This is a genomic window from Streptomyces sp. NPDC004609, assembly GCF_042873655.1.
Lineage (GTDB): Bacteria > Actinomycetota > Actinomycetes > Streptomycetales > Streptomycetaceae > Streptomyces.
Window position 1 is genome coordinate 1 of record NZ_JBIALS010000052.1, and the last position, 40,814, is coordinate 40,814.

Here is a 40,814-nt window from a genome sequence, read left to right on the forward strand (position 1 = left end):
CAGCCCCATCACCTACGAAGCCACACTCGAAGCACCACCAACTACGCTGGCATCAGCCGCATAACCCGTGTTCAGGATTCGGGGTCAAGGCCCGTTTGTCCGGGAGGTCACATGCGCATCAGGGCGTCGCGCCCCGTCAGCCTGCTTGCTGGGGTTGCCCTGGCCGGAGCCGGCCTGGCAGCCGTCTCCGGTTGCGGCGGCCAGCAGGCGGCCGTCGGCGGCACCGATGTGCTCGCGGACCGTGCCCGGCAGGTCGCCGAAGCCTGGGACGGTTCAACCGCAGCCGCCGCATGGCGTGTCGGCTACCACCCCATGGGGGAGACAGTCCGGCTGCCGCGGGGCGGCCTGCGCAGCCCGGCGGATATGCAGGCCTACAAGGACCAGAGCTTCGTCCTGCGCGGCAGGCTGCCCGTCACCTGGCCGAAGGACAGCCAGGTGACGTGGGCCGCGGGTATGCCGCTCACCCGGCCGCTGATGGGGGTGGACGAGTCGTACAAGACCCTGGCAGGCACCGCCGTGAGCGGAAAGCCGCACCTCACGGTTACCGGGGCGAAGCTGGGTGAAATGCGTGTGGCCACCAGCCGCGGACCGGCGACGGTCCCGGCCTGGCTCTTCACCCTGGACGGTTATGCCACCCCCCTCAAGCAGGCCGCTGCCATCCCGTCGGCCCCCCTCGGTCACCCATCGGTCCGGCCCGCGACGTCCCCGGCCCTCCGCTCGACCGGCTCATCCAGATCGCCGCAGACGGCCGCTCGGTGACCGTCGTCGCCCTCCACGGCGTCTGCGACGACGGCCCCGCGGTGGACGTTCTGGAAACAAGCGGCAGCGTCGTACTGTCGGGCTCCGTCAAAGACCAAAAGGACAGCGGCAACTGCACCAAACAGGCAAAGCTGCAGCAGGTGACGGTGAAACTGGAACACCCCCTGGGTGACCGCGTCCTGCTCGACACCCACACCGGCCAGCCAATTCCCTACAAGGGGCTAAACGGGATTTCGCCGAGCCGAAGTTGAGTCTGTCGGTTCTGTTCCCCTCTGGTTTGCGTCCGCTGAACGGCGGACTCACCGCGGACAAGAGGAAGGCGCTCGCCGAGCTGGGGCGCGACTGGGCCACCTGACCCAGGAAAGGGTGCCGCCCCGGGGATGTGCGTGGGGGTGGGCGCCGTGCTCGTTTGAGTGGTGTCGCGGCACAGTCTGGTCGGTTGCGGACGGCCGCCTGAGCCGGGCCCCGAACTTCACAGTCAGTAGGAAACGTCGAAGTAGTCGATGTCGGGTGAGGGCGACTTCCAGGCCCGCGGCGCGGCGCCTGCCGCCCTTGAAGTACACCCCCCTGCAGTGCTTCGGCGGCAAGGTCGCACATCTGCTGGTCGGTGGCACCCTGTTGCTGGGCGTCGAACAGGCGGCGGGCGTAGGCCAGCGGAAGGTGGAAAGTCAGGCGGCGCATCCGGCCGTCGCCGGTGGTGCCGACGGGCGCGGTGTAGCCGACCGGGCCCGGGTCTCCATGGTGATGCCGGTGGCTGTGGCGGCCTGCTTGCGGTGGCGCTTGCGGACCTGGAGCTGCCAGCGGGCGGGGACAGCAGCGTCCATCCGGTCGGCGATGGGCTTGGGCGGGTGTTTGCGCTCGCCGGTGTGGTGACGCTCCACCGAGCGCTGGCTGACCCCGATCTCCTGGGCGACTGCTGTGGGGTAGCACCCCAGCCCGTTCGTTCAGCAGGCGGCAGGAAGGCTCGCCACGCAGTGGACGGGTGGGCGGTCCTGCGCGGAACCATCTGCCCACGTGCACGGAGCGCCGCCCCGTGCCAGCCGTCCCCGCCCGGCCGGGGAGGGTTCCGGTGACCGGTCGGCGGCACTGGCCTGACCGGTCCGTATCCGGTCGCGGCGGGTTCTTCCCGGCCCGCCGCGTCCGGGCAGGGCAGCCAGCCTCGAAGCCCGAGCCTGCCGAGCCTCCGAAGGACGGTTTCGGGTGGGGTTTCAGCGTGGGGCCATGCGGATGGCTCCGTCCAGTCGGATGGTCTCGCCGTTGAGCATGGGGTTTTCCACGATGTGGGCGGCCAGTGCGGCGTATTCGGCGGGGTCGCCGAGCCTGGAGGGGTGGGGGACCTGCTGTCCGAGGGAGGCCTGGGCGGCTTCGGGAAGTCCGGCCAGCAGCGGGGTGCGGAACAGGCCCGGTGCGATGGTGACCACGCGGATCTTGTGCTGGGCCAGGTCCCGGGCCACGGGCAGGGTGAGCCCCACGATGCCGCCCTTGGAGGCCGAGTAGGCGGCCTGTCCGATCTGTCCGTCGAACGCGGCCACCGAGGCGGTGTTGATGATCACTCCGCGCTCCCCGGCCACCTCCTCGGTCCGGGCGATGCGCTCGGCGGCCAGCCTGATGACGTTGAAGGTCCCGATCAGGTTGACGCTCACCACCCGGGTGAAGTCCGCGAGCGGAAAGGCCCCGCCCTTGCCGAGCGTCTTGACCGCGTTGCCGATCCCGGCGCAGTTGACCGCCACCCGCAACGGAGCCAGCGCCTCGGCGGCATCCAGAGCCGCAGCCACCTCCTGCTCACCGGTGACGTCGGCAGGGGCGAACACCGCTCCCCCACCCAACTCGGCGACGACGTCCCTACCGGCAGACGTGGGCAGATCGACGATGACCACACCGGCTCCGGCCTCGGCCAGCCGCCTGGCGGTGGCGAGCCCCAGCCCCGAGGCGCCACCCGTGATCACTGCGGAGCTTCCGGAGATGTCCATATGGTTCCTTACTGTGCGTGGGGCGCTGTGCCCGGAGCGGACGACAAGGCGCCCGGTGTGGTGGGCGGACGGGGTCAGAGGAGTTCGATGATGGTGGCGTTGGCCATGCCGCCGCTTTCACAGATGGTCTGGAGGCCGTAGCGTTCGCCGGTGCTCTCCAGGTGGTTGACCAGGGTGGTCAGGAGGCGGGTGCCGGAGCTGCCGAGGGGGTGTCCGAGGGCGATGGCCCCGCCGCGTGGGTTGAGCTTGGCGGGGTCGGCGCCGAGTTCGGCCTGCCAGGCGAGGGGGACGGGGGCGAACGCCTCGTTGACCTCGTAGGCGTCGATGTCGTCGATGCCCAGGTGGGCGCGGGCGAGGGCCTTCTTGGTGGCCGGGATGACTCCGGTGAGCATGAGCAGCGGGTCGGAGCCGGTGACGGCGAAGCCGTGGAATCGAGCCCGTGGGGTGAGGCCGAGTTCTTGGGCGCGTCGGGCGCTGGTGATGAGGGCGGCGGAGGCGCCGTCGGTCAGGGGTGAGGAGTTTCCTGGGGTGATGCGCCAGTCGATCTCCGGGAAGCGCCGGGCGGCCTCGTCGTCGCGGAAGGAGGGCTTGAGCCGCGCCAGACTCTCCGTGGTGGTGTCCGCGCGTACCGTCTCGTCCTGGGTGATGGTCCGCTCGGTCCCGTCGGGGCCGGGGGCGAGGATGGGGATGGTCTCGTTGGTGAAGGCGCCCGCGGCGGTGGCTTCGGCGGCTCTGCGGTGGGATTGGGCTGCGTACTCGTCCAGGGTGGTGCGGTCGAGTTTCCAGCGGGCGGCGATCAGTTCGGCGGATGTGCCCTGGCGGATCAGCCCGTCGCGGTAGCGGGCGTGCATGGCCGAGCCGGTCGGGTCCTGTCCTTGGAGGGCGCTGAACATCGGTACTCGGCTCATGGATTCCACGCCGCAGGCGATGACCACGTCGTAGGCGCCGGCGAGGACGCCCTGGGCGGCGAAGTGCGCGGCCTGCTGGCTGGAACCGCATTGGCGGTCGATGGTGGTGCCGGGGACGGTCTCGGGGAAGCCGGCGCCCAGGACAGCGTTGCGGGCGATGTTCATCGTCTGCTGTCCGGTCTGGGAGACGCAGCCGGCGATCACATCGTCGACCAGCGCGGGGTCGAGGTCGTTGCGCTTGACCAGGGCACGCAGGACCTGCGCGAGCAGGTCCGCCGGGTGCACCCCGGACAACTGGCCGCCCGGCTTGCCCTTGCCGGAGGGAGTGCGGATCGCATCCACGATCACCGCGTCGTTCATTCGTCTCACCATTTCATCGTCGGTCTTGCGGGCGATGTCCGGCACAAGGGCCGGCCGTCCCCTCGTGGTTCAGCGTCCGGTCCAGCGGGCGGGCCGTTTCCCGGCAAAGGCCCGGTGTCTTCCTTGGCGTCCTCACTGGCCATCAAGGCAGCCACCTCGGTGTCGTTGAGCGCCCACGACTCCGGGCCGAGCTCCGATGCGCAGGCGGCTTGCTCCCGCAGCATCCGCTTTCCCGCTTGCGCCGCCAACGGCGCGTGGCGGCGATCGCCTCGGCCAAGGCGCCGTCTCCCGGGCCGAGGAATCCGCCCTGGAAGCTGCGTTCCGTATCGGTCGTCGGGATGCCGCAGGTTCTCTACTCCTGATCTCCACCCCGCCGACACGCTGGCAGCGTGCTGGGCCATCACCGGTGGCCCTCACCAGGCGAACGGCGCTCCGACATCTGTTTCCGACAGGTCGGCCCACACGCTGAGCGGCCGCGTGAAGGCCGCGTGGGGTGCAGACCGATCAGCCCCTCGCTCCGGTTCATCCATGCGTGCTTGCCCTGGCAAGAACCCTGGCCGGGTTGTGGCGCACGATCGTGTCGACATCAGCCGAGGAGAGTCCGCGTGATGCGAAGTACGGGATCACGTCGGTCAGGATGTAGTCGTATCCGTTGCCGCCGTACTCGTGCAGTTGAGCCTTGGTGCAGACATCGTGAGAGATCAGTATTCGTTCGACGTGTCCTCGGGCGACGAGCTCGATGATGAGGTCGATATTGGGTCGGTTGTCGACTTGGGGAACCTCCAGCAACTGAGGCAGGCCCAGAGTGTCGAACTCGACGTACATGCCTCGTGCGAGCAGGCTTTCCACCATGTCGAGGTCGACGCCGGTGATGTGGCCGGCGATGACGCGGTTCAGGTCGGCGCCGGCGCGTTCGAGGTGGTCGGGCCCCTTGTGCCACAGATCGGGACGGCCGATGTGGTTGTGCAGCGAGATTGCGGCGCCGGTCACGGCGCTGGCCCGGGCAGCAGCCGTCATGACGCGCATCTCGTTCGTCTCGGCCTCGTCGTCGAAGTGTTCGGCGCCGATCTCGCCGATGAGCCCGGCGCGTACCGAGGTGTCGTCGATCCCTTCCTGGAGGTCGCGCGTCATGATCTCTTCGAGTTCACCGGTGGTGATCTCGTCCATGTCCTCGGGATGGTAGGCGCGTCGGTAGTAGCCGGTGCCGAGAACGATGTTGACGCCGGTGACTTCGGAGAGCCGGACCAGGTCGAGAGGCCGTTGTCCCATTCCTCGGCTCGTGACGTCGACGACGGTGCCTCCTCCGTGGCCGGCGAAGTCGCCGAGCTCTCGCGCCGCCAGGGCGACGTCGTCGAGCCGGAGCATGTCACGGTTGCCCCCGAACAGGCGCCTTCGATGCCAGCTCGCTCGCCGCGCGGTGAACTCCTCGCCCCAGTCCACGAGTTGTGCCTCGTTGGTCGGGAAGTCGAACCTGCTGGCCTCCTGCCGCGAGGGCGTGTCGTAGGGGGTGCTCAGGTCCAGGAGGAGGTGCTCGTGCGGCAGGGTCACTCCGAGCGAGTCGGCGCGCACCGGGCCGGTGACGGTGATGACGTGTCGCTCGCTGGTCGTATCGCTGGTCATGCGGGCTCTCCCACGTCGTGGATCCGCGGGAGTGAGACGTTGGAGGGGTGTTCCGGAGACCTGTGGACGGTGATCTGGGTAGTGGGCTGTTCGGCGGCGACAGGTTCGAAGGTGTCTGCGTCGGCGCCGGAGATCGCGAGCCGGAGGCGGTGTCCGTGGCTGACGACGGCCGAGAGGGCGTGCATGGTGAGGCGGACCAGCGTCGGTTCTCCGGGCACGAGTGGGTGGCTGCTCGCTCGGGTGAGGGTGGGCGTCGGACCCGGATAGGTCGCGCCTCTCCGTTCGGACCCGGCAAGACTCAACCGGAGGCAGGCATCGCTGAGAAGGGTCACCGTCCCGTCGGGCGCCACGGACTCCAGGTAGACCATGACAGCGCCGTCGGTGCCGTCGATCGAGAGCCACAGGTCCGCCACGGGCGAGCCGGTGAGTTCGAGGTCGGTCTCCAGTGGGTCGGAGTCGTACACCAGAAGAGATTCGTCCTCGGCGCGTCTGTCGCCGTAGTCCAACGGCGTGCCGAACTGCGTGTGCCACCGGTTCTTGGTGCCGGTGGTGGCCGCGGGGTTGACGTCCCGGGCGTCTTTCCCGTCGGCGGTCGGCGGCGCCGGGCGCAGCTGTTCACGGTCCGCGAGGTGGAGGATCCACGGCTGGTGGCCGGCAGGCGGCCAGCAGGCGGTGCGGCGCCAGGTGTCGGCGCCGACGGTGAAGTACTCCAGGGAGCGTTCGGGAGGGGTTCCCGGTCGGTCGCCCATGAGGGGCCGGAGGAAGGTGTCGATCGCGGCGTACTGGGCTGCCCTTGACGGCTCGGGTGATGCCTCGTCACGGGCACCGTAGGGGTTGGCGTTGGTGCTCGCTCCGTGGTTCCAGGCACCGATGATTCCGACCGTGGGGCCTTCGTAGGTCAGAAAGCGGGTGAGGACGCCGTCGGCGGTTCCGCCGTCGTACCAGCTGCCCCAGTGCATGCTCGGCACGCGTCGTGAGTCGATGGCCGGCCAGAGAGTCGAGGGACTCACCGACTCCAGTGTGGTCGAGGTGTCGCCCGATGCGAACGGATCGTCGGCGTACTCCAGTGACTCCACGATCTGGCGGGTGTTGCCGGCCTTGCGATGCTCGGACACGGCCTGCGCGAGCAACGTTCCGTCGTCGCCGTCGACGGCGGCCACCGAGACTCCGGCAGGGAGGTCGTCGGCCAGTGCAGGCTCCGCGGGATCGTTGTTGCGGTCCATTGCCTGGGTCAGGGTGATCCAGGTGTCGCTGATGACCGTGTTGGTCAGTCCGCCGGGGCGGAAGGCGTGAAGGTACTCGCTGAAGTCGCTGAACCGCGGCACGACGGCGCGCAGCGCGGGACCGCTGGTGATGCTGGTGAGCTCGGCGGCGTTGCCGGGGTACGAGGTCCCCAGCGTCGCCACTGCTCCATTGCTCCAGGGCTGCTTCGAGACCCACTCGACGACCTGGCCGTAGTCGGCGATCTCATCATCGGCCCATTCGGTGGCACGGGAACCGAAGGAGGCGCCTGTTCCTCTCACGTCGACGACCAGGAAGGCGTACCCGACGCCGGTGAAGTACGCGACCGCGTCGGCGAACGTGTCCGAGACCGGTACGGCGCCGGTGGATCGCCGCCAGTAGCGGGTGAACCAGATGATGGTCGGTCGCTTCTCGTCGGGGTCGGGCGTCCACAGGTCGACGGCCAGCCGGGTTCCGTCGGACATCGGGACGTAGCGGGAGTCCGGCCGCGAAGGGCGGGAGGACAGCTGGGCGCTGGGCTCGTTGGTGAGGTACACGGTGATTCCCTTCTTGCGCTCGACGCTCGGCGCAGTTGTCACGGGGCGGCGAGGGGCGGGACCGTCAGGACCGCGTCTACGAGGTTCTGGGTGTAGGGGACGGCGCTGTTGGCGAGCAGCCTGGTCGCCGGACCCTCGTCGACGACCTCGCCGTTGCGCATGACCGCGATGTTGTCGCTGAGGTAGCGCACGGCAGCGAGGTTGTGGGAGATGAAGACGAAGGTCACCGCGGTCTGCTCCTGCAGTTCGCGGAGGAGGTTGAGGACGGCGCTTTGGACCGAGACGTCGAGGGCGGAGGTGACCTCGTCGGCCACGATCACCTCCGGTTTGGCCGCGATCGCACGGGCGAGGGCAACCCGTTGCCGTTGGCCGCCTGAGAGCTCACGTGGCTGACGCTCGGCGTGCTGCGGGTGGAGGTGCACAAGATCCAGCAGGCGTTCGAGCTCGGCGTGAGCGAGGTGCCTGGGGATCGGCCCGGCCGCGGCGATCCCTTCCAGGATCGACTGGCCGGCGGTGCGGCGGGGGTTGAGGGCTCCGGAGGAGTCCTGGAACACCATCTGGATGGCACGGCATGGACGCGCCTTGGCGCGGCGGGCTGAGGCATCGGCGATGACACGGTCACCGAGTGTGATGCGACCATGGCTGATGGGCGTCAGGCCCACGGCGGCTCGCGCGAGACTGGACTTGCCTGACCCGGACTCGCCGACGAGCCCCAATGTGGTCCCGGCGCGGGCGGTCAGCGTGATGCTGCGGACTGTCGGCGTAGTGCCGGGTGGGCCGTAGGTGAGGGAGACCTCCTCGAACTTCAGGTCAGGCATCACATGTTCCCTTCTCTTGCGTGCCCTGCCCCGTCTCCTGGTCGTGATCGGCGTCGAGTGGCTGCGGGCCGCTGATCGGGTAGAAGCAGGCGACCTGGGTCGGGCCGAGTTCCAGCAGGTCAGGTGCCTGCTCGGTGCAGCGGGCCCGGGCGCGCGGGCATCGAGGCGCGAAAACGCAGCCGTCGGGTCGCTTGTCCGGCTCGGGCGGTCGGCCGGGGATCGAGCTCAGTGGTTGGCTCCGGGGAGCGTCCAGTTCGGGGACCGAGTCGACCAGAGCACGGGTGTAGGGGTGCTGGGCGCGTCGGAGGTCGGCGACTTGGAGATCCTCGACGACCCGGCCGCCGTACATGACCAGTACGCGAGTGCACAGGTGGGAGACCACCCCCAGGTCATGGGAGACGAAGAGCAGCGCGGCATCGGTCTCCTCGGTGAGGGTGCGGAGCAGATCGAGCACCTGCAACTGGACCGTTGCGTCCAGCGCGGTCGTCGGTTCGTCGGCGACGATGAGAGCCGGGTCGTCCATCAGGCCCATCCCGATGGCGACGCGCTGTCGCATACCGCCGGAGAACTGATGCGGGCGATACCGCATCCGGTTCGCGGCATCGTGGATGCCGACTGCGGTGAGGACTTGCTCAGCCCGCTTCCGGGCGGCATGACGCGAGCGGTGCCGATGCACCACGGTCTCCTCCACCATCTGCGAGCCAACGCTGATGACGGGGTTGAGCGCCGACATCGGATCCTGACCCACCAGCCCGATCCGCCCGGCAAGCCGCCTGCGCAGGGTACGGTCCACGCGGGCCACGCCGAGATCGATTCCGTCGAAGGTATGCACGTCGGCGTGGGCGGTTGTGCCTGCGGCCTCAAGTTTGATGAGCGAGGCGATCGAGAGGCTCTTGCCCGAGCCGGACTCGCCGACCAGTCCGACTCTCTCGCCGTTGCGCAGACGAAGGCTGAAGTCGACGACCAGGGCACGGTCGCCGAGGAAGTCGCCGGCTTCGACACGCAGGCCGTCGACCCGCATCAGAGCCGAAGGAGCCGTCGGTGTGTCAGCTCCCGGCAGGTACGTGGAAGCCCGCCCGGTACGAGGACGGCTGTCCCGTCGTTGGGGACGCGTCGACCGTTCGCCGGTGAGAGCTTCACCGACGATGTTCAACGCGATGGCCGCGAGCACGATGGCAACGCCTGGTCCCAGGGCGGTGGCGGGGTTGGTGTAGAGCTGGCCCAGCCCGTCGCTGAGCATGCTGCCCCAGTCGATCGCGGGGTCGCTGACGCCCAGGCCGAGGAAGGACAGGCTGGCGAAGGCGAGGAGGGTGGTTCCGGACAACACGCTGGCGTTGGTCAGAAGTGGTCGCGAGACACTCGGCAGCACATGGCGTGCGTACAGCCTCGGTCCGCCGACCCCGAGGCACCGGGCTGCGGCAACGTAGTCGCTGGCCAGGGCCGCCTTCGAGGCGTTCTCGGTGACGCGGGCGAAGTACGGGGCAAGCGCGAAGCCGACGGCGAGCAGGCTCCCGCGTCCTCCGGTTCCGACTATCACGGCCAGGAACAGAGCCATCATCAGCGAGGGAAAGGCGACCAGTACCGCGATACACCCCGAGATCACCGCCCCGAACCGCCGCCCGGCCGCTGCCAGGCCACCGACGATGAGGCCCGTCGTCGCCCCGATCACCAGCGCGAGGACGGAGAGGGAAAGAGAGAGCCGGGCGCCGACCACGATCCGCTCGAAGATGTCGCGCCCCAGGGCATCCGTGCCCAGCCAGTGGTCGGCTGACGGCGGCATGTTCAGCGCATTCGGGTCCGGAGTCCTGGCCCCCTCCCCCCAGATGTACTCGGGGACCACTACCAGGAGCAGGAGAACCAGGAGGATGAGCACCACGGCGAGGTGGTTGCCCGGCACCAGCACAGGCCGGAGCGCAGCGCGCCACCGGGATCGCCGCTGGTCCGAGGTGGTCGATGCCATCAGGTTCTCCTCGTCGTACGTGGGTCGAGGACTGCGAGCACGAGATCGACCCCGAGGTTGAGCAACAACACCATCGATCCGTAGACAAGGGCGATGCCCTGGACCACGGGGTAGTCCTTGGCCTGGATCCCCTCGACGAACGCGATGCCGAGGCCCGGCCACGAGTAGACCGTTTCGATCAGGACGGTGCCGGCGAGCATTCCTCCGAGGAGGAGCGCACCCACCGTCAGCCCCGTGGGCATCACATTCGGCAAGACGTGCCGGCCGTGGATACGGACACCGGAGAGGCGTTTGGCACGAGCCGTGCGGATGTACTCCATGGAGAGCACTGATCGTCCTTCCGATCGCAGGACCCGGGCGAGCATCAACGCGGGTGCCAGGCTCAGCGAGACCGCCGGGATGACGTACGACTCCGGTCCGGACTTCCCGGCGATCGGAAGCCACGGGTTGCTGACGGCGAACAGGTAGACAAGGCCGACGCCGAGAACGACCTCGGGAATGCTCGCACCGATCGTTGTGGCACCGGTGAAGGCCGGGTCCACGATCCGTCTCGACCGCCCCTGCGAGGCGGCCGCGCCAAGACTCCCCAGCGGCACCGCGACGACCACCGCGATGGCGAATGCGACCAGGACGAGCGAGACGGTGTTCCACAGTCCCGCGTCGATGATCTGAGAGACCGGGATCCGCCTGCTGATCGACTCCCCGAAGTCGCCGGTCGAGATCGACTTCAGGTAACTCCAGTACTGGACGAGCAAGGGATCGTCGAGGTGGAGCTGGTGACGCATCCTTTGGACGTCCTCCTGCGTCGCGCTCATGCCGAGCGCCGCGCGTACGGGGTCGCCGGGCACGAGCTGGATCATGAGGAAGGTGAGGGTCACCAGCGCCCAGAGCGAGACGACGAAGCGGACCAGGAGACGCCCGACGCGACCGAGCATCCCCCGGACCCGTCGCGCCGGGCGACGGATCGGGATCGCCGCATCAGGTGCTGCGGTCGCCATCGGTCAGCTCACCGCCCGCAACGACGTCGGTACGATGTAGTTGCCGACGATCTTGAACTCGACTCCGTTGCCCATAACGGGGACGTTGAGGTTGGCGTACGGGATAAGTGAGAATTCCTTGAGCAGGGCGACCTCGCCGGCGTTCCAGCGGGCGCAGTCGGCCTCGGGGTCGGCCAAGGGCTCGCTGTTGACTGCCTTGTCGTAGGCCGGGTTGCGGAACGACGCGAAGTTCGTGCCTTTCGGAGGCGCCTCGCCGGAGAAGTACTGGCTGTTCTGGTTCGGTGTCCGCTCGCCGGTGCCCACCAGCGAGACGTCGAAGTCCGCGGTCCTGAACATGCGGTCGTTGAGCTGGGCGGCCGTGACAGCGGAGACCGTGACCTTGATGCCCAGCTCTCGCCACTGCGACGCCAGGAACGCGGCACCGTCGGTGTAGCCGGAACTGGCGAAGTTCGGGGTGAGGATGTCGAGCGTGAGCGGTCGGCCGTTCCTGGTGCGGACACCGTCGCTGCCGGGCACCCATCCCGCCTGGTCGAGGAGGCTCTTGGCGGCAGCCACGTCCTGGGTGGGCAGGTTTCCTGCCACGGTGTTGCCCGGGCAGACCTTGGGTTCGACGGCGAGGAGGCTCGTCGGCACCTCGCCGTGGCCGCCAGTGGTGATCTTGAGCGCGGCGCCGAGATCGAGGCTCCGGGTGAGCGCCTCCCGCACTCTCTGGTCCCGGGTCGGGCGGCCGGACGCTTCGTTGTAGGCGATGAGTCCCTGCAACACCTGCTGTTTCGCGTGGAAGAGGTTCGGCATCTTCAGGAGCCGGCCGCCGTCCGGGCCACTGGCGATGGTGATGTTCACTTCGCCCGCGACCAGGAGATTGGCCGCCGTGGTCTTGTCGGCGACGATCCGAAGCTCAAGGGTCTTGGGCTGGCCCTTCTCCGCCGTCGTGGCTCCGCCAGGACCCCAGGTGTAGCCGTCGCGGCGCTGGTAGGTCAGGCTTGAGCCGGTCTTCGCATCGGTCAGGACATACGGACCCGTGCCGGCAGTGGCCGAGGCGAGACCCTTGCGTTTCTTCAGCCCCTTCTCGCAGACCATCGGGATGTCGGCGAGATTGACCAGCAAGAACGCGGGCACGGATGGGGTGGTGAGAGTCACCGTGCTGCCGCTGGCAGACACCGTGCTGCCGGACGGGAACGAGCTCGCGTACGGAGAGCCGTTCTTGGGGTCGATGATGAACTTGAGGTTCTGTGCCGCGACGTCCGCAGTGAACTTGCTGCCGTCCGAACAGGTCACACCGGGCGTGATCTGGAAGGTCGACGTGCGGGCCCCGACCTTCCAGGAGGACGCCAGCCCCGAGACCGGATCACCGTTCTCGTCGCGGTAGACCAGCGAGTCGTAAGCCAGCCGGCCGAGATCACGGTTCAGGTCGACCGAGGTGAGTTGTGGGTCGAGGTTGCCTGGGTCAGACCCGATGGCGTAAGCGATGGTGGCGTCTGCCACCGGCTCCTTGGGACCGTCACTGCGGCTGCTGCCGGTGCCGCATCCGGTCAGTACCGCGCCGAGTCCGAGACAAAGAGTGATCGTGAGTGCTCGCTTCATGGTTCTTCCTTCGTGCATTCGAACTGTTCTCAGAGGTGGTGGACGGGTGATTCCCGAGCGGGCCGTCGATCACTGAGGTGACGACTTCGGCTCGCTCTCGCGGTCCCATGTGGTCGCGGTCACCCCCTCGTGTTTGAGCGAAGCCTTGGCGACCTTCTCCGTGGAGGTGTGCGGCAGCGTGTCCACGCGGCGCAGATAGCGCGGCACCATGAACGCCGGCAGCACTTCGGCGCAGAACCGCGCCAGCTCGGCCGGGCCGAGCGAGTCGCCCGGCGCGACGGCGTACGCCAGCATGACGTCCTCTTCGGTCATCGGGCTGGGGACGCCGTACGCGGCGCACTCGGCGATGGCCGGGTGCGCCTCTGTGGCTGACTCGATGTCCAGCGCCGAGATGTTCTCCCCGCGGCGCCGGATCACGTCACTCGTGCGACCGACGAAGTAGACCCAGCCATCCTCGTCGCGGCGCACCAGGTCCCCCGTGCGGAACCAGCCGTCTCGACGCGATGCGGCCGTCTCTACGGGCATCCCCAGATAGCCCTCCGACATCAGGTGCGGCTCACGCGCGGTCACCAGGAGCTCACCTGTTTCGCCGGCCCCGACCTCGGACCCGTGCGTGTCGACTACACGGATGTCGTACTCGGCGATCACCTGACCGCACGACCCTGCCTTCCGGGGAAGGTCGAGAGGCTGCGCCGTGACCATGCCGACGTCGGTCGACCCGTACATCTCCACCACCCGGAGTCCGAACCGTTGCTCGAACTCGGCAGCGAACGACGGCACTGGCACACCCCACGCGAGACGCGCCGTGTTGTCGGCGTCGCGGGCCTGCTTCGGAGCCTGGTTCAGAAACGTCAGGGTGGCGCCCATGAAGTCGAAGACGGTCGCGCCGAAGAAGGCGACGTCGTCCCAGAATCGGCTCGTCGAGTAGTTCTCACCAATGGCCGCCGTGGCGCCCACGGCCAGTGCCGCCATGGTCGTGTAGCTGATCGCGTCGGCGTGGAACATCGGAAACGGGCAGTACAGGACATCGTTGCACCCGATGGACAGGTACTTCGCGAGCAGTTCTCCTTGCCGCACCAGATAGTTGTTGCTCAGGACGCAGCCCTTGGACGGCCCGGTCGTACCAGAGGTGAACAGGATCATCGCCGTGGACTCGGGCGCCGGGGTCTCTGACAGCGCCGGATGAGCTACGTCGAGACAGTCGACCTCACTCAGCGACTGCCACCCGCGTGGGAGGGCCACGCCCTGGGCCGGGCGGGCCGCAGCGATCAGGATCTGACCGACGTGTTCATTCGTACGCAGGAGCAGGTCAAGTCGGGGAGCCTCGTCGTCGTCGGCGAAGACGGCCCGGGCATCGGCCACGTTGAGCTGGTGAGTCATCTGGTCATCGCTCAGCCGGCAGTTCAACGGCACCGCCGCGGCATCCAACGCGTTGAGCGCGAACCACGTGATGGCATGGTCGAGGCTGTTGCGCATCACGATCACACCTCGGTCACCGGGTCGCAGACCCCTCCTGAGCAGGCCCTCGGCGCGCGCGTGGCTCTTGGCGAGGACCTGGGCGTAGCTGAGTGCACCCTCTCGGGTGTGGAGGAAGGTGCGGTCCGGCCACCGCTCGCCGGCCTGCTGGAGAGCGGCCCACACAGACTTCCCGCTCACGGCCTGCTCTCCCGCTTCCCGGCCACAAAGGACGTGATGCGGTCTACGGTCTCCGGCACCCGGAATGACGCGCTGAGCAGCTCCGACTCCAGGGCAAGCGCAGCGTCGGTCCCGGGGGCCGAGGCGCGAAGCAGTTGCTTGGCGTACGCGACCCCCTGGACAGGGGCGAGCGCGACAGCAGAGGCGACCTTGATCGCCTCGTCGACCACGGTCCCGGTCTCGACAACACGAGTGACGAGGCCGATCGAGAGAGCGTCCTGGGCATCCAGCACCCGTCCGAAGATGACGAGCTCCCGTGCCCAGCCCTCCCCGACACACTGACGCAGGAGCAAGGACGACGCATTGCTCACCGTCAACCCCCACTGGGCCTCAGGGCAAGCGAAACGCGCGTCCGCCGACGCGATCCGCACATCGCAGTTCAAAGCCAGCTCAAGGCCGCCACCGAACGCGACACCCGCGACAGCGGCGATGGTCGGCTTGTCGGTCTCAAGAAGCGTGCGGGCCAGACGCTGGTAGTCCGCAGCCTGACGATCGAACTCGTCGCACGTCAGCCCGGCGGCCACTTCAAGGTCCTCCCCGGAGCAGAACGCCCGCTCGCCCCCGGTGATGACGATCGCCCGAATCCGGTGTGAACCACAGGCCCTCTCGACCGCGTCGATCAACAACGCGACCCCCGTGGGATCCAACGCGTTCAGCTTTGAAGGAACGTTCATGCGGATGATCGCGACACCCTCGCGCTGCGAGACCACGACAGGGCTGCTCATGGACGACTGCTTTCGTAGGTGATGACGACGTGGGACCGGCGGTGTCCGCGGGGTGCGGCGGCGCGCTGTGCCGATGCGGCTCACAGCGCAGGGTCGGGTGACAACACCTGCCTGGGCGGCCCGACATGCACATCGGCCCGCCTGACGGGGCCGCTGGTTCCCCGTGCCCGAACCAGGCCCAGAGCAAGGTCGGCCTGGAGCGCGCACAACTCTGCGAGCCGCACCGGTCCGTCGAGGCGGTACCAATGAGCCACGCCCGTGGCCAGCGTCAGCAACCCAGTCGTCGCGATGGCCACGTCGTCGACCTCGAACACACCAGCGGCGACGCCCCGCGCGACCACGCCGCGCCACAGTCGTTCGTAGTCGTCACGCAAGATGCCCATCTCCTTGCGAGCGACCGGACCGAGCGACCGCACCTCGGTGTCCGAGACCAGGGTGGACCTGTGCCGGCCGCCGTGCACCCACACATGCATCTCCACGAGCGCTACAAGCTGTTCGCAGGGATCCGCGTGCTCCCCCAGCGCCTCACGTGCCGCATCACCGAGCGGATCCATCACCGAGCGCATGATGTCGACCAGAAGATCTTCCTTGCCCGACATGTAGTTGTAGAGCGTCGCGGTCCTGATGCCCGCATGGTCGGCGAGTTCGCGGATGCCGACCGCATGGAAGCCCTTCCGCGAGAAGAGCTCGACGGCAGCCAGCCTCAGACGCTCACGCGTCTGCTCGTTCAACTCTCGAACCACACCAAACCCCTCCATTTATGTACGACCGATCGATCGATCGTGTATGAAGTGAATGGGGCGTTGCTCACATTGTCAAGACCATTGCCGAAATCCGTTCCGCGGATACGAGGACGTCAGGCGCCAGGCGCGGTCCGGTTCCCGGCATCTTGTCCTGACCTTCGGCGACATCGGCGGTCTGGCCGACGGCCACCGGGTCGGTTGTTCGACGCCGTCCAGGACGAGCACCGCCTGCGGGTCGGTGACGATCGGGATGTGCAGGCGTACGAGGCCCCGGTCCAGGCGGTATTTGGGGTCGCAGTGCGCCTTCGAGACGGCGCCGGGCCCCAGCGCCATCAGCCGCACCGCGTTCAGCGGGGCCGGGATCAAGTCCAGGATCTGCGCGAGGTAGGGCAGATGGTCGAGTCAGCGCGTCGGAGCGAAGGGCTCCGGTCCGGGGCCGCCGGGGTCGGTGCGTTCCGGGTTGCCGCCGAGGCTGCGCAGCGGGAGGACACGCCAGTCGATGGCAGCCGCCTGGCCGACCTGGCCGCCGCAGGTGTGGGTGCGCTGCGGGTTCCAGGTGTGGCCGGTGACCGTGGCGAGGTCGGCAGCGAGCCGGCCGGGGTCGAAGACGGGGGTCAGCAGGGCGGCCTCGGCCGCCGCGACCGGTGAGGTGGTGGTCATGAGTGGGGCTCCCGGTCAGGAGGAGAAGGACACGGCGGCGGTGCCGATGTGGCGGCTGGCGTCGTAGGTGCCGGCGGGCACGGTCGCGAACCGTGCGTCGAGCCGGCCGAACGCGGCCGCATGGCCTACGGCGGGGTCGTAGGCGATGCAGAACACGAACTGCACCGGCTCGCCGGGGGCGAGGGGGATGGCGGGCATCGACACGATCACCCCGGTCCGGGTGGCCGGGACGTACGCCAGCCCCCGGGTCGTCGAGCGCGGCCAGGAAGACGGTAAAGGACGGCACCGCCCAGAGGTGGGCGGGACGTGGTACTCGGCCACTAGGGCCGTTTCAGGCAACGTTCGCCCTGTTGACGACCTTGCATAGGTGTTTGTCGGTGGCGTGTTTGTTCCGCCAGATGATGTAGCGGCGGATCATGCTGCCCTGCTCTTTGTGGGTGGTGTGGTCGGTGCCGTCCGGTGCGAAGTAGCGCAGGGCGGTGAACTGGGCCTCGATGCGGTTGAGCCAGGAGCTGTTGGTCGGGGTGTAGGCGAGTTCGACGTTGTTCGCCGTGGCCCAGTCGCCGACCCGGCTGTCCTTCTTCGTGGTCAGGTGCGGGGAGAAGTTGTCGAGTACGATCGCGATCCGGATGTGCGGCGGGTAGAGGCTGCGCAGGTAGCGGCAGACTCCAGGAACCTTGTCCGGTTCTTCTTCGGCTCGATGTGGCCGTAGAGCTTGTCCTTGGCCAGGTCGTAGGCGGCGAACAGGTGCCTGACCCCGTGCGGGCGGGTGTAGGTCGCCCGGCGCCGTCGGCGGGGTTCCCGGTCGGGGTCCTTGTGCTTCCCGCCGCGTTCGGCCCACTGCCGGCCGGGGTGCGGCTGGAGGTTGAGCGGCCCGAACTCGTCCAGGCAGAAGACCACTTCAGGCTCGCCGTCCTCGGGTATCACCTCGCCGTCGGCGATCGCGTAGAGGTGCTCGACGCGGGCCTTCTTGCCCGCGTAGTCGGGGTCGCGGGAGGTCTTCCAGGTCTTTACGCGTTGAAAGGAGACGCCCTCCTCGCGGAGCAGGACCCGAAGGCCCTCGTGGCTGATGTCGTCGACCACCCCCTCGGCGACCAGGAAGTCGGCCAGCTTGGCCAGGCTCCAGGTCGAAAACGGCAGGCCGTGCTCGGCCGGCTTGGACTTGGCGGTCTTCTTGATCTCCCGGCGTTCCGGGAGAGTGAAGGTTCTGGGCCGGCCGCCTTTGTACTTGGGGTAGAGCGCCTCGAAGCCGTCGGCGTTGAAGTTGTGGATCACGTCCCGGACCCGGTCCGCGCTGGTGAACGTCACCTCCGCGATCTTCGCCACCGGCATGCCCTGCGCGGACAGCAGCACCATCTGGGCCCGCCGCCAGGTCACCACCGAACCGGTTCCTCTGCGGATGATCCGCAGCAACCGTCTGCCCTCGTCGTCATCAATCTCCCGAACCCGCACACGTTCAGCCACCCGATCATTCTCGCCGTACGGCCCCTCCCCACACAGCAACCACGCAACCTCTCATGACAGGGCAAACGTTGCCTGATGCGGCACTAGCTCATGTTGCTTCTGCGTCATCAGCAGCGCGTACTCAGTGGAACCGGGCGGGCTCACGGCCACTGCGGTGCCGTCTCGGGCGACCATCGCTTCAAGCTCCCGGACCCCCGGCCGGATCGGTGCGCTCTCCCCGATGCCACGTTCACGAGCCTGCTGGGGCAGATGATGCGGGCTGATCCGCCGGGTGTTGCCCCGGATGATCTGGCCCGGAAGGTAGAGATCCACGACGACTTCGAGCGCGGCCGGCACCTTCCGGTACGAAGGCAGCTCATCGCCGGGCGCGTACCCTTCCAGTTCCTTCAGCGCCCAGGCGCGCAGTTCCTCGTGGTGGGCGTAGCCGGCCAGCATGAGGCGCTGCCGGAGGGCGGAGGCGAGAGAGGCAGTGTCGTCCAAGACGGCGCGTTCGAGCTGCTCCAGTCCACGGACGTCGGATGTCTTCACAGCGTCCAGTCTGCACTGCCCCACTGACAACTCTGAATGCTTCGCTGCTCAACCTCAGCAGGCAGCTTCGGCACCTTACGACATGTCGGCAGTGCCAATGGCGATGGCGTCTCGTTCTGCGTAGGCAACGGGTGCTGCGACGGTGACCGGGGAGTTGTCTCCTACTGTGATCTGTATGCTCGAAACCGCCCGACGGACCTGCTCAGACGTGGGTTCTTCATCTCCGGGTGGCATGGTGGCCCGTAGCTCGGCGACGAACTCAGTCAGTTGGGTACGGACCTGGTCAAGGACGCCTTCCAGTGCTGCGGTGCTGACGGACCAGTACACCGAGGTGACGGTCAGGAAGGGGTTATGCTGTAGCTCCTGCTGATCCTTGGTCATCAACCGGGCCACGTAAGCCATGCCGGGCATTCCGAGCCTGATGTGCTTGCCGTCTTTTGACCCGGCTGCTGTGGCCTGGATTTCCGAGATACCCCAGGTCATCCCTATTTCTTCCTTGACGTCGTTGCGTACAGACTCCGGCAGGTCCTGTGGGCCGATTTCCTGGCCCGTGAACTGCTTGGGCCCCGCTATCACATCGGCCTTGAGCTGAACTGAGATCTTTCGGTAATCGGGGAGCTCATTCATCGCGTCGGTGTATCCCTTCAGCTCGCGACGAGCCCAGGTCCGCAACGGTTCGGAGGACGCACGGCCTCCCATAATCAGCACCTGCCGCAGGAGTGAGGCAAGCGCGACCGAGTCGTCCAGTACATCGCGCTCAAGGCGGGCGAGGCCGCTGAGGGAACTGCTCATGTAGGTCTCTCTTCGAACGACGAACCGAAGGATCGATCGAACCCCCGGTAATGGCCTCACTTACCGAGGGCGAGGATCGCGACGATGACCGCCGCAATGGTGCCGAGCGCGCCGACGGCCGTCCACACTACGGCGGCGCGGCTCCACCCAGACACAGGAGGCACCGGCGTCGGCTGGTTGGCGTTGGCGTTGGCGCTCGCGGTACCCCCACGCTCGGCGTGGGCAAAGGGAGCGGTGACATTGACGGGCGAATTGTCCCCGCCCGAGATGTGGATGCTCTGCCCTGCTCCTGCCATGGGCGGGTTCGGCGATGAGGAAGAAGAAGGCTCTGGCCCAGCGGTCATATCGTTCTCTTTCAAGGTGAACAGCGATGGCAGCAGGCAACGACCGGATGGCCCCGCCCTCCCCCGACAGCTCTACGCGCCGGACCGTAACACCCCCCACTGACAAGCGGCCCACCTCTGCCAGACGAGCGGTACAGGACGGGATCGCCTCTACCAGCAGACCGAAGGCGACCCGCCCGCGCCCTCGCCGACCGCCGCCCCTGGCACGGGGAGCGGTTGACAGACTGACCGCGCGGTCGTCAGCTCTCGCGTGCCTCCGAATGGGTGTGTGCGCAGGCTCTGGGCGCGTCCTGGGGCATCGCCCTGGGCGGGGGCGGGTCAGTCGGGGGGTTGGCGGAAGGCCGGCCGTTCAGCAGCTGCTCGCCACCGGCGTTCATCCGGTCAGCTTTCCAGCCGCCACAGACACCACCGGCAGGCTGGCGGGCCCGGCCTGGGTGGAGGCCGGGCCCGCTGTGCTCACCGCGCCTTGGGCAGCGCGGTCAGAACCCGCCGTTCCTCGCCGTGGCCGACGACCCGCCACACCGGCCGGTCGGCCCCGTCCCGGGTGAGCCGGTGCAGGGTCGTCATCGCCACGGTCATCCGGTAGTTCACATTCGACAGGCGGCGGGCGTGGTCGTGGAAGGCGGCCTCCCTCGTGTCCGGGGCCGCACGGCGCGGGGCCGAGGCGAAGACGAACAGCATCGGCGGGAAGGGCCGCTCCAGGTACGGCCCGGCGTAGGTCTCCTGCCAGTGGTTGCGCGGCGCGCGGGCAGCGTTGCCGCGCCCGGTGGGCGGTGCGTTGCGGTAGGCGTCGTAGCGCTCCAGCTTGGCGGCCAGGCGCGGGTAGGACATGGTGCGGTCGATCTTCACGAACGCGCTGGAGCCGTCGGCCAGGAGCACCACGACGTCGGGCACGAGGTTCCCGGCCGGGGTGGAGTGGGCGACTTCCACCTGCCAGTCGGCGTGATCGGCGGCCTGCGCCTGGTGGAAGGCGACGACGGTGTCGACCAGGGCGAGGCCGTGCTCACGCAGGCCCGTCCTGCCGACGGCGATGCGCTGCCCGGTGGCCCGGCCGGCCGCTGGCAGAGCAACGCAAGGGCGGCTTCAGAAGAGGAACGCGGGCCGAACGGGACGGATCGCCGAATGGTCGTGAAGGACATCGCCGGCGCGACCGGCACGGTGCGCTGTAGCCGACGGCTGTGGGCGTTGTCCTGAAGAAACCGGAACTGAATAGAAGAGACGGCCAAGTGTGGAAGACATGAGGTCACCGGCCGCAGGGTGCCAGCCTGCAAGCTGCTCGAAGGGGATGGATGTGGGAGAGATCGCGCAGGGGCTGGAGCGCGCGCTGCGCACTCGACCGGTTCCTTCAGGTACCGAGGCTCGTCTGCGGTTTCTGCTCAAGGCGCACCGGGGTTCCACCTGGGAGGTTGCCGCCGTGCTGGGGGTGTCGCAGCGCACCGTGCAGCGGTGGGTGACGAAGAAGCCCGGAGGCCGGCGCCCGCCGGGTCCCGCGCAGATCCAGGCGATCGAGGCGGCGGTCCTGGCCAAGTGGCAGCCGCGGATCCGGGCCCGGCTGCAGGCGCGGGCCGAATCGGAGGGCTTCGTCCTGCACACCAGGGCGCGGTTCGGGTTCGCCGCGGCGGCAGGGTCCTCGGACGATCCGCGGGTGCGGCGCATCACCCAGGGTCTGTCCGGGGAGGTGGCCCGGGAGCTGTTCGCCGCCCGGGACGCGGGCGCGGGCGAGCAGCAGCAGCAGATGGTGATCCTCGCCCGGGCACTGGGACACGCCTACTTCCGCGACAGTGGCCAGCGCGCCCACGGGGTGCACATCGCTTTCACCGATGTGGAGTTCGCCGACTTCTCGATCCGGTAGCCCTCTTACCTGCGCGGCTGCGGCTTCCCGCGCGGCGTCAGCATCGTGTCGTAGCGGCCGGCCTCCTGCTGCTCGCGCCAGTCCCACACGATGCGGCTTTGCCGGGCGGCGGGCGGCTGCGGTGGGCGCAGCCGGGCCGCCTGCGCCAGGCGCAGCAGATGCGGGCGGTCGCCGGGCGCGGCGAGCAGCTGCTGGTCCTGGCCGGGCGCGAGGCGGGCAAAGCAGGCGGCGGCCTTGAGGAAGACGTGTGCCCAGCCGGGTACGGGGTGGGCGGCGCAGCCGTCGGTGTAGCGGGTTCGGTCGTGCAGGGCGAGGGTGGCTGCGTGGTCGTCGTAGTCGTGGGGGCGGGCGGTGGCGAGTTGCTGGAAGGAGGCGCCGGTGAACAGTGCGGTGGCCAGGGCTGCGGCCAGGCGGGGGTGGGCGGTTGCTGCGGAGAGTCGGCGGGCGGCCACCTGGGCGGTGCGCGGGGTGAGGACAGGTGGTGGCGGGCGGTGGTTCCAGGCGATGGGCGGGGGTGTGCACCGGGTGGTGCAGGGGGCGGGACTGTCGTAGGAGACGAGGCGGTCCAGTGCGGGCAGGGTGAGCCAGCGGCCGGACGGCTGCGGGAGGTCTGCGGGCGTGTGCAGGGAATCGGGCGGGGCGTCGTAGTGGCGGCGGGCGGCCGCGAGGCTCGTGATGACCGTGGGGTCGGCCGTGCTGAGGGCCTGGTGCACGGCGGCGGGCAGATACGGGCGGTGGCAGACCAGCGTCAGATGAAGGCCCGTCACGGCACGCAGTTGCAGAAGGCGCATCGTGCGGCGGGCGGTGAGCCGGTGCGCGCGCAGGACGGTGAGCCGGCTCACGGGCAGGGCCGCCGCCCATGCTGTGGCGGCTTCCCAGACGGGCTGGCGGCCTGAAGGGAAGCAGCCCGGGAGCAGCGGCGGTCTGCCCAGGGCCGCAAGGAGGTCGTGGGCGAGGGCAGTGTCGCTGGTGGTTCCCGGGCCGGGATGCAGGGTGATCCGGCCGGCGGCCAGATCGTGGGCTGCCAGGGCAGTGTGCGTGTGGGCAGCGTCGTCGTGGGGGTCCATGACCAGCGTGAGAGCCGACGATCCCGTGGCGGGTATCGGGATCACGCGAGGCGGCTGAAGGCCCAGCGCAGCAGTTCCTGGTCGACGCGGGCACGTCCGGTGCGGGCCAGGGCGGTGCGGGCATGAGCGGTCAACTGGGCCCAGGCCCGGAAGTTGCCGTGAGCGGCGTGCTGGTCGGCGAAGGCGACGTCGTCGGGGTCAGCGTCGGCCCAGACCGGGTGGAACAGCGGGATGACCTCAAGTACCTCGCTGGGGGTGAGGCGGGTGAACTGCTGCCAGATGAAGACGCGTGAGGAGAGCATCGGTTCGCGGCGCAGCACGGTGTGGCAGCCCGCGCCGCCGACGAAGATGATCGCGAGCCGGGTGGCCGGTTCGTCCCACAGGTAGCGGAAGTATTCGAACGCTTCCCCGTTGAGCCACTGGGCCTCGTCGACGAGGAAGGTGCGGGGGCGTTCTGCGAGGGCGGTTTTCAGCAGTCGGTCGAACTCGCTGGGGTGACGGGGTGGTTCACCGGCCAGGTCGAGGGCGGTGAACAGTTCGTAGCGCACCGCTCGGGCGGTGGGCCGGGCACGGAAGGTGATCTTGCGGACGTCCTCGGCGGGTTCGAGTTCGCGCAGGCAGGTGTTGACGGCGAGGGTCTTGCCGAAGCCGGCGCCGCCGTGGATGCACATCATGGCGCGGGCGGCGACGGTGTCGGTGATGTTCTCCCGGGCGGTGAGCAGGGCGCGGGTGGTGACCACGGAGGCGTCGGGCAGGTCGACGTACTGGTAGGTGGCCGCGGTCACGGGGCATCTCCGTCTTGGTCGGTGGTGGGATGCGCGGCCCGTCCGCCTGGGTCGTCGGGGGCGGGAGCGGAATCTTGGCGGGATTGGAGCGGGGTGGTGGGGCGGCCTGGTGTGGTGAGCGCTGCGAGGGAAGCGGGGGTGCGCCAGTCGGCCGGGGGCGCGGCGGGCGGGATGAGGTCCGGCAGCGACAGCTGCGACAGGTCGGTGTCGGTGGCCTGGGTGAGTTCGGCCCCGGCCTGCACGGCGGTCAGCGCGCCGAGCCGCTGCGGAGCCTCGGGCTGGGTGGCGGCGGCGTAGCGCTCGCGCTGGGATGCCTCCAGGTCCTTCTTCAGGCGGCGGGCGCGGGCGGCCCGTGCTCGTCGTACGGCGCGGATCTGTTCGTCGGTGGCCTGGTCGGCCAGGTCCGCAGGGCCGAGGTAGCGGCCGGTGGCGGCGTGGTAGACCTCGATGCGGTGGTCGTGGTGGGGCATGAACCGGATGCGGACCTGGATCCCGGCCTGGCCGGTCATCCACGGCCCCACGTAGTCGCGCTTTCTGAAGCGGATGCCGCGGGTGGTCAGCGTGCGGGTGCCGGCGTCCTCCAGGGTGAACGTCCACAGATCTGCCGCGGGGACGTCCCGTAGCGGGGTGGGGTCGTCCTGCCACGCCTGGAGCGGGGTTCTGCCCCGCAGCGGCTCGGGGCGGTGCTCGGTGTTCCACCACCGTGTCCAGGCCAGCAGCCGGGCGGTGAAGTCCTCGAACCCGAGCAGCATCTCGTCCTTCGGGAGGGAGGGGCGTTTGCCGGGGCGCGGCTGGCGGGCGTAGCCGGGCAGCGCGGCGAGCAGCATCGGCTCCACCGCCCGGTTCAAGCCCTCCACAGTGCCCTTGAGATGAGGGGTGCAGGGAGGCAGGGGCTCCACGGTCACGTCCAGGAGATCGAGCGCGGCGGTCACCGTCCTCGACAGGAAGTCCTTGCCCCGGTCGACGCGTACCTTCTCCGGAAGGCCGCCGAACGGGCCGTAGGGGTCCTCGCGCAGGACCGCGGAGCGCAGTGCGGCCAGCACCGACTCCCGTGAGGGATGCACCGGGGTGACGGCGACACCGGTGATCGCGTTCGTCGCGCAGTCGGTGAACCAAGTGATCCACGGCCTGCGGGCTTTACCGTCGACGTCGACCAGTACCGGGGCCTGCATGTGGTCCGTCTCCCACACCTGGTTGCGCGAGCCGCGCGGCCGGGCCAGGAACACATCATGCTTGCGTGCCGCCCGCTCCCCTCCCGCGAGCCCGGCCCGCTCCCCCGGCGTCAGATCACGCCGGATCGCCCGGTGCAGCGTCGTCAGCGACGGTGCGTTGGCCGGTGGGGACTGCCGAGCCGCGCGGGCCGTCAGCTCACGATGGACCGCCCGCACGTTCCCCTTCCACAGCGCCAGCAGTCCACGGACCTCGGGCGTGATCGTGAACCTCGCATCGGCTAGGGACCGTGCGCCGGGGTAGGCGGCTGCGGACTCGTCGCGCTCGGCCGCGGCCAGCCACCGCCACACCGTGCGCTCCGACACCCCCAGCGCGTCCGCAGCCACCCGTACATGGCCTGCCGTCAGCTCTTTCCCGGCCCGCAGGGCGAGCAGCCGCCGCACGGCAGGACCACGCAGCGCCGTCCTCGACGCCGCAGGCAGTCCGCCGCCTGCGCGGACCGCGTCACCGTCCTTCATGCCAGCCTCCCCTCACACGGGTGGAACGTCGTCTATCGCCAAGTGCCGGGAGCATGCGATCGCCCTCCCGTCCACACGGGAGCGCTCCGGTCACAGGGGCGGCGCGACCCGCTGGAACAACCGCCCCAGCAAAGCCCGGTCAACGGATACGTCAGCGGTGGTGAGCAGCGTGTTCTGCAGGTGCGCGGTCAAAGCGGCCCACGTGCGGAACGTGCCGTACGCGCACGACTGGTCGATCCACGTCAGATCCGGGGCCGGGACGGTGCGCCACAGCGGATGAAATGCTGTCACCACGGGCGTCGCTTCGGCTGTGTCCAGGCGTGGGACTTCCTGCCACGCGACGATGCGCGATGCCAGCTGCGGAAGCCGGGGCACCGCCCGCTCGGTGCCCGCCCCACACAGCACCAGCGTGATCCGCGTGCCGGGGTGATCCCACAGGCTCTGCAAGTACTCCAAGCACGGCGCAGGCAGGCGCTGAGCCTCATCGACCACCAGCATCCGCGCCTCGCCCAGAGCCCCCGCGACCGCTGTGTCGGCCAGCGCCGACGTATGCGGGAACCGGCCCGGCAGCGCCAGAGCGTCGAACACCGCCCGTCGCATGCCGGCCACCGACGGGCGCACCGGCACCGGCACCCACGTCACCTTCCAGCCCGGAGGCACTGTGTGGAGCGCCATCCGCACGGCGACGGTCTTACCCCGGCCCGGGTCGCCGAACACACACACCGCGCCCTGGACCGCCATCGCCTGCCCGACCGCCTCGGCCACCGCCCCCACCGACGACGTCCGCACCAGCCGCGCGCCCGCTGGCAACGCCACACCCTCCAGCGCTCCGCCCTCCCCCACCAGCAAGCCCCTGGTCGCCTCTGATACGAGACGCGGCGGCCGTGGCGCAGACGTCTTCGCTGCGCCGCCCTCCCGCGGCCCGGCCAGAGCGAGGTCAGCCAGCGCCCGCCTCGTCTGCTGCTCCTGGTGCTCCCGCCGCACCACCGCACGGTCCGGCAGGGCCCTGCCGGCCTGAAGGTCCCGGCGCACCACCCGGTGCAACGACGCCAGCGAGGGCACCTCTCCCCCGGCATCCTTCAGATGCCGGTGCAGCGCCGCCACGTTCCCGCCCGCCTGCGCCAGCACCTCCCACGCCTGATCGGACAACTCCAACCGAGACCGACGCCGGGGCTCCACGCGGCCCTCGGTCCGCGCCGCCTCCAGCCAGCGCCACACCGTCCGCGCATTCACCCCACCGACCTGCGCGCCCGCACGCACATGCGCCGTGGTCAACGCCCCGGCCGCATCCAGCTTCAGCAGCCGCGCCACCAGCACCGGCCTGGACACCCTCAACCCCGCCGTGATCTCACCCCACGCGCCCGGCTCCCCCACCTCGCCCCCTTCTCCCGACGGACACCGACACCGACACCGACCACGGTTCAGCCGCTCAGCCCTCGGAAGGATCAGAAGTGCCGTTTCCGAGACAGCGGAGCGCAGTGGGGTGTACCGGCCTGTGACAGCCGTGCCCACTGCAGATACCGCTCTACGGCAGTGGCCCCGCCCGCCCTCAGCACCCGACCAGCGGAAACAGCCCGGCCTGACATACCGTCACTGACACCCACCCACCGACACCCAACCGGCACATCGCACTGAAGAGGTTCACCGAGCGTGAGCACCACGCGCTCGTCCCTTACGAACACCGCGAGGGCGGGACACCGCTGGGGGCCTGGGTCGCCGAACAGCGCCGCGCGTACGGGGCCGGGCAGCTGACAGGCAAGCGCGCCGAGCGGCTGGAGCAGCTGGGGATGGTGTGGTCCGTCGCCGACGAACGCTTCGAGGAGAACCTCGCCGCCTGCCGCACCTACTACGACCAGCACTGGACCCTCTGCGCCCCCAGGACAGCCGCGGCCCTCGGCAGACCCATCGGGCAGTTTCTGGCGAACCTGCGCCGCCCCGGAGCCCTCGACGGACACCCCGGGCGGGCCGCCGCCCTCGCAGCCATCGATCCCGACTGGAACCCCGACTGGCCCACCACCTGGCAACGCCACTACGCCGCCCTGCGCGAGCTGGTGCGCGACGAGGGCGTGGACGGCGACCGGCCGGACATCCTGCCGGGACTCACCATTCACGGCATGGACATCGGACGGTGGCACGCACGGCAGCGCCAGCCCGCGGTCTGGGCGCAGCTCACGGAAGGACAGCGCGAACGCCTGGAACAGCTCGGCGTACAACCCCACCCCCACACCGCAGACACCGCAACGGCCCGGGGCGCCGCGGGCGGGGGTGCGGGGGCCGGGACGCAGCATGGGGTGACGGGCGGGAAAGGCCCGGACGCCTTCCAGAAGGCCATAGCAGCCCTCGCCCAGTACCAGGCCCGGGAAGGACACCTGAAGGTCCCCAGAGGGCATGTGGAGGTTCTGGCGGCCGGGTGGGGGCCGGACCGGGACGGAGAGGCCGGGGTCGAGGTCCGCCTCGGGGTATTCCTGAGTAACAGCAAGAGCCGACGGGCGAAGCTCAGCCCCGAACGCCTCGGAATGCTCGCCCGGCTCGGACTCCATTGGGTCGAGGAGTAGGGCCGGGGTGGTGGCTCCGGGGCGCGGGGCGGGAGACCGGTGGTGGGGCGCGGCACGGGCTTGCTCTCGCGGTGGTGCCGTTGGGGATTTCTCACCGTCGTGACAGTGGGGCCGCCCCGGTGAGAGGGGGCTGAGCGGCCGGGATGTCGCGGTCACTGTCACGGGGTGAGAGATCGGCGTGCGTCCGGGTGCGGTAACGGATTAGCAGCGAATGGCACAAAACAATCGAACCTGGCCAAATGCGGGCCCGGCGGTTCGACAGCTGAAGCCCAGCGCAGCGCGACGGCCCCGGTCGCCGCGGCCCGGCGGCGGCGCTGGAGGCACGCAAGCTCGATCCGGACCAGCACGTCGTCCACGGCGGCGTCGGGCTTGGGGAACGCGCGGCGGTCCAGCTCCCGCATCACGGCGACCTGCCGCTCCCCGCCTCCGCGATGGCCGGATCCACCCGCGACGGTGGCGCCGCCTCCTGGTGCGCGTCGAAGTGGCTGGCCCGGGCCCGGCCGGGCCGTTGCGGAGTACCCGGGCGGCTCCCCGGGTCATACTGGGGGTATGAGTGTGCAGCCCTTTCCGGACGCGTTCGACCTCTTGTGCGCGCAGTACGCACAGCGGATGCCGGTGTCTCTGGAGGATCTGGCCGGCCCCACCGAGGGAACGGTCGACCTGCCGCTGCACGTGGTCTGGTCGGGCCGCCGCTCCTACGGGCTGGAACAGCCGCGCTCCCGGATGGGCCTGTACCGCACCGTCCTGGCCGAGGGACAGCGCCAGGACCTGATCGAGTTCCTGAACCGGGACCTGCTCATCGCGCAGTGGCCGGTGCTACGGACGCTGATCAGCCGCCCGATCAGGGACGTATGGGAAGCCGCTTTTCCCGAACTCACCTCCGTGACGGCCACGACCGCCGCGTGAACCTGACAGAACTGCACCGGCGGCTTTTGGCCGACGTGCTCACGATCGGTGCGCCGTACCCGCTTGTGATCACCGGCGGCTACGCCGTGCAGGCCCACGGTCTGGTCGACCGGTTCTCGCAGGACCTGGACGTCGCCACCGAGAACCCGGCACCTGTCGACGAGATCGTCCGTACGGTCGGCGACGGTCTGGCCGAGCGTGGCTGGGGCGTCCGGCACATCGAGTCCAGCCCGCTGTCGGGCCGGCTCATCGTCACCGACCGCGCCACCGGCGAGGAATGCGAGGTCGATGTTCTCAAGGAAGCCTTCTGGGCCCCGCCGACGGTCACCGAGTACGGTCCCGTTCTCGCCCTGGAAGACGTGATCGGCACCAAGGTCCGCGCGCTCGCCGACCGCGGCGCGGTCCGCGACCTCATCGACGTACACGCCGCGATGCGGCACCGCTCCACTGCAGAGCTGGAGAACCTCGGCCGCCGTCATGCCCGCTTCGAATTCAGCCTCCACGACCTGCGCGACCGGCTCCAGGGAGCCGAGTGGTGGGACGACCAGGACATCGCCGACTACGGTCTGGACCCTGAACAAGTAGCGGGCCTGCGCGCATGGGCACTGGCCTGGGCCACTGATCTCGACACCCGCCTCCACCAGGACGGCGACGACGCCGGTTAACGAACCCCGCGCCTCCCTCACACCCTCGGCTTCCGGGCAGGGGCACCGTGGCCAGGTGACCGCAGCTCGGGAACGCCGGCCCGCACCGCGCCGCCAACCGGGCCAAGGAACCGGTAGCGATGGCTCCCCGTTACCGAGCGAACTCAAGAACAGCCAGCCGGTGGGGATGGTGGGGTTCAGGCCCCGGTACCGCCAGGCGCGCTGCCGGTGCCGGGCTGGTGGCGACGCCCTACGACACCGAAGTGCCGGTCGGGGTCGTGAACTATCCCCTCGGGCGCTGGGAAGCGCAGCAGCGGCGCGCGGCCCGAACCGGGGATCTGGAGGAGCGGCGCCGGCTGCTGCTGGACGAGGAGGGGATGGTGTGGGAGCCAGGCGACGAGGCGTGGGAGACCAAGCTCGCCTTCTTCCGCTCCTACCACCGCGCCCACGGGCATCTCGCTCCACGGCAGGACGCGGTCTGGGGCGAGACCGAGGCGGAGGCGCAGCCGGTTGGCCGGCATATGGCCAACCTCCGGCGCAAAGGCGGGCTGGGGAAGGACGTCGAGCGGGCCGAGGCCAGGGCGGCGCAGATGACGGCGATCGACCCCGACTGGGCGTGCCTGTGGCCGCTCGACTGGCAACGCCACTACGCCGTGCTCCGCGACCTGGCCGCCGAGGAGCCGGGCGGAGTGCTCCCGTTCATCGAGCCCGGCGTGCTGTTCGAAGGCGACGACCTGGGGGCGTGGGTAGCCAGGCAGCAGACGCCGGCCACCTGGAAGCTGCTCACCGACGAACAGCGGGAACGCCTGACCGGTCTCGGTATCGCACCGGTCGCGCAGCCAGCACCGGCCCCGGCCGGGAAGACGGATGCCGGGGTGGAGAAGCTGTCGGCGCCGTTCCAGCGCGGTGTCGCCGCCTTCGCCCAGTACATCGCGAGGGAGGGCAAGACCACCGTCCCCCGACCTCACACCGAGCGGGTCGTCATCGACGGGGCCGAGCACACGGTGAAGCTCGGTGCGTTCGCCACCAACACCAAGCAGCGGCGGGAGCGGCTCACCGACCACCAGCGGACCGTTCTCCGGGAGGCAGGAGTCGAATGGGCGTGACACCACCCTCAGCCGGTCGTTGAACACGTCGGTCAAGCGAAGTGCACCACCAGGCCCCGGGCAGCAACCGCCCGGGGCCTGGTCGTTCACCGATCAGCCGGAGCAAGGGGCGCGGCCGCGGTGGTGCAGTGCTCGTCGCCGCGTCACCGCGCCCGGTCCTGATCTACACCACCGCGTACGCCTCGCCGGTCGCCGCGTACACCACGCTCGTCATCACGCGCCCGACCGCCTCCGCCTCATCCTGGTTCAGGGCGACGCGGTCCCCGCCCCCGGCGCGGCGCAGCACCGCGGACAGCAGCTCGTGGTCGGCGGCGCCGCGCGGGCCCTCGAAGGGCGAGTGCAGCACGGGCGACAGCGCCTGTCGCGCGCACCCGGCGACGTCGGCCGCGTCTATACCCGTATGAGTAGGCTGGGCTGGTGTCTGAACTCCTGGCGTTGCACGACTACTTCGTCCGCTGTGTGGAGAGGTCCGACAAAGTCGGCTTCTCGCTCCGGGACGGCAGGGAGTTCCTCGGCTGGGTGGTTGAGGCGGAGGAGGGCCGGATCCTTGTCTCCTGGGCGCCGGGCCCCTTTGACGACCCGGTCGACGACGGCGACGGGGAAAGTGGCGACGAGTGGGTGACGTTCACATCGATCCGCCCCGGCACGGTCGGGCACTATGACTGGACGGTCCGCCGCTGGGTGAGCATGCTCGGCTGAACCGCCCGGCTCGGCAGGGGGTTGCGGAGTGTCAGGAACAGCGGGTCCTCCAGCTCCAGCAGACCGTCGAGGGCGTCGGGTACGACGGGCAGCAGCAGGGTGCGGGTGGAAGGCATCGGTCCCTCTCGGGTCAGCGGACGGTGACGGGACGTCACCGGCGCGCCCAGCCTCCCACCCGCCAACTGCCGGCTGTTCGCCTTTCGGCGAAGTCGTTCCCCGCCCGCCGCCTCGCCGACGACCTCACACTTCCTCAGCTGAAGTCGAGGGTCTCCTGCGCGGGGCTGGACCGAGGTGGCGGGGGTGCGCCGTTCTGGCGGGCGGCCTTCCAGCGCTCGGTCAGTTCTTCCTTCCAGCCCTTGGGCGGGGGCCAGGGGATGCCCCAGGCGGCGAGCTGGTCGCGCTTCCAGCCGCCGGCGGGCGTGCGGGCGGCTTCGATCTCTTCGGGTGAGGGCGGTTCGGGCATGTGTGGTGAACGAGCGTCGTGCAGCAGTTGCTCCCCGGCCTCGGTGTGGAAGAGGGAGAGGGCGGATTCCTTCTCCAGGGGGATCCATTCCTTGGGCACCGGGGTGTCCGCGGTTGTCGGTTGCTCGGTTCCGACGGGGGCGAAGAACGCCTTGCCGCTGTACTCCAGCGTCGTCGTCTCCAGCGTGACCCGCTCCGTCAGGACCTCCGGTCGCAGGGGCAGAACCCCGGCCTTGTTCAGGGTTCGGATGTAGTTCAGGAGCTCGGTCGTTCCGACCATGGTCCAGGCGACGAGCGGCACGGCGGCACGGAATCGCTCGCCCAGTCCGAACGGGTCGCCTTCCCGGCGTCGTGCCGTGTCGTGGTGCACCACATCGCCGTAGATCCAGGCCATGGCCAGCTTGTGGCGGTCGAGGGCATGGCTCTCGCCGGTTTCCATGTGGCTGATCATGACCGTGTACCCGGCTTCCTCCGCCGTGGCCGGGGCTGTCCGCTTACGCCACTCAGCTCGTGTGGCCTTCACCCACTCGGTATCCCGCGGCGAGTCACGGCAGAAGTAGCCCACTGCCTTCAGCGCCTTCCCGTAGAAGCACGGGTCGCCTTCCAGCAGGATCGGCCTGATCCGGGCAGCAGCGGACTCGACGACCTCCTCGTCCGGGAACTCCTGCCGGACCCGCACCTCCCCGTTTTCCAGGCCCAGAACGCTCATCCGTATACGGGTCAGATCCACCAGCGCGTCCCAGTCCGAGGCGCGGCTGAATTGTTCGAGCGGAACATCGGACCGCCGGAGGTCGCACGGCGTCTGCGGGTGAGCCGGAAGTCGGCCTACCGGTGGTACGAGTTGTGGCGGGATGGTGGTGTGCGGGCTCTGGTCTCGCGCGGCCCGAGTGGATCGCGGTGCCGTCTGTCGCCGCGCTGTCTGGAGCAACTGGCCGCGTACCTCGACGAGGGGCCTCCCGCGCATGGCTGGGTGGAGGACCAGGTGTGGACCGCCGCCCACCCGGCCAAGATCACCCGACCAGGTATCCCGTTCGATCAGAACCGCCCTCATGATCGATAGAGATACGGCTTCTCACTCAGCACAGGCGGCACAATCCCAGCTCAAACAGCCTGGCCTGCCCACTCGAACCGCTCAACCGGCCTCTCAACCAATCAGCAACACTCCAGACCAGCCAGCTCCCGGTACACCAACAAACCCCCCTCCGAGCGTCACCCGTCAGGGGCAGAGCGCGGATGTCACGCCCAGGGCCGCGCGGACCCAGGTGGCGCTGTCGGTGGGGGGCAGACCGAGGACGTGTTGCTGGGAGAGTCCGCGCAGAAGGGCGCTGAGAGTGGCGGCGAGTCGGGCCGCGTCGTCGGGGGGGAGCGGGCCGGAGGGTGTGGCGCGGCCGGCCAACAGCCGGACCAGCCTCTGCTGGGGCTCGTCGACGCTGTCGTGGAAGCTGGTGCCCGAGCTGCCGTCCCCCTGCAGGGCGAGGCCCAACGCCTCGGACTCGATCCGCAGCGCGCGCCAGCCGTCGACGCCGTCGACGCTCTCGAAGTAAGCGCGGGTGTACGCCTCCACGGCGCGCTCCAGCGACAGTTCCGGGGCGTCGCCGAGAAACGCCGTCGCCGCCTTGATGCCGCCGAGCTGGCTGTCGATGACCGCGTACAGCAGACCCTGCTTGGACCCGAAGATGGAGTAGATCGCGCCGGTCGTCAGATCGGCCTTGCGGGCGATCGCCTCGATGCCGACCGCGTGGTATCCGTGCTCGACGAACAATTGCTCCGCGGCCTTGATGAGCGCCTCTTCGTTGCGCTTCCGCGCCGCGGCCCGCCTGCCCGCCATTCCGCGCCTCCCTCGGATGTCTCCCGCTGTCGTGCCATTGTGCCCGCCGGAACCATTCCATAGAGTCACTATTACTGTAGCAACTCTACCGAATGGGGAGGCCCCGTGCCCATCGACATCCCCGCGACCATCGCGGCGATCCCATCCATCGACCGGTTCCCGAGCGTCGACGAGATGCAGGCCGAGCTGGACCGGCTCGCGGCCGGGTACCCGGAGCTGGTCGAGATCCGGCGGATCGGCACCTCACGGCAGGGCGAGCCGATCCGGATGCTCTCCATCGGCAGCGGCGAGCGGAACGTCCTGGTCTTCGGCGGACCGCACCCCAATGAGCCCGTCGGCGCGCTCACCGTCCGCGAGCTGGGGCGCGCCCTGTGCGCCGACGACGCTCTGCGGAAGGATCTGGGGTGTCGCTGGCACTTCGTCCCGTGTGTCGACCCGGACGGCGCACGGCTGAACGAGGGCTGGTACGCCCGCCCGGACAGCCGGGAGCGCTACGGCCGGGAGTTCTACCGGCCCGCCGGTGACGAGCAGGTCGAGTGGACCTTCCCGCATCTGAGCGGCCCGGGGTACTTCGACCGGATGCTGCCCGAGACCGTCGCGCTGACCCGCGTGATCGACGAGCTGAAGCCCGCCGTGATGTGCTCCCTCCACAACGGCGAGTACGGAGGCGTCTTCCACTACGTCAGCACCGCCGACCCCGACCTCGCCGCCCGTCTCGCCGCCGTACCGGGGTACGAGGACCTGCCGCTGCACAAGGCCGTCTGGGAGATCCCCGCGAGCAACCTCATCACCCCGGGCGTCATCCTCGCCCCCGGCATCGCGGAGACCACGGCGGCGATGCCCGCCGGGGTGGAAGCGGCGACGGGCGCGAGCAGCATGGACTACGCCGCCCCTTACGGCACGGTCTCCGTCATCACCGAAGTCCCCTACTGGGAGGACGAGTCCGCCGCCGACACCTCCCCGTGCGGACGCACCTTCGGAGAGATCGTCGGTGAGATCATCACGGCTTGCGAGGAGACGGCACAGCAGCTGACCGGTCTGATCGAGGACGCTGGCAACGACCTGACGCTCGACACCCCCTTCCGGCGTGCCTTTCAGGACGGCCTGCGCGGGCTGGCCGAAATGTCCTCCAGCTGGCGTGCCCTCCTGTCGGACGCCGACGCGGCGGGGCGGTCCGCGACCGTGTCGGAGGAGTTCTCGTTCCGCATGCTGCCCCACATGCTGCGCGTCCGCTACGGCGGGACCGCGCTGCGGCTGTTCGGCGCGGAGACCGGCGCGGGCAATGTCCGTGCCGGAGTGCGCCGGGGTCTCGCCGAGGCCGAGCGGCTCTTCACGGGGTGGCTGACGGAGGCCGACACCGCACTGCCGGGCAAGCGCGTCGACATCCGCCGGGTGGTCGCGGTGCAGGTCGGGTCGGCGCTCGCCGCCGCGGAGTTCGTACGCGACAGGGACGCCGGACCCGCCTAGCCCCCGGCCCTCGTACCACCGGCCGCAGTGGAGTTCGTACGCGACAGGGACGCCGGACCCGCCTGGAATGCGCCCGCCCGCACCGGGACACCCGACCCCCTGGAACCCGGCCTCCTCCCTCTCATCCTCCCCCCAGCGCCACCGCAGAGTTCGTACGCGACCGAGCGGCCGGGATCCGGCTGGATCCTGGCGGACCTCACCCCCACGGCCACCACGGAACTCGTACGACCGGGCCGCCGGATCCCGCTGGATCCCGACTGCTCCCCGGTCCCCTTCGCCCCCGCCTTTCCTCGCTTCCCATCGGGGCCGCCGTCCCCGAAAATCCGGAGGTCAGCCGTGCAGGACACCCCTTCTCCCAGCCGCGCCCCCATCGTCGTACTCGTCGGCGCGGTCGTCGGCTTCACGCTGATGGAAAGCCTGATGGCACCCGCTCTGCCCCTCATCCAGCGCGGGGTGGGCGCCTCCCTGGCGTCGATCGCCTGGATCTTCACCGGGGTCCTTCTCGTGGGCGCCGTCAGCGTCCCCGTCGTCGCCCGGCTCGCCGACATCCGCGACAAGAGACCCCTGTTCATCGGGGTCGTGACCATCGCCGCCGTGGGCGTCCTCGTCGCCGCCCTCGCAGAATCGGTTCTTCAGCTCACCGTCGGTCACGCCCTCCAGGGCATCGGGCTCGGCCTGATCCCCCTGAGCGTGGCGATCATCCGGGACACCCAGCCCGAGAGCCGCGTCCGCAGTGCCAACGGGCTCATCATCGGATCCTCCGCGCTGGCGACGGTGGCGGGACTGCTCATCGCCGGTCCCCTGCTCGAACGGCTCCACTACAGCTGGCTGTACTGGCTCACCCTCGCCCTGCTGGCCCCGATCGCCCTCTGCTCCTGGTGGGTCCTGCCATCCTGCCCACCGGTGAACCGGGACGGCCGCCTCGACGTCCCCGGGGCCGTCCTGCTGGCCGGTTCGCTGACGGCACTGCTCATCGGCGTGACCAAAGCGGCGTCCTGGGGCTGGACCTCACCCGCGTTCCTCGGTCTGGAGGCGCTCGCCGTTCTGGGACTGATCGCGTTCTGTGTCGTCGAGTCGCGCACCGAGCACCCCCTGGTCCGGCTGCGGCTGGGCGGCCGTCCGGTCGCCGTCGTCTGTCTGGTGTCGTTCGTCATCGGGTACGTCGTCTCGGCCATCAACATCGCCATGCCCACCATCGTCGACGCACCGCGCATCACCGGATACGGCCTGGAGGGGGATGCCACCACCGCCGGGCTGCTGCTCCTTCCTCTGGGCATCGCGGGCCTTCTCGCCGCACCCCTGACCGGCTGGCTGGAACGGCTGCTGGGGGCCCGGGGTGTGATGGCACTGGCCGGTATCGCCATCGCCGGTTCGTGCGTGGCCCTGTTCTTCGCCCGTCAGGGGGCCGCCGCGCTGGCGGTGTCCTCGGGACTGATGGGCATCGGCATCGGCTGGGGCCTGACCCAGGCGATGAACACCGTGGCCACGGAGATCCCCGTGGAGCGGGTCGCGAGCGTCACCGGGCTCGCCTTCGTCCTCAAGAGCGTCGGCGGCACGCTCGGCGGACAGATCAGCGCGAGTGTGCTCGCCGGGAAGCCCATGGCGGAGCTGCCGCTGCCGTCCTGGTCCGGGTTCACCACGGTGTTCTGGATCGCAACGGCGGTGGGAGTGATCGCGGTGGGCCTGAGCGCGTTGCTGCCGCCGGCCGCGCACCCGGCCACCGTCCCGGCGAAGGTCGCCGACTCCGTGGCCTGATCTCGGCGCACGCCCCGGCCCGGGGGCGGCGGTGCCCTTGCGGGTACCGCCGCCCCCCGGGCTCTTGCGTACCTCGGGCACAGGGGTCGGCTTCGCGGGCCCCTGCTCCCCGAGCGCGTCGTACGGCCCGGCGCCCCGAGCGCACCCACGTGGTCCGGGGCGGAGCCCCAGGCGCAGACACCCACGCCGGTCCGGGACCCGAGGCCATAGGGCGCTTGAGGCCCGGCGCCTCGAAGGGTGCGGGTTCGGGGGTCCTCCGGGCTCGACTCCTCGGGGTCGGCGGCATACAGGCGCTTGTCGTTGATTGCCCGGGTCTTGCCGCCAATCCCCTGCGGGGACGACCCTGCACACCCCCGACCGGGCCCACCGGCCCCTTGGCCCGGCCCCATCCTTGTGCACCGAACCTCGACCCTCGCGGCGGAGGCCGGCAGTCGCAACGGCGCCTTCAACCTGGGGCTGCTGCTCGCCCGGGAGGGCAGCGAGCCCGAGGCCGCACTGTGGTGGAAGCACGCCGCCCGCGCCGGGCACGGGCGGGCCGCCCTGCGGCTGGCGCTGCTGCACGCACGGCGCGAAGAGTTGGCCGAAGGCCAGCGGTGGGCCGACCTCGCGGTGTCCCTCGGACCCGGGGAAGTCGCCGCGCGCGCCGCCCGGTTGAGGGACGCGCTGGGCGAGGAACTCTCCGCCTGACACCGTGCGGTGCCGACTCCTGGGCCAAGTCGGAAATTGACGATCCGTCATTCCAGAAAAAAGGGGTGCCCGCGATAACTGTGGCGCACCTCACGGGGGTTAACCTGGCGGCTGGATATCGCCCGTACGGGTGGCACAGGGACGGAGAGTCGCGGTGGCGGAGGAAATCGACACGAGCAAGCCCAGTATCGCGCGGGTGTACGACGCGGTCCTCGGCGGCAAGGACAACTACGAGGTCGACCGCGTGGTTGCCGAAGGGGTCAAGCAGACGGTGCCGCACATCGGGGACGTGGGGTGGTTCAACCGGGCCGTGCTCGGCCGGGCGGTCAGCCACCTGGCGTCCGAGGTGGGGATCAAGCAGTTCATCGACCTCGGTGCCGGGCTCCCCACGCTGGAGAACACCCACCACGTGGCCCAGCGCGTCAACCCCGACGCCCGTGTCGTCTACGTCGACAACGATCCGATCGTCCTCGCCCACGGGCACGCCCGCTTGGGGGAGAACGCGAATACCGGCGTCTCCAACGCGGACCTGCGCGACCCGCGGACCGTGCTCCAGGAACCCGCCGTCAAGCGGCTGATCAACTTCGACGAGCCGGTCGGCGTGCTGCTCGTCGGCGTCCTCCACCACTTGCACGACAACGAGGACCCCAAGGGCATCGTCGACGCGTACATGTCCCACGTGCCCTCGGGCAGCCACCTCGTGATCACGGCGTTCTGCGACACCGGACCGGAGGCCCGGGCCGTCGAGCAGACGATGCTGCACCTCCTCGGTACGGGGCGCTTCCGCACCACCGAGGAGATCACCGCGTACTTCGACGGGTACGAGCTGTTGGACCCCGGTGTGGTGTCCCTGCCGTTGTGGCGTCCGACGGAGCCGGTCGAGGAGCCGTTGAACGTCGCGCAGCGACTGATGGCCGGGGGGGTGGCGCGCAAGCGCTGAGCGTTTTCAGAGTGGCCACCGATGGGGTGACGGTGGCGAGGCCGCAACGCACGAGGCACCCGTGCTGTCAAGGGAGATGTTCGAAGTCTCAACTCGTCAGCGCAGGTGCCTCATTGGTCCCATATCCTGCCGCACTCGACCTGCCCCATGGGCTGGTCGAGTGGGTCACCATGCTCATCGTCACCCGCGAGGGTGACCGCCGCTGCAAACTTCCGCCGCATCAACGTGCGCTCGTCGCTCTGGTGTACCTGCGCAAGCATGAGAGCCTGGCCCAGATCGCCGCCGGCTTCGGCATATCGGTCGGTACCGCCCACGCCTACACCACCGCGGTGATCGACCTTCTGGCCTTCCGGGCACCGGGCCTGCTGTGCGACATCCCGTGAGTTCCCCTGAGCCCTGCTGAGCCCTTGTCCCCGTGGCCAGGGTGTTCTGTCTCGTTGGGGGTGTTCTTCGAGCCGTGACGTAACTTCAGGATTCTCGAAGCGTTCTCACTTCGTCCGATGGATCTGTGATCGGGGTGAAGGCGAGGAGGCTCGGGTTGGCGCTGGCAGCCGTACGCGACCTACGTGAGTTCCGCGACCCGGTCTCGGCGGAGGAACTGGAGCAGTTCGAGACCGACGTGCTTGCCGGGTTCGTTCTCACGAGGGCTTCGGCGGGGCCGGCGGACGGCACCATCCGAGGAGACGTCGGGCACCTGGAACCAGATGCGGGCCTGGTTCGGCCGGCCGCTGTGGGATATGGAGCCGGCCGACGCCGACGGGTACTTCGGGAAGGTGCTGCGGGGCTCGCCGAGCGGTACCCGGCTGGCCCGCGCGCAGGCGCTGACCACGTACTTCCTGTTCTTGGAACTACGGCACAAGGTCGAGATCCACCGGATGACCGGGCGGGTCGTCGAGTGTCCGATCGATGAGATGAACCGGCCGAGGGGAGCCAAGGACGCGGGCTTTGCGGATCCCGCCGACCGAGCCGGAGATCAAGACGCTGTTCACCGGCTGGGGCGGCGAGCTGGCGACCTGCCGCAAGTTCGCCCCGACCGCGCGGAACTACACCGCGTCGAAGCTGATGTCGCAGGTCGGACTCAGGGTGAGCGAGGCATGCAAGCTCGACCTGGCCGACATCAAGTGGGAGCTGGGCCGCTTCGGCAAGCTCCATGTGCGTCACGGCAAGGGCGCCCGTGGCTCGGGCCCGCGTGAGCGGATGGTGCCGCTGATCAACGGTGCCGACCGCACGCTGCGGTGGTTCATCGAGGACGTCTGGGGCCAGTTCGACGACGATCACACCCGGCCCGGGGCCCCGCTGTTTCCTTCCGAGCGCAAGAACACCGACGGCTCATCGCGCCGAGTCGGCGACGACGCCTTGCGCAACGGTCTGGCCACCGCGGCGGAAGCCCATCTGCCCAGCTGGGCCGACACGCTCACGCCGCACGTCCTGCGGCACTTCTGTGCGTCCGAGCTCTACCTCGGAGGGCTTGATCTGCTCGGGATCCAGGAGGTCCTCGGACATTCCTGGATCGCCACCACGATGCGGTACATCCACGTCCAGCAGACCCGGGTCGAGGACGCCTGGGTGTCCGGGCAGCAGCGGGCCGCGAAGCGGCTGGAAGGATTGATGGGATGAAGTGGAACCTGAGGCTGACCGCCGCGAACAAGGGGATCTGGAAGGCGTCCGAGCTCCAGCGGAGCCTGGCCGAGCACGGCTTGGTGATCTCAGCCGGGAAGATGTCCGGCCTGTGGTCCGGGCAGCCGGTCTCCCTCAAGCTGGAGGACCTGGACGTGATCTGCGTCGTGCTCGGCTGCGAGATCGGCGATCTGCTGATTCCCGAACCCGGGAAGGTCAGCCGCCCAGGTCAGCAGGCCGGAGCCCAGGAGGCCACGACCGGCTCGATGGTGGCCCCCGCCGTCGTGCCCAAGCGCCGTGACGGCCGCTCCCTGCCGCCGATGTGACCCGGTCAACATCACCATGGGAAAGATCAGCGAGAACAAGCCGGCGGCCTCCTGCTCGGGCTGTTTCGCCTGGGGGCAGCTTCCCGGTCGGTTCTGCCGCGGCTGCTACACCTACGGCCAGCAACACACCACCGGTGAGTGCGTCGGCTGCCGACGACAGGTCCCGGTCGATGACAAACACGGCTACTGCCGTCTCTGCCGGGCTCAGGCGACCTGGGCGATCAAGGCCAGCGGCAAGGCTTCGGTGATCGAGCCTTACCTACGGCGGGTGACCTGCCAGCAGCTGTTCTTCGCGAACCTCCAGCGGCCCAAGAACGGCGGGCCGCGGGTCGGCAAGCAGGGTCGGCGCGTCCTGGAGCGACCACCGGTTCCCGAACCGCACCGCGTGATCACCATGTCAACGCAACTGGCGCTGTTCACCGCCACTCGGGACTTCCGCCGGTTCGACCGGGAACTCCACGCAGACCTCGCCAACCCCTGGTTGGTCCGGGCCCGGCAGGCAGCCCAGGCCCTTGGAGAGGCCCGCGGCTGGAGCCGCTGGATCACCAGCGACGTGAACCGAGCCCTGGTCATCGTGCTGTCCGGCTTCCGCGAAGGTGAGTCGATCCGGTACTCCGAGCTCTTCCCGGCCCTAGGGAGCGTATTGCGTCTTGATCAATCTGCGGGATCTGCCTTCGCGGCAGGGTCTGGACGGGTAGACCTTCTTGGGTGACGCGAGTGCAAC

At 69.5% G+C, this 40,814-nt stretch carries 44 protein-coding genes and 4 pseudogenes; 19 read left to right on the plus strand and 29 right to left on the minus strand.

Annotation, left to right across the window (positions count from 1 at the left end):
- Positions 1 to 111: 111 nt before the first annotated feature.
- Together ACFYT4_RS33135 and ACFYT4_RS33140 are read left to right on the plus strand one after the other, a co-directional pair.
- On the plus strand, positions 112 to 759 hold the full coding sequence (locus ACFYT4_RS33135) for a hypothetical protein (RefSeq protein ID WP_389277600.1): 648 nt from the start codon (positions 112 to 114) through the stop codon (positions 757 to 759).
- The gene (locus ACFYT4_RS33140; protein ID WP_389277603.1) at positions 756 to 1,010 is read left to right on the plus strand and encodes a hypothetical protein; all 255 of its coding nucleotides are present in this window, start codon (positions 756 to 758) and stop codon (positions 1,008 to 1,010) included. The genes ACFYT4_RS33135 and ACFYT4_RS33140 overlap by 4 nt, the downstream gene beginning before the upstream one ends.
- Before the next feature lie 417 nt (positions 1,011 to 1,427).
- Here the strand turns inward: ACFYT4_RS33140 and ACFYT4_RS33145 are convergent, their stop codons facing one another.
- From ACFYT4_RS33145 to ACFYT4_RS33240, 20 genes and pseudogenes are all read right to left on the minus strand, one after another.
- A complete protein-coding gene (locus ACFYT4_RS33145) occupies positions 1,428 to 1,640 on the minus strand; it encodes a hypothetical protein (RefSeq protein ID WP_389277606.1) in 213 nt (70 codons plus the stop codon).
- A 327-nt stretch (positions 1,641 to 1,967) separates the two neighbouring features.
- Positions 1,968 to 2,729: an SDR family NAD(P)-dependent oxidoreductase gene (locus ACFYT4_RS33150; protein ID WP_389277609.1), complete on the minus strand. Its 762-nt coding sequence runs from the start codon at positions 2,727 to 2,729 to the stop codon at positions 1,968 to 1,970.
- A gap of 74 nt (positions 2,730 to 2,803) precedes the next feature.
- Positions 2,804 to 3,997: a thiolase family protein gene (locus tag ACFYT4_RS33155; protein WP_389277612.1), complete on the minus strand. Its 1,194-nt coding sequence runs from the start codon at positions 3,995 to 3,997 to the stop codon at positions 2,804 to 2,806.
- Between the two features lie 522 nt (positions 3,998 to 4,519).
- A complete protein-coding gene (locus ACFYT4_RS33160) occupies positions 4,520 to 5,617 on the minus strand; it encodes a phosphotriesterase (protein ID WP_389277615.1) in 1,098 nt (365 codons plus the stop codon).
- Complete coding sequence (locus ACFYT4_RS33165; RefSeq protein ID WP_389277618.1) at positions 5,614 to 7,437, minus strand: CocE/NonD family hydrolase; 1,824 nt, start codon at positions 7,435 to 7,437, stop codon at positions 5,614 to 5,616. Before ACFYT4_RS33165 ends, ACFYT4_RS33160 begins: the two co-directional genes overlap by 4 nt.
- Entirely contained in the window at positions 7,434 to 8,213 is a 780-nt protein-coding gene (locus tag ACFYT4_RS33170) for an ABC transporter ATP-binding protein (RefSeq protein ID WP_389277621.1), read from the minus strand. Before ACFYT4_RS33170 ends, ACFYT4_RS33165 begins: the two co-directional genes overlap by 4 nt.
- Positions 8,206 to 10,173, minus strand: a complete 1,968-nt coding sequence (locus tag ACFYT4_RS33175; RefSeq protein ID WP_389277624.1) for a dipeptide/oligopeptide/nickel ABC transporter permease/ATP-binding protein — start codon at positions 10,171 to 10,173, stop codon at positions 8,206 to 8,208. Before ACFYT4_RS33175 ends, ACFYT4_RS33170 begins: the two co-directional genes overlap by 8 nt.
- Positions 10,173 to 11,108 (minus strand): ABC transporter permease, encoded by a 936-nt coding sequence (locus ACFYT4_RS33180; RefSeq protein WP_389277627.1) that lies wholly within the window; start codon positions 11,106 to 11,108, stop codon positions 10,173 to 10,175. The genes ACFYT4_RS33175 and ACFYT4_RS33180 overlap by 1 nt, the downstream gene beginning before the upstream one ends.
- A 66-nt stretch (positions 11,109 to 11,174) precedes the next feature.
- Positions 11,175 to 12,755, minus strand: coding sequence for an ABC transporter substrate-binding protein (locus ACFYT4_RS33185; protein WP_389277630.1), 1,581 nt, complete (start codon positions 12,753 to 12,755; stop codon positions 11,175 to 11,177).
- A 69-nt stretch (positions 12,756 to 12,824) separates the two neighbouring features.
- A complete protein-coding gene (locus ACFYT4_RS33190) occupies positions 12,825 to 14,411 on the minus strand; it encodes an AMP-binding protein (RefSeq protein ID WP_389277633.1) in 1,587 nt (528 codons plus the stop codon).
- Positions 14,408 to 15,175 carry an enoyl-CoA hydratase/isomerase family protein gene (locus tag ACFYT4_RS33195; protein ID WP_389277636.1) on the minus strand — a complete coding sequence of 256 codons (768 nt, stop codon included), beginning with the start codon at positions 15,173 to 15,175 and terminating at the stop codon, positions 14,408 to 14,410. The genes ACFYT4_RS33190 and ACFYT4_RS33195 overlap by 4 nt, the downstream gene beginning before the upstream one ends.
- Positions 15,176 to 15,255: 80 nt before the next feature.
- The gene (locus tag ACFYT4_RS33200; RefSeq protein ID WP_389277639.1) at positions 15,256 to 15,906 is read right to left on the minus strand and encodes a TetR/AcrR family transcriptional regulator; all 651 of its coding nucleotides are present in this window, start codon (positions 15,904 to 15,906) and stop codon (positions 15,256 to 15,258) included.
- Positions 15,907 to 15,990: 84 nt separating this feature from the next.
- On the minus strand, positions 15,991 to 16,284 hold the full coding sequence (locus tag ACFYT4_RS33205; protein WP_389277642.1) for a hypothetical protein: 294 nt from the start codon (positions 16,282 to 16,284) through the stop codon (positions 15,991 to 15,993).
- A 36-nt stretch (positions 16,285 to 16,320) separates the two neighbouring features.
- Positions 16,321 to 16,578 (minus strand): hypothetical protein, encoded by a 258-nt coding sequence (locus tag ACFYT4_RS33210; RefSeq protein ID WP_389277645.1) that lies wholly within the window; start codon positions 16,576 to 16,578, stop codon positions 16,321 to 16,323.
- Positions 16,579 to 16,593: 15 nt separating this feature from the next.
- A complete protein-coding gene (locus ACFYT4_RS33215; protein ID WP_389277648.1) occupies positions 16,594 to 16,776 on the minus strand; it encodes a hypothetical protein in 183 nt (60 codons plus the stop codon).
- A 133-nt stretch (positions 16,777 to 16,909) separates the two neighbouring features.
- Positions 16,910 to 18,042 (minus strand): annotated as a pseudogene (locus ACFYT4_RS33220) (IS630 family transposase).
- Positions 18,043 to 18,093: 51 nt separating this feature from the next.
- A complete protein-coding gene (locus tag ACFYT4_RS33225) occupies positions 18,094 to 18,570 on the minus strand; it encodes a hypothetical protein (RefSeq protein ID WP_389277651.1) in 477 nt (158 codons plus the stop codon).
- 75 nt (positions 18,571 to 18,645) lie between these two features.
- Positions 18,646 to 19,362 carry a hypothetical protein gene (locus ACFYT4_RS33230; RefSeq protein ID WP_389277654.1) on the minus strand — a complete coding sequence of 239 codons (717 nt, stop codon included), beginning with the start codon at positions 19,360 to 19,362 and terminating at the stop codon, positions 18,646 to 18,648.
- A gap of 56 nt (positions 19,363 to 19,418) precedes the next feature.
- Entirely contained in the window at positions 19,419 to 19,721 is a 303-nt protein-coding gene (locus tag ACFYT4_RS33235; protein WP_389277657.1) for a hypothetical protein, read from the minus strand.
- A gap of 441 nt (positions 19,722 to 20,162) precedes the next feature.
- Complete coding sequence (locus ACFYT4_RS33240) at positions 20,163 to 20,738, minus strand: replication-relaxation family protein (protein ID WP_389277722.1); 576 nt, start codon at positions 20,736 to 20,738, stop codon at positions 20,163 to 20,165.
- Here ACFYT4_RS33240 and ACFYT4_RS33245 point away from each other — a divergent pair.
- Positions 20,622 to 20,900 carry a hypothetical protein gene (locus ACFYT4_RS33245; RefSeq protein ID WP_389277660.1) on the plus strand — a complete coding sequence of 93 codons (279 nt, stop codon included), beginning with the start codon at positions 20,622 to 20,624 and terminating at the stop codon, positions 20,898 to 20,900. The two genes, ACFYT4_RS33240 and ACFYT4_RS33245, sit on opposite strands and share 117 nt — an antisense overlap.
- Positions 20,901 to 20,997: 97 nt before the next feature.
- A complete protein-coding gene (gene tpg / locus ACFYT4_RS33250; RefSeq protein WP_389277663.1) occupies positions 20,998 to 21,558 on the plus strand; it encodes a telomere-protecting terminal protein Tpg in 561 nt (186 codons plus the stop codon).
- A gap of 5 nt (positions 21,559 to 21,563) precedes the next feature.
- Here tpg and ACFYT4_RS33255 read toward each other — a convergent pair whose 3' ends face one another.
- From ACFYT4_RS33255 to ACFYT4_RS33270, 4 genes are all read right to left on the minus strand, one after another.
- Positions 21,564 to 22,670 carry a hypothetical protein gene (locus ACFYT4_RS33255; RefSeq protein ID WP_389277665.1) on the minus strand — a complete coding sequence of 369 codons (1,107 nt, stop codon included), beginning with the start codon at positions 22,668 to 22,670 and terminating at the stop codon, positions 21,564 to 21,566.
- Positions 22,667 to 23,410: an AAA family ATPase gene (locus ACFYT4_RS33260; RefSeq protein WP_389277668.1), complete on the minus strand. Its 744-nt coding sequence runs from the start codon at positions 23,408 to 23,410 to the stop codon at positions 22,667 to 22,669. Before ACFYT4_RS33260 ends, ACFYT4_RS33255 begins: the two co-directional genes overlap by 4 nt.
- Entirely contained in the window at positions 23,407 to 25,023 is a 1,617-nt protein-coding gene (locus ACFYT4_RS33265) for a Mu transposase C-terminal domain-containing protein (RefSeq protein WP_389277725.1), read from the minus strand. Before ACFYT4_RS33265 ends, ACFYT4_RS33260 begins: the two co-directional genes overlap by 4 nt.
- 165 nt (positions 25,024 to 25,188) lie before the next feature.
- A complete protein-coding gene (locus tag ACFYT4_RS33270) occupies positions 25,189 to 26,415 on the minus strand; it encodes an AAA family ATPase (protein ID WP_389277671.1) in 1,227 nt (408 codons plus the stop codon).
- Between the two features lie 314 nt (positions 26,416 to 26,729).
- On the opposite strand from ACFYT4_RS33270, the pseudogene ACFYT4_RS33275 reads away from it, so the two are divergent.
- From ACFYT4_RS33275 to ACFYT4_RS33295, 5 genes and pseudogenes are all read left to right on the plus strand, one after another.
- Positions 26,730 to 26,828, plus strand: a pseudogene (locus tag ACFYT4_RS33275) (helicase associated domain-containing protein); the annotation flags it as partial.
- A 57-nt stretch (positions 26,829 to 26,885) separates the two neighbouring features.
- A complete protein-coding gene (locus ACFYT4_RS33280) occupies positions 26,886 to 27,653 on the plus strand; it encodes a helicase associated domain-containing protein (protein WP_389277674.1) in 768 nt (255 codons plus the stop codon).
- A 549-nt stretch (positions 27,654 to 28,202) separates the two neighbouring features.
- Complete coding sequence (locus ACFYT4_RS33285) at positions 28,203 to 28,559, plus strand: hypothetical protein (RefSeq protein ID WP_389277677.1); 357 nt, start codon at positions 28,203 to 28,205, stop codon at positions 28,557 to 28,559.
- Positions 28,556 to 29,224, plus strand: coding sequence for a nucleotidyl transferase AbiEii/AbiGii toxin family protein (locus ACFYT4_RS33290; RefSeq protein WP_389277680.1), 669 nt, complete (start codon positions 28,556 to 28,558; stop codon positions 29,222 to 29,224). Before ACFYT4_RS33285 ends, ACFYT4_RS33290 begins: the two co-directional genes overlap by 4 nt.
- Positions 29,225 to 29,442: 218 nt before the next feature.
- Positions 29,443 to 30,309 carry a helicase associated domain-containing protein gene (locus ACFYT4_RS33295; RefSeq protein WP_389277683.1) on the plus strand — a complete coding sequence of 289 codons (867 nt, stop codon included), beginning with the start codon at positions 29,443 to 29,445 and terminating at the stop codon, positions 30,307 to 30,309.
- Positions 30,310 to 30,472: 163 nt separating this feature from the next.
- Here ACFYT4_RS33295 and ACFYT4_RS33300 read toward each other — a convergent pair whose 3' ends face one another.
- Positions 30,473 to 30,655 carry a hypothetical protein gene (locus ACFYT4_RS33300; protein WP_389277686.1) on the minus strand — a complete coding sequence of 61 codons (183 nt, stop codon included), beginning with the start codon at positions 30,653 to 30,655 and terminating at the stop codon, positions 30,473 to 30,475.
- A gap of 71 nt (positions 30,656 to 30,726) precedes the next feature.
- Here ACFYT4_RS33300 and ACFYT4_RS33305 point away from each other — a divergent pair, with 71 nt between their 5' ends.
- Positions 30,727 to 31,008: a hypothetical protein gene (locus tag ACFYT4_RS33305; RefSeq protein WP_389277688.1), complete on the plus strand. Its 282-nt coding sequence runs from the start codon at positions 30,727 to 30,729 to the stop codon at positions 31,006 to 31,008.
- Here the strand turns inward: ACFYT4_RS33305 and ACFYT4_RS33310 are convergent.
- Both ACFYT4_RS33310 and ACFYT4_RS33315 read right to left on the minus strand, forming a co-directional pair.
- Positions 30,966 to 31,124 carry a hypothetical protein gene (locus ACFYT4_RS33310; RefSeq protein WP_389277691.1) on the minus strand — a complete coding sequence of 53 codons (159 nt, stop codon included), beginning with the start codon at positions 31,122 to 31,124 and terminating at the stop codon, positions 30,966 to 30,968. The two genes, ACFYT4_RS33305 and ACFYT4_RS33310, sit on opposite strands and share 43 nt — an antisense overlap.
- Positions 31,125 to 31,258: 134 nt before the next feature.
- Positions 31,259 to 32,200: a hypothetical protein gene (locus ACFYT4_RS33315; RefSeq protein ID WP_389277693.1), complete on the minus strand. Its 942-nt coding sequence runs from the start codon at positions 32,198 to 32,200 to the stop codon at positions 31,259 to 31,261.
- 30 nt (positions 32,201 to 32,230) lie between these two features.
- On the opposite strand from ACFYT4_RS33315, the gene ACFYT4_RS33320 reads away from it, so the two are divergent.
- On the plus strand, positions 32,231 to 32,530 hold the full coding sequence (locus ACFYT4_RS33320; RefSeq protein ID WP_389277696.1) for a helix-turn-helix domain-containing protein: 300 nt from the start codon (positions 32,231 to 32,233) through the stop codon (positions 32,528 to 32,530).
- A 156-nt stretch (positions 32,531 to 32,686) separates the two neighbouring features.
- Here ACFYT4_RS33320 and ACFYT4_RS33325 read toward each other — a convergent pair whose 3' ends face one another.
- Positions 32,687 to 33,298, minus strand: coding sequence for a TetR/AcrR family transcriptional regulator (locus tag ACFYT4_RS33325; RefSeq protein WP_389277698.1), 612 nt, complete (start codon positions 33,296 to 33,298; stop codon positions 32,687 to 32,689).
- A gap of 105 nt (positions 33,299 to 33,403) precedes the next feature.
- Between ACFYT4_RS33325 and ACFYT4_RS33330 the strand changes: the two genes are divergently transcribed.
- The 5 genes and pseudogenes from ACFYT4_RS33330 to ACFYT4_RS33350 form a co-directional block, all read left to right on the plus strand.
- Positions 33,404 to 34,765 (plus strand): M14 family zinc carboxypeptidase, encoded by a 1,362-nt coding sequence (locus tag ACFYT4_RS33330; protein WP_389277701.1) that lies wholly within the window; start codon positions 33,404 to 33,406, stop codon positions 34,763 to 34,765.
- Between the two features lie 336 nt (positions 34,766 to 35,101).
- Entirely contained in the window at positions 35,102 to 36,520 is a 1,419-nt protein-coding gene (locus tag ACFYT4_RS33335) for an MFS transporter (protein WP_389277704.1), read from the plus strand.
- Between the two features lie 408 nt (positions 36,521 to 36,928).
- Positions 36,929 to 37,207 (plus strand): annotated as a pseudogene (locus ACFYT4_RS33340) (sel1 repeat family protein); the annotation flags it as partial.
- 154 nt (positions 37,208 to 37,361) lie between these two features.
- Positions 37,362 to 38,147 (plus strand): SAM-dependent methyltransferase, encoded by a 786-nt coding sequence (locus ACFYT4_RS33345; protein WP_389277707.1) that lies wholly within the window; start codon positions 37,362 to 37,364, stop codon positions 38,145 to 38,147.
- Between the two features lie 113 nt (positions 38,148 to 38,260).
- Positions 38,261 to 38,515: pseudogene (locus tag ACFYT4_RS33350) on the plus strand (transposase family protein); the annotation flags it as partial.
- 194 nt (positions 38,516 to 38,709) lie between these two features.
- Here the strand turns inward: ACFYT4_RS33350 and ACFYT4_RS33355 are convergent.
- Positions 38,710 to 39,006, minus strand: a complete 297-nt coding sequence (locus tag ACFYT4_RS33355; RefSeq protein ID WP_389277710.1) for a hypothetical protein — start codon at positions 39,004 to 39,006, stop codon at positions 38,710 to 38,712.
- 86 nt (positions 39,007 to 39,092) lie between these two features.
- Here ACFYT4_RS33355 and ACFYT4_RS33360 point away from each other — a divergent pair, with 86 nt between their 5' ends.
- The 3 genes from ACFYT4_RS33360 to ACFYT4_RS33370 are packed head-to-tail and all read left to right on the plus strand — an operon-like array spanning position 39,093 to position 40,802.
- The gene (locus ACFYT4_RS33360) at positions 39,093 to 39,764 is read left to right on the plus strand and encodes a tyrosine-type recombinase/integrase (protein WP_389277713.1); all 672 of its coding nucleotides are present in this window, start codon (positions 39,093 to 39,095) and stop codon (positions 39,762 to 39,764) included.
- Positions 39,761 to 40,090 (plus strand): helix-turn-helix domain-containing protein, encoded by a 330-nt coding sequence (locus tag ACFYT4_RS33365; protein WP_389277716.1) that lies wholly within the window; start codon positions 39,761 to 39,763, stop codon positions 40,088 to 40,090. Before ACFYT4_RS33360 ends, ACFYT4_RS33365 begins: the two co-directional genes overlap by 4 nt.
- Before the next feature lie 16 nt (positions 40,091 to 40,106).
- Complete coding sequence (locus ACFYT4_RS33370) at positions 40,107 to 40,802, plus strand: hypothetical protein (protein ID WP_389277719.1); 696 nt, start codon at positions 40,107 to 40,109, stop codon at positions 40,800 to 40,802.
- Positions 40,803 to 40,814 lie beyond the last annotated feature (12 nt).

Excerpts from the sequence above, each read along its gene's own strand:
- ACFYT4_RS33215 (WP_389277648.1), bottom strand. The coding sequence starts at position 16,776 with ATGCCCGCCATCCCCCTCGCCCCCGGCGAGCCGGTGCAGTTCGTGTTC.
- ACFYT4_RS33195 (WP_389277636.1), bottom strand. The coding sequence starts at position 15,175 with ATGAGCAGCCCTGTCGTGGTCTCGCAGCGCGAGGGTGTCGCGATCATC.
- ACFYT4_RS33155 (WP_389277612.1), bottom strand. The coding sequence starts at position 3,997 with ATGAACGACGCGGTGATCGTGGATGCGATCCGCACTCCCTCCGGCAAG.
- ACFYT4_RS33310 (WP_389277691.1), bottom strand. The coding sequence starts at position 31,124 with ATGCCTTCCACCCGCACCCTGCTGCTGCCCGTCGTACCCGACGCCCTC.
- ACFYT4_RS33370 (WP_389277719.1), top strand. The coding sequence starts at position 40,107 with ATGGGAAAGATCAGCGAGAACAAGCCGGCGGCCTCCTGCTCGGGCTGT.
- ACFYT4_RS33180 (WP_389277627.1), bottom strand. The coding sequence starts at position 11,108 with ATGCTCGGTCGCGTCGGGCGTCTCCTGGTCCGCTTCGTCGTCTCGCTC.
- ACFYT4_RS33160 (WP_389277615.1), bottom strand. The coding sequence starts at position 5,617 with ATGACCAGCGATACGACCAGCGAGCGACACGTCATCACCGTCACCGGC.
- ACFYT4_RS33175 (WP_389277624.1), bottom strand. The coding sequence starts at position 10,173 with ATGGCATCGACCACCTCGGACCAGCGGCGATCCCGGTGGCGCGCTGCG.
- ACFYT4_RS33285 (WP_389277677.1), top strand. The coding sequence starts at position 28,203 with ATGAGTGTGCAGCCCTTTCCGGACGCGTTCGACCTCTTGTGCGCGCAG.
- ACFYT4_RS33280 (WP_389277674.1), top strand. The coding sequence starts at position 26,886 with ATGGTGTGGTCCGTCGCCGACGAACGCTTCGAGGAGAACCTCGCCGCC.
- ACFYT4_RS33325 (WP_389277698.1), bottom strand. The coding sequence starts at position 33,298 with ATGGCGGGCAGGCGGGCCGCGGCGCGGAAGCGCAACGAAGAGGCGCTC.
- ACFYT4_RS33185 (WP_389277630.1), bottom strand. The coding sequence starts at position 12,755 with ATGAAGCGAGCACTCACGATCACTCTTTGTCTCGGACTCGGCGCGGTA.
- ACFYT4_RS33210 (WP_389277645.1), bottom strand. The coding sequence starts at position 16,578 with ATGACCACCACCTCACCGGTCGCGGCGGCCGAGGCCGCCCTGCTGACC.
- ACFYT4_RS33365 (WP_389277716.1), top strand. The coding sequence starts at position 39,761 with ATGAAGTGGAACCTGAGGCTGACCGCCGCGAACAAGGGGATCTGGAAG.
- ACFYT4_RS33135 (WP_389277600.1), top strand. The coding sequence starts at position 112 with ATGCGCATCAGGGCGTCGCGCCCCGTCAGCCTGCTTGCTGGGGTTGCC.
- ACFYT4_RS33150 (WP_389277609.1), bottom strand. The coding sequence starts at position 2,729 with ATGGACATCTCCGGAAGCTCCGCAGTGATCACGGGTGGCGCCTCGGGG.
- ACFYT4_RS33230 (WP_389277654.1), bottom strand. The coding sequence starts at position 19,362 with ATGAGCAGTTCCCTCAGCGGCCTCGCCCGCCTTGAGCGCGATGTACTG.
- ACFYT4_RS33170 (WP_389277621.1), bottom strand. The coding sequence starts at position 8,213 with ATGCCTGACCTGAAGTTCGAGGAGGTCTCCCTCACCTACGGCCCACCC.